The sequence below is a fragment of the Metabacillus flavus genome (genome assembly GCF_018283675.1).
Classification (GTDB): domain Bacteria; phylum Bacillota; class Bacilli; order Bacillales; family Bacillaceae; genus Metabacillus_B; species Metabacillus_B flavus.
The window spans coordinates 3,965,179-4,022,849 of record NZ_JAGVRK010000001.1; the positions used below are offsets into that span (position 1 = coordinate 3,965,179).

General features: G+C 45.6%; 49 protein-coding genes, 4 tRNA genes and 1 pseudogene (3 of these 54 cut by a window edge). 17 read left to right on the forward strand and 37 right to left on the reverse strand.

Translation table 11 applies throughout. The annotated features are described in order from the left end of the window. Nucleotides 1–3, forward strand: partial view of an ABC transporter ATP-binding protein gene (locus J9317_RS20125; RefSeq protein ID WP_211561928.1) — the final stretch only. The gene continues 843 nt to the left of window position 1, outside the view; the window shows 3 of its 846 coding nt (coding positions 844–846); the start codon falls outside the window, past its left edge; its stop codon occupies nt 1–3. Further along, nucleotides 1–871 carry the 3' portion of an iron-hydroxamate ABC transporter substrate-binding protein gene (locus tag J9317_RS20130; protein WP_211561930.1) on the forward strand. The gene continues 47 nt to the left of window position 1, outside the view, so only the last 871 of its 918 coding nucleotides appear in the window; its start codon lies beyond the left edge, outside the window; its stop codon occupies nt 869–871. Before J9317_RS20125 ends, J9317_RS20130 begins: the two co-directional genes overlap by 50 nt. 66 nt (nt 872–937) lie before the next feature. Beyond that, on the forward strand, nt 938–1,948 hold the full coding sequence (locus J9317_RS20135; protein WP_211561932.1) for a FecCD family ABC transporter permease: 1,011 nt from the start codon (nt 938–940) through the stop codon (nt 1,946–1,948). Beyond that, nucleotides 1,945–2,952: a FecCD family ABC transporter permease gene (locus J9317_RS20140; RefSeq protein WP_211561934.1), complete on the forward strand. Its 1,008-nt coding sequence runs from the start codon at nt 1,945–1,947 to the stop codon at nt 2,950–2,952. Before J9317_RS20135 ends, J9317_RS20140 begins: the two co-directional genes overlap by 4 nt. Nucleotides 2,953–3,248: 296 nt before the next feature. After that, a complete protein-coding gene (gene katG / locus J9317_RS20145) occupies nt 3,249–5,462 on the forward strand; it encodes a catalase/peroxidase HPI (protein WP_211561935.1) in 2,214 nt (737 codons plus the stop codon). Between the two features lie 152 nt (nt 5,463–5,614). After that, complete coding sequence (locus J9317_RS20150; protein ID WP_211561936.1) at nt 5,615–6,244, forward strand: spore coat protein; 630 nt, start codon at nt 5,615–5,617, stop codon at nt 6,242–6,244. A 156-nt stretch (nt 6,245–6,400) separates the two neighbouring features. Beyond that, a complete protein-coding gene (locus J9317_RS20155) occupies nt 6,401–7,441 on the forward strand; it encodes a zinc-binding dehydrogenase (protein ID WP_211561938.1) in 1,041 nt (346 codons plus the stop codon). A gap of 256 nt (nt 7,442–7,697) precedes the next feature. On the opposite strand, the gene J9317_RS20160 is transcribed toward J9317_RS20155, so the two are convergent. The 5 genes from J9317_RS20160 to yiaA all read right to left on the reverse strand — a co-directional run bounded on the left by J9317_RS20160 (nt 7,698) and on the right by yiaA (nt 14,445). Continuing rightward, on the reverse strand, nt 7,698–8,570 hold the full coding sequence (locus J9317_RS20160) for a Cof-type HAD-IIB family hydrolase (RefSeq protein ID WP_211561940.1): 873 nt from the start codon (nt 8,568–8,570) through the stop codon (nt 7,698–7,700). A 211-nt stretch (nt 8,571–8,781) separates the two neighbouring features. Next, nucleotides 8,782–9,903: a hypothetical protein gene (locus J9317_RS20165; RefSeq protein ID WP_249292267.1), complete on the reverse strand. Its 1,122-nt coding sequence runs from the start codon at nt 9,901–9,903 to the stop codon at nt 8,782–8,784. Nucleotides 9,904–10,466: 563 nt separating this feature from the next. Further along, a complete protein-coding gene (locus J9317_RS20170) occupies nt 10,467–12,323 on the reverse strand; it encodes an alpha/beta hydrolase family protein (protein ID WP_211561942.1) in 1,857 nt (618 codons plus the stop codon). 378 nt (nt 12,324–12,701) lie between these two features. Continuing rightward, nucleotides 12,702–13,895, reverse strand: a complete 1,194-nt coding sequence (locus J9317_RS20175) for a TerD family protein (RefSeq protein ID WP_211561943.1) — start codon at nt 13,893–13,895, stop codon at nt 12,702–12,704. Between the two features lie 79 nt (nt 13,896–13,974). Beyond that, nucleotides 13,975–14,445 (reverse strand): inner membrane protein YiaA, encoded by a 471-nt coding sequence (gene yiaA / locus J9317_RS20180; protein ID WP_211561944.1) that lies wholly within the window; start codon nt 14,443–14,445, stop codon nt 13,975–13,977. Nucleotides 14,446–14,865: 420 nt separating this feature from the next. Here yiaA and J9317_RS20185 point away from each other — a divergent pair, with 420 nt between their 5' ends. Then, nucleotides 14,866–16,059: an MFS transporter gene (locus tag J9317_RS20185; RefSeq protein ID WP_211561945.1), complete on the forward strand. Its 1,194-nt coding sequence runs from the start codon at nt 14,866–14,868 to the stop codon at nt 16,057–16,059. 136 nt (nt 16,060–16,195) lie between these two features. Next, nucleotides 16,196–16,654, forward strand: coding sequence for a VOC family protein (locus J9317_RS20190; RefSeq protein WP_211561946.1), 459 nt, complete (start codon nt 16,196–16,198; stop codon nt 16,652–16,654). Nucleotides 16,655–16,815: 161 nt separating this feature from the next. On the opposite strand, the gene J9317_RS20195 is transcribed toward J9317_RS20190, so the two are convergent. Continuing rightward, nucleotides 16,816–17,871 (reverse strand): DUF5105 domain-containing protein, encoded by a 1,056-nt coding sequence (locus J9317_RS20195; protein ID WP_211561947.1) that lies wholly within the window; start codon nt 17,869–17,871, stop codon nt 16,816–16,818. Between the two features lie 585 nt (nt 17,872–18,456). Here J9317_RS20195 and J9317_RS20200 point away from each other — a divergent pair. Beyond that, nucleotides 18,457–18,897 (forward strand): annotated as a pseudogene (locus tag J9317_RS20200) (ferritin-like domain-containing protein); the annotation flags it as partial. 146 nt (nt 18,898–19,043) lie between these two features. Here J9317_RS20200 and rlmH read toward each other — a convergent pair. The 14 genes from rlmH to J9317_RS20270 form a co-directional block, all read right to left on the reverse strand. Continuing rightward, nucleotides 19,044–19,523: a 23S rRNA (pseudouridine(1915)-N(3))-methyltransferase RlmH gene (gene rlmH / locus J9317_RS20205; RefSeq protein WP_211561949.1), complete on the reverse strand. Its 480-nt coding sequence runs from the start codon at nt 19,521–19,523 to the stop codon at nt 19,044–19,046. Between the two features lie 83 nt (nt 19,524–19,606). Continuing rightward, nucleotides 19,607–19,762 (reverse strand): CxxH/CxxC protein, encoded by a 156-nt coding sequence (locus J9317_RS20210; protein ID WP_211561951.1) that lies wholly within the window; start codon nt 19,760–19,762, stop codon nt 19,607–19,609. A 342-nt stretch (nt 19,763–20,104) separates the two neighbouring features. Then, entirely contained in the window at nt 20,105–21,319 is a 1,215-nt protein-coding gene (locus tag J9317_RS20215; RefSeq protein WP_211561953.1) for a S1C family serine protease, read from the reverse strand. 69 nt (nt 21,320–21,388) lie between these two features. Further along, entirely contained in the window at nt 21,389–22,183 is a 795-nt protein-coding gene (locus tag J9317_RS20220) for an MBL fold metallo-hydrolase (protein ID WP_211561955.1), read from the reverse strand. 21 nt (nt 22,184–22,204) lie between these two features. Next, a complete protein-coding gene (locus tag J9317_RS20225; protein ID WP_211561957.1) occupies nt 22,205–23,020 on the reverse strand; it encodes a two-component system regulatory protein YycI in 816 nt (271 codons plus the stop codon). Beyond that, nucleotides 23,007–24,359 carry a YycH family regulatory protein gene (locus J9317_RS20230; protein WP_211561958.1) on the reverse strand — a complete coding sequence of 451 codons (1,353 nt, stop codon included), beginning with the start codon at nt 24,357–24,359 and terminating at the stop codon, nt 23,007–23,009. The genes J9317_RS20225 and J9317_RS20230 overlap by 14 nt, the downstream gene beginning before the upstream one ends. Then, nucleotides 24,356–26,185, reverse strand: a complete 1,830-nt coding sequence (gene walK, locus J9317_RS20235) for a cell wall metabolism sensor histidine kinase WalK (RefSeq protein ID WP_211561959.1) — start codon at nt 26,183–26,185, stop codon at nt 24,356–24,358. Before walK ends, J9317_RS20230 begins: the two co-directional genes overlap by 4 nt. Nucleotides 26,186–26,190: 5 nt before the next feature. Next, on the reverse strand, nt 26,191–26,904 hold the full coding sequence (gene yycF / locus J9317_RS20240; RefSeq protein ID WP_211561960.1) for a response regulator YycF: 714 nt from the start codon (nt 26,902–26,904) through the stop codon (nt 26,191–26,193). Nucleotides 26,905–27,077: 173 nt separating this feature from the next. Beyond that, nucleotides 27,078–28,499 (reverse strand): M23 family metallopeptidase, encoded by a 1,422-nt coding sequence (locus J9317_RS20245; protein WP_211561961.1) that lies wholly within the window; start codon nt 28,497–28,499, stop codon nt 27,078–27,080. A gap of 296 nt (nt 28,500–28,795) precedes the next feature. Then, nucleotides 28,796–28,868: transfer RNA gene (locus J9317_RS20250), tRNA-Phe, on the reverse strand. A gap of 318 nt (nt 28,869–29,186) precedes the next feature. Continuing rightward, nucleotides 29,187–29,263: transfer RNA gene (locus J9317_RS20255), tRNA-Asp, on the reverse strand. A 19-nt stretch (nt 29,264–29,282) separates the two neighbouring features. Further along, a tRNA-Glu gene (locus tag J9317_RS20260) sits at nt 29,283–29,357 on the reverse strand. Nucleotides 29,358–29,369: 12 nt separating this feature from the next. Further along, nucleotides 29,370–29,442, reverse strand: a tRNA-Lys gene (locus J9317_RS20265). Nucleotides 29,443–29,864: 422 nt separating this feature from the next. Beyond that, nucleotides 29,865–31,157 carry an adenylosuccinate synthase gene (locus J9317_RS20270; RefSeq protein ID WP_211561962.1) on the reverse strand — a complete coding sequence of 431 codons (1,293 nt, stop codon included), beginning with the start codon at nt 31,155–31,157 and terminating at the stop codon, nt 29,865–29,867. A gap of 550 nt (nt 31,158–31,707) precedes the next feature. Between J9317_RS20270 and J9317_RS20275 the strand changes: the two genes are divergently transcribed. From J9317_RS20275 to J9317_RS20300, 6 genes are all read left to right on the forward strand, one after another. Next, complete coding sequence (locus J9317_RS20275; RefSeq protein WP_211561963.1) at nt 31,708–32,718, forward strand: LacI family DNA-binding transcriptional regulator; 1,011 nt, start codon at nt 31,708–31,710, stop codon at nt 32,716–32,718. A 160-nt stretch (nt 32,719–32,878) separates the two neighbouring features. Continuing rightward, nucleotides 32,879–34,192 (forward strand): ABC transporter substrate-binding protein, encoded by a 1,314-nt coding sequence (locus J9317_RS20280; RefSeq protein WP_211561965.1) that lies wholly within the window; start codon nt 32,879–32,881, stop codon nt 34,190–34,192. A 62-nt stretch (nt 34,193–34,254) separates the two neighbouring features. After that, nucleotides 34,255–35,154, forward strand: coding sequence for a carbohydrate ABC transporter permease (locus J9317_RS20285; RefSeq protein ID WP_211561966.1), 900 nt, complete (start codon nt 34,255–34,257; stop codon nt 35,152–35,154). Between the two features lie 117 nt (nt 35,155–35,271). Beyond that, nucleotides 35,272–36,057 (forward strand): carbohydrate ABC transporter permease, encoded by a 786-nt coding sequence (locus J9317_RS20290; RefSeq protein WP_051860704.1) that lies wholly within the window; start codon nt 35,272–35,274, stop codon nt 36,055–36,057. Between the two features lie 13 nt (nt 36,058–36,070). Beyond that, complete coding sequence (locus J9317_RS20295) at nt 36,071–37,417, forward strand: GH1 family beta-glucosidase (RefSeq protein WP_211561967.1); 1,347 nt, start codon at nt 36,071–36,073, stop codon at nt 37,415–37,417. A gap of 34 nt (nt 37,418–37,451) precedes the next feature. Continuing rightward, nucleotides 37,452–40,019, forward strand: a complete 2,568-nt coding sequence (locus tag J9317_RS20300; protein ID WP_211561968.1) for a carbohydrate binding domain-containing protein — start codon at nt 37,452–37,454, stop codon at nt 40,017–40,019. Nucleotides 40,020–40,394: 375 nt separating this feature from the next. Here the strand turns inward: J9317_RS20300 and dnaB are convergent, their stop codons facing one another. The 10 genes from dnaB to J9317_RS20350 form a co-directional block, all read right to left on the reverse strand. Next, on the reverse strand, nt 40,395–41,750 hold the full coding sequence (gene dnaB, locus J9317_RS20305; protein WP_211561969.1) for a replicative DNA helicase: 1,356 nt from the start codon (nt 41,748–41,750) through the stop codon (nt 40,395–40,397). Nucleotides 41,751–41,934: 184 nt separating this feature from the next. After that, the gene (gene rplI, locus J9317_RS20310; RefSeq protein WP_211561970.1) at nt 41,935–42,381 is read right to left on the reverse strand and encodes a 50S ribosomal protein L9; all 447 of its coding nucleotides are present in this window, start codon (nt 42,379–42,381) and stop codon (nt 41,935–41,937) included. Next, the gene (locus J9317_RS20315) at nt 42,378–44,357 is read right to left on the reverse strand and encodes a DHH family phosphoesterase (protein WP_211561972.1); all 1,980 of its coding nucleotides are present in this window, start codon (nt 44,355–44,357) and stop codon (nt 42,378–42,380) included. Before J9317_RS20315 ends, rplI begins: the two co-directional genes overlap by 4 nt. A 43-nt stretch (nt 44,358–44,400) precedes the next feature. Then, the gene (locus J9317_RS20320) at nt 44,401–45,336 is read right to left on the reverse strand and encodes a YybS family protein (RefSeq protein ID WP_211561974.1); all 936 of its coding nucleotides are present in this window, start codon (nt 45,334–45,336) and stop codon (nt 44,401–44,403) included. Between the two features lie 236 nt (nt 45,337–45,572). Next, a complete protein-coding gene (gene rpsR / locus J9317_RS20325; protein WP_035408497.1) occupies nt 45,573–45,812 on the reverse strand; it encodes a 30S ribosomal protein S18 in 240 nt (79 codons plus the stop codon). A 35-nt stretch (nt 45,813–45,847) separates the two neighbouring features. Continuing rightward, nucleotides 45,848–46,363 (reverse strand): single-stranded DNA-binding protein, encoded by a 516-nt coding sequence (ssb, locus tag J9317_RS20330; protein ID WP_211561976.1) that lies wholly within the window; start codon nt 46,361–46,363, stop codon nt 45,848–45,850. A gap of 41 nt (nt 46,364–46,404) precedes the next feature. Further along, entirely contained in the window at nt 46,405–46,692 is a 288-nt protein-coding gene (gene rpsF, locus J9317_RS20335) for a 30S ribosomal protein S6 (protein WP_211561978.1), read from the reverse strand. 538 nt (nt 46,693–47,230) lie between these two features. Continuing rightward, nucleotides 47,231–48,331, reverse strand: coding sequence for a redox-regulated ATPase YchF (gene ychF / locus J9317_RS20340; protein ID WP_211561980.1), 1,101 nt, complete (start codon nt 48,329–48,331; stop codon nt 47,231–47,233). Nucleotides 48,332–48,463: 132 nt separating this feature from the next. Beyond that, nucleotides 48,464–48,670 carry a DUF951 domain-containing protein gene (locus J9317_RS20345; protein WP_211561982.1) on the reverse strand — a complete coding sequence of 69 codons (207 nt, stop codon included), beginning with the start codon at nt 48,668–48,670 and terminating at the stop codon, nt 48,464–48,466. Then, nucleotides 48,660–49,562: a mechanosensitive ion channel family protein gene (locus J9317_RS20350; RefSeq protein ID WP_211561984.1), complete on the reverse strand. Its 903-nt coding sequence runs from the start codon at nt 49,560–49,562 to the stop codon at nt 48,660–48,662. The genes J9317_RS20345 and J9317_RS20350 overlap by 11 nt, the downstream gene beginning before the upstream one ends. Before the next feature lie 195 nt (nt 49,563–49,757). Here J9317_RS20350 and yyaC point away from each other — a divergent pair, with 195 nt between their 5' ends. Beyond that, complete coding sequence (yyaC, locus tag J9317_RS20355; protein ID WP_211561986.1) at nt 49,758–50,405, forward strand: spore protease YyaC; 648 nt, start codon at nt 49,758–49,760, stop codon at nt 50,403–50,405. Here the strand turns inward: yyaC and J9317_RS20360 are convergent. The 7 genes from J9317_RS20360 to mnmE form a co-directional block, all read right to left on the reverse strand. Further along, nucleotides 50,368–51,072, reverse strand: a complete 705-nt coding sequence (locus J9317_RS20360) for a DUF554 domain-containing protein (protein ID WP_211561988.1) — start codon at nt 51,070–51,072, stop codon at nt 50,368–50,370. The two genes, yyaC and J9317_RS20360, sit on opposite strands and share 38 nt — an antisense overlap. A gap of 59 nt (nt 51,073–51,131) precedes the next feature. Beyond that, nucleotides 51,132–51,980: a ParB/RepB/Spo0J family partition protein gene (locus tag J9317_RS20365; protein WP_211561990.1), complete on the reverse strand. Its 849-nt coding sequence runs from the start codon at nt 51,978–51,980 to the stop codon at nt 51,132–51,134. Next, on the reverse strand, nt 51,973–52,734 hold the full coding sequence (locus tag J9317_RS20370) for a ParA family protein (protein WP_211561992.1): 762 nt from the start codon (nt 52,732–52,734) through the stop codon (nt 51,973–51,975). The genes J9317_RS20365 and J9317_RS20370 overlap by 8 nt, the downstream gene beginning before the upstream one ends. 203 nt (nt 52,735–52,937) lie before the next feature. Continuing rightward, nucleotides 52,938–53,810, reverse strand: a complete 873-nt coding sequence (noc, locus tag J9317_RS20375; protein ID WP_211561994.1) for a nucleoid occlusion protein — start codon at nt 53,808–53,810, stop codon at nt 52,938–52,940. A gap of 100 nt (nt 53,811–53,910) precedes the next feature. After that, the gene (gene rsmG, locus J9317_RS20380) at nt 53,911–54,627 is read right to left on the reverse strand and encodes a 16S rRNA (guanine(527)-N(7))-methyltransferase RsmG (protein ID WP_211561996.1); all 717 of its coding nucleotides are present in this window, start codon (nt 54,625–54,627) and stop codon (nt 53,911–53,913) included. A gap of 21 nt (nt 54,628–54,648) precedes the next feature. Next, nucleotides 54,649–56,538: a tRNA uridine-5-carboxymethylaminomethyl(34) synthesis enzyme MnmG gene (mnmG, locus tag J9317_RS20385; RefSeq protein ID WP_211561998.1), complete on the reverse strand. Its 1,890-nt coding sequence runs from the start codon at nt 56,536–56,538 to the stop codon at nt 54,649–54,651. Nucleotides 56,539–56,619: 81 nt separating this feature from the next. Continuing rightward, nucleotides 56,620–57,671, reverse strand: the 3' portion of a protein-coding gene (gene mnmE / locus J9317_RS20390; RefSeq protein WP_211561999.1) for a tRNA uridine-5-carboxymethylaminomethyl(34) synthesis GTPase MnmE. Its footprint extends 334 nt past the window's final position; only the last 1,052 of its 1,386 coding nucleotides appear in the window; its start codon lies off the right edge, out of view; its stop codon occupies nt 56,620–56,622.

Genomic DNA, 57,671 nt, shown 5'->3' on the forward strand with positions numbered 1-57,671 from the left:
TAGTGCCTGCGGAAATAAAGAAGGTACTGAAAAAGAAAAGACTGCCTCAAAGGAACCGGAAACCTTTACATACCAATCAGAAACAGGACCGGTTGAAGTTCCATCAAATCCGAAGCGCGTTGTCATGCTCTCAGGCTTTACAGGAAACGTCTTGCATTTGGGAGTGAATGTAGTCGGAGCAGATGTCTGGTCAAAAAACAATCCGACTTTCTCTAAAGAAATGAAAAACGTTGAGGAAGTCTCAGATGAAAATCTTGAAAAAATCATTGAACTGGAGCCTGACTTGATTATCGGCTTATCCAATATAAAAAATATTGATAAATTAAAAGAAATTGCCCCAACTGTTACTTACACGTGGGGGAAACTGGATTACTTAAGCCAGCATGTTGAAATCGGGAAGCTTTTAAACAAGGAAAAAGAAGCCCAGGCGTGGGTGGATGACTTTAAGAAACGGACTTCAGACGCGGGAGATGAAATACGCGGAAAAATCGGAGAAGATGCGACCGTATCTGTAATCGAGGCCTTTGGAAAAGACCTTTATGTATACGGGGAAAACTGGGCGCGCGGAACAGAGATTCTCTATCAGGGGATGAAGCTCAAAATGCCGGAAAAAGTGAAGGAAGTCGCTTTAAAATCAGGGTACTACACGCTGTCAGCTGAGGTACTGCCTGACTATGCCGGCGATTATGTGATCCTGAGCAAATATTCCGATGCCAACACCTCTTTTGAGGAAACCGAAACCTTCAAAAACATTCCTGCTGTCAAAAACGGCCGTTTGTTTGAAATGAAGGGAGAAGGCGCATCATTCAGCGATCCTGTAACACTGGAAAAACAGCTGGAGTTTATTAAGAAATCGTTTTTGGAAAATTAACCTTTTGAGGAATTCTTTAAAGAATTCCTCTTTCCCTTATTTCAGGAAAGGAAATACGGCGAACAAATGGCTAAAAAATCGTTTTATTCCATTACATATTCATATAAAATTGCAGCCGCGCTCCTTTTGCTCGCGGCCATGTTTGCCGTCGCCATGGTCTTTGGGGCAGCGGATGTGACGCTCAAGGATCTTTGGCTTGCCCTTACCGCAGATTCAGCAGAGAAAGAGATAACGGTTATCCGGGAAATCCGTCTTCCGCGGGAAATTGGGGCGGCATTCGTCGGGGCGGCACTCGCTGTATCCGGGGGGATCATGCAGGGAATGACAAGAAATCCGCTCGCTGATCCCGGACTGCTGGGGTTGTCTGCAGGGGCGTATGCGGCATTAGCTGTCACGCTGGCCTTTTTTAAATCGGCCAATTATTTTGTGACAATGGCCGTTTGCTTTATAGGAGCCGGAATCGGCGCATTGATGGTATTTGGGATCAGCTCCATGAAGAGAGGCGGATTCTCTCCCCTTCGCATCGTATTGGCTGGATCAGCCATTTCTGCATTTTTATATGCTATTGCCGAGGGAGTGAGCCTTTATTTCAAAGTTTCCAAAAATGTCACCATGTGGACATCAGGAGGACTGATCGGGACGAATTGGACACAGCTCCAAATCATTATCCCGCTTATATCTGTCGGACTTCTTGTATCCTTCCTCCTTTCTAAGCAGCTCACCATCCTAAGCTTGCATGAAGAGATTTCCATCGGACTGGGCCAAAAAACCAAGCACATCAAAGCGATTCTGTTTGCGGCCGTCATCATTTTGACAGGGTCATCTGTCGCGCTGGCAGGAAACCTTGTATTCATCGGTTTGATGATTCCGCACATTGTCCGGCCTTTAGCAGGAAACGACTACCGATTCATCTTGCCGCTGTCAGCCATTTCCGGTGCTGCGTTTATGCTGTTTGCTGATACAGTGGGGCGCACACTGCATGCCCCTTTTGAAACACCAGTGGCCGCCATTATCGCTATGCTCGGCCTGCCCTTCTTCTTACTCATTGTTCGAAAAGGGGGAAAGGCATTCAGATGATCCATCCATTGCTGATAAAAAAACAAAGAATCACAGTCGGTGTATCCCTTCTTCTTATAGCCGCAACCATCATGGTCAGCCTGGGACTTGGGTATTCTGCTGTCTCTTATGACAGGATCATTCCCGCTCTATTCGGGCAGGGAACGTTTAAAGAAGAGTTCGTCTTATTTACAATAAGATTGCCGAGGATTTTCATTACGCTATTGGCAGGAATGGCTCTTTCGTTATCTGGAGCCCTCCTCCAGGGAATCACAAGAAATGATTTAGTAGATCCGGGCTTTATCGGAATCAATTCCGGCGCCGGTGTAGCCATCACCGTTTTCTTCTTATTTTTCCCGATTGAGGCAGGCTCGTTTATCTATCTTCTTCCGCTCATCGCCTTTATTGGAGCAATCCTCACCGCTATAACGATTTATTTATTTGCTTATCATAAAAAGAGCGGCTTGCAGCCAGTAAGTTTAGTACTGATCGGAGTCGGGGTTTCCATGGCTCTTTCAGGTACAATGGTGGTCCTGATTTCATCTGCCGATCAGATGAAAGTGGATTTTATCGCTAAATGGCTGGCAGGGAACATCTGGGGCACAGATTGGCCCTTTATTTGGGCCCTCCTTCCATGGCTGATTCTTCTCATTCCCTTTGCCCTGTATAAAGCGAATACGCTTAATCTACTCGGTTTAAGTGAGCCTGCCGCCCTAGGTGCTGGAGTCCCCATCGAAAGGGAAAGGATTGTCTTGCTGTTAACAGCCGTAGCCCTCGCTTCTTCAGCCGTTTCCGTTACCGGAGGCATCTCGTTTATCGGGCTGATGGCTCCGCATATTGCCAAAGCCTTAGTCGGCCCCAGAAATCAGCTGTATCTCCCCGTCGCCATTCTACTCGGCGGCTGGCTGCTGCTGTTTGCAGACACCATCGGGCGCAATATCCTTGAACCGAGCGGAGTACCTGCCGGAATCATGGTTTCTTTAATTGGGGCACCTTATTTTGTTTATTTGCTGTTGAAGAAATGACTTCGGTTGAAATGATGCAAATAAGAAAAAGTATTGGAGTTACTTTTCCAATACTTTTCACATCCTAATTAGATAATGAACGATTAAAAGAGCTAGCTGTCAACTATGTTGACAGCTGGATTTTTTTTCCTCTTTCCGTTGTTCATATCCCTCAAGACTAGCTGAAACCGTTCTGCTCAGAAGCTTCTAACTTTGAATTACCGTTTTTCTCCACTATAATATACAGTAAGAATTATCTTAATTATCTAACTATTAATCTCGTAATTTATGGTCCAAAACTGAGAGGAGAATTGTAAATGGAAAATAACAATAAGCCCGATCAAAAAGAACATACGTCAGCCGGACAGTGTCCTGTCACCCACCACAAGGATAGTGCGATTACGACGTCGAAGGCTCCCCGGGGAACGACGAATAAGGAATGGTGGCCAAATCAGCTGAATTTAAACGTTCTTCGCCAGCATGACAAGAAATCCAATCCAATGGGAGAGGACTTTGATTACCGGGAAGAGTTCTTAAAGCTTGATTACGATGCGCTGAAAAAAGATCTTCATGTGCTGATGACAGACAGCCAGGATTGGTGGCCGGCTGATTATGGCCATTACGGTCCATTCTTTATCCGTATGTCCTGGCACGCAGCAGGTACATATCGTACGGCGGACGGACGCGGAGGCGGCGGTTCAGGATCCCAGCGCTTTGCCCCTCTGAACAGCTGGCCGGATAACGTGAATCTTGATAAGGCCCGCCGTTTGCTGTGGCCGATTAAGCAAAAGTACGGAAACAAAATTTCCTGGGCAGACCTGCTTGTCTTGACCGGAAACGTTGCTCTTGAATCGATGGGGTTAAAGACGTTCGGCTTTGCCGGCGGACGTGAAGATATCTGGCATGCAGAGGAAGACGTGTATTGGGGGGCGGAAAAAGAATGGCTGGCGGACAACCGTTATTCCGGCGACCGCGAGCTTGAGGACCCGCTTGCTGCTGTGCAAATGGGGCTCATCTATGTGAATCCGGAAGGACCGAACGGAAAGCCTGATCCGGTAGCAAGCGCCCGTGATATTCGCGATACGTTCGGACGGATGGCGATGAACGATGAGGAAACCGTTGCCCTGATTGCCGGCGGCCACACCTTCGGGAAGGCGCACGGAGCAGGCGATCCTTCTCATGTCGGGGACGACCCGGAAGCTGCAGACCTTGAAACACAGGGCTTAGGCTGGCTGAGCTCCTACGGAAGCGGAAAAGGACGCGATACGATTTCAAGTGGTGTCGATGGTGCCTGGACGACGAACCCGACGGAGTGGGATAACGGCTACTTTGACCTGCTTTTCGGCTATGAGTGGGAGCTGACGAAGAGTGTAGCAGGTGCCTATCAATGGACACCGGTCGATATGGCGGAGGAGCATATGGCACCGGATGCAGAGGATCCATCCATTCGTGTAAAAACGATGATGTCCACGGCAGATATGGCTCTTCGTATGGACCCGGAATACGAAAAAATCTCCCGCCGCTATTATGAAAATCCGGAAGAGTTTGCCGATGCATTCGCACGGGCATGGTTCAAATTGCTGCACCGCGACATGGGACCTAAAGTAAGATACTTAGGCCCGGAGGTTCCAGCAGAAGAGCTGATCTGGCAGGATCCCGTTCCAGCAGTGGATTATGAATTGTCTCACGATGAGGTTGCTGAACTTAAAAATAGAATTCTCAGCTCCGGATTAACCGTGAGCGAGCTTGTGAAAACAGCCTGGGCTTCAGCAAGCACCTACCGCCATACCGATATGCGCGGTGGAGCAAACGGCGCCCGGATCCGACTGGCTCCCCAAAAGGACTGGGAAGCAAATGAACCGGAGCAGCTGGCAAAAGTTCTTGGAGTGTACGAAGACATCCAAAGCAAGCTGACTGTCAGAGTCAGTCTGGCGGATCTCATTGTACTCGGCGGCAGCGCAGCCATCGAAAAGGCCTCAAAAGACGCAGGCTTCGATATCACCGTGCCATTTACGCCGGGACGCGGCGATGCCACAGAGGAACAAACGGATGCCGACACCTTTGATGTGTTAGAGCCGGTATCAGATGGCTTCCGCAACTATCAGAAGAAGGAATACTCAACCAGCCCGGAAGAAATGCTCGTCGATAAAGCCCAGCTGCTAGGCTTGACCGCTCCCGAAATGACGGTCCTGCTAGGCGGAATGCGTGTTCTCGGAACGAACTACGGCGGCACTAAACACGGCTTGTTCACGGATCGTCCAGGTATCCTAACGAACGATTTCTTCGTCAACCTGCTCGATATGGGCACAGAGTGGAAAGCTGCCGGCTTCAACCAATATGAAGGCCGCGACCGCAAAACAGGCGAGGTCATCCGGACAGCGTCCCGCTTCGACCTGCTTTTCGGCTCCAACTCCGAGCTTCGCGCTCTTGCTGAAGTGTATGCACAGAATGACAACAAAGAAAAATTTGTCCGTGATTTTGCAGCAGCGTGGGTGAAAGTGATGGATGGGGATCGGTTTGATGTTAGGTAAGTAACGGCTAATTTGTTTGAAAAGGAGACTCCCGTAAAACATTGCGGGAGTTTTTTTGAATAAAATTGCCCGTACCTCTGCGGACATTCGGGATATATCACTTCATCAAGGACATGATAGTAACCGAATGTTTAAAAACAGGAGGGAAACTCATGCAAAACCAAAACATCAATCAAAACGGCCAGCAGCAAATGTCCGGCGTGCAGCCCAATCCCGCATATTCCAAGGACCATGGAGGCCATGAACTGTTTGATGCCCATGAAGTCATCGCCGGAATCATTAGCATGCTTGATCAATATCAAATGTACGAGCAGCATATGAAGGATCCAGAGCTGAAAGACATTGCCCAACGCCAGTCTGTTTTTGTTACCCAAATGTACAATACCATTGTAGATGCCTTCTCCACGGGACAAAAACCAGCTGTTTCAACCCAAGTCTATAAAATGACGCAAAACAACGATGCCGTTTACGGAATAAAGCCGGGTCAGCCGAAGAAGCCTAATCAATCTGTATCCGAGCTTTCCGATCAGGGGCTATCCGCTTATATGCTCGGCAACACCAAATCATTGGCCACCCTGCTGGCTATGACTGCACTGGAGATGACCAATCCCGTGCTGCGCCGAGTCATCGCCGACAGTGTTCCGAACTTTATCGAGCTAAGCTACGAAATTTTCCTTTATCAAAACAAGCATGGCTATTACCAGGTTCCGCAGCTGATGCAGCAGGACATGAATGCGATGCTGAACAGCTATGCGAAAGCTCCGGGGAAGATGATGCATTAACGGGTAAGGGCTGGGACATCTTATGGTCCAGCCTTTTTATTATTAACCCCTCTTGAAGCAGTTTCGTATAAGAAAAACGGTCTCCCCATATATAATGGACTTGATCACTACTACTTCCCTTACATACGAACTCAATAGATGAAAGGAGAGCGTTCAATGAAAGCAATCCAAGTAACTGGCTACGGCGGTATAGAGAAGCTCGAGCTAGCAGAACTGCCTATTCCAGAGCCGAAAGAACATGAAGTACTGGTTCAGGTGAAAGCCTGCGCCATTAACAATACGGAAATCTGGATGAGAGAAGGGGCTTACGGAACCGGAGCTAAATCAGGCTGGAAGCCGGAAGGTGTGGACTTTCCCAGGATACCGGGTTCCGATATAGCAGGCAGAATCGTGAAGGCGGGGCATGCGGTGGATGAGGCGATGATCGGAAAAGACGTTGTCCTCTTTCCTTTTACCTCCAGTGGAGAACCAGGTCTCGAGCATATTTCAGAAGATATGTCCTTCGTCGGTTCTGAATACGATGGCGGCTATGCAGAATACGTGTTATGGCCTGCGGACCTTTGCTATGAAATGCCCCTTCCTGATTATACGGAAAGTGCGGTTTTTTCCGTCAGCGGCTTGACGGCCTGGCATATGAATGAGCAAATCCAGGTACAGCCAGGGGAAACCGTCATGGTCACGGGGGCAAACGGCGGTGTAGGCTCCTTAAACGTCCAAATCGCCTCCAACGTATTCGGAGCCAAGGTCATCGCCATTGTCGGAGATTTGGCACTGGAAGAAAGAATGAAAGAATTGGGTGCCTCGCATGTGCTGTCCTATAAATCCGAAAAGCTTGCTGAAGAAATCCGAGAAGTGAATGGCGGTCCGATTGATGCTGTCCTGGACGTTGTCGGAGATGCCCTGTTTTCCACCTCCCTGGAAGTTCTGAAGAATGGCGGGAAGTTCTGTACCTCAGGGTCTGCCGGCGGCCAAAAGACAGAGCTTGATCTCAGAACGCTCTACTTAAAACACATCACCCTCTACGGCTCCGTCTTGGGGACCAGAGAGGAGTTCAGACGGATGCTCCGCGCGATCTCCGAAGGAAAAATCAAGCCGGTCATTGACCGTACTTTTCCTCTTGAGAAAGCAAAGGAAGCGCAGGTTTATTTTAAGAATTCCGGAAAAGCAGGAAAGATTGTGCTGCTTCCAGGGTATTGATTTTTCTTTAAAAAAAACTCGTCACTGTTGACGAGTTTTTCTGTTTCTTTTCTATTAAGCTCTGTTAAACTTGGCTGTTGATTTCCGTTGCAGGCGCTCGCTTTCCGCGGGGCGGGCGGTGAGCCTCCTCGCCGCTTTGCGCCTGCGGGGTCTCACCTGTCCCGCTGCTCTCAGCTCGGAGTCTCGCGCATTCCACTCCAATCAACAGGTGTTAAAAATCAACATCAGGCTTTAACAGAGCCTTCTATTAAGATCCTTATACCAAACCTTCCGGAACCTTAAGTGCGTTTAAAACATGCTCAATAGCATGCGCCACTCCATGTTCATCATTCGTTAACGTAACAAAGTCACTCTTACTTTTGATTTCATCAACCGCGTTGCCCATCGCAACAGAGAATCCAGCAGCTTCGAACATTGGCACGTCATTGAACTGATCGCCAATTGCAATGGTATCTTCAAGAGGAATATTGAAGTACCGAGCCATAATCTTCAGGCCGTTTCCCTTATTTCCATTGATGTTCATCACTTCAATATTAAAAGAAGAAGATGACGTGACATAGCCCCCCTCAATGGCTTTCGTGGCCGTCAATAACCGGCTCTTTTGAACGGGGTCCAAAACGAGCATAAAAAACTTCTGAATCTTTAATTCCTGATCCATCAGCAGGCTCTGAATGCTATCAAATGTTTTCGATTCATCCGGCATATGAGTCATCTTGCCAAAGTTCTCATCCACATAATATTCCTCCGGTACAGCTCCTGAAGAAAGAACGTGTTTTAAGCGCTCTGGCCACTCCCGGTGAAAATAAATGCCTTTATTCGTATAAATTTTAAAAGGAATGGCTTCCTTCTCCGCTTCTTCCGCAATATCCTGATTTTGCCTATCACTTAAAGAAGTCAGCTCCAAAAGCTTTCCATCCGCAAATACAGCCGTTCCATTGCTTCCGCCGATCGGAAGCGTCAGGCCATACCGCCCCATAACCTCTTGAATGGACTCCGGTGCCCTGCCGGACAACACCATCACCTTATGCCCGAGGCTCTGGGCCTTCTTAATCGCTTCTATATTTTCAGGACTGATCTCATTCCTGGATGATAATGTCGTTCCATCCATATCAAGTGCAAATAATTTCATCACTATTTCTCCTTTCAGAGCAAATACATCTACTAAATTATAACTCTTTTGAACGGTTAACAAAATGGAATTGCTTAGCATTATATTTTATTAGAAAAATAAAATTTGGGAAGAGTGGGATATAGCGATTTCAGGGAACAAGCTTTTTGACTGTTAGAAACCAAAATAAACACAGCGGCAAAATGCCGCTGCATTTTTTATGTACATGAACTTATTGATAATTAATAAATGACGGGGCCGGGTCCAGCGCCAGTACCTCTTTCGGCGTCATGACCGGTTTGTCATTTTTAAAGAACAGCTTGAATCCGCCGTATTGAATGGGCTGGCTTTGCACAAGCAAATGATAGCCTGATGTTTTCAGCGATGGCGCTCCAAATCCGTCACTATTTAACACAACCTCCACATTTTCGTCCGGTTGAATGGCGCTCTTGTTGCTGATAATTTTATCCGCAAATTGATGGACCACGACAACTTTGTCTGGAAGTCCGTTCTCAGCAGCAAGTTTTGATACATATTTGATTGCTTCCTGAACATTTTTCCCATCTACATGACCCAGATTTTCTCCAGGAACCTGCCCTTGTTTCACGTGAAACTCCGTATCGATGGCTAAATGAATGTTTGGTTTCTTTAAATATTTTTCAAGGGCTTTCACCTGATTCATAATAGAATCACGGCCAAGCTGCACATCTAAAAAAAGAAGCGCATTATTTTCTTCTGCGAGCTTCGCATACTTCTCAATATCGGACTCCGGCGTAGAGTGGACATAAAGCCCCTTATCCCCAGGGGTGCGCTGAGCGATGGTCGTAATCAGTTCAATCGCAGGAATCGCAGGTCGTTCAGGATCCAGCTCTGAATAAGCGCGAGTTTGCTTCATTAGCTTATCCATTAAATCCTCCGGACTATGTTCTCCCAGTATTCCCATATGAACGGAATTTGGATTTCCATAAAAGGCAACGATCCTCGAGTCCTTAAGCGATCCCTCTGTCTGATCCGCTACATCCTTATGCAGGGTCTGACCTAAAGGCACGCTTCTCTCCCTGCTGCCTCCATGGGCTTCTGCTACTGTAATCTTAGCCAGCTGTTCCTTTGTATAATTCGTTTCGAGCGGCTTCGCCTTTTTGGAAGGCTCGATCTCCTTATAATTCGCGCTCAAGGCAAACCTCGGAGAACTTGCTATGCTTTCTGTGTCATAGTACGGATCCTTTGAGGTTAATTTCGACTCCTCGTTCATTTCCGGCATCGTTTCTTGTGAAGTAGCTGCCTCAGAACAGCCCGCTACCATTAAAAACGGGATCGCACCTAACCAAAATCTTGCCCTTGTTCTTTTTTTCAAGTTATCCCACCTACTGTTTCATATTTCACCTGATGAAAGCGACTTTTAGACAACATTCTACAAGTCTATGATAACTGAAAATAAGATAAGATTCAGGAGTCCTTCTTCTTACTTGGCAGCTTGATCTCCGGAAACCGGATTTTTCAGTGCTCCATAAACCAGCATCCTTTAAGCACCCTTCAAACGACAAAGGGCATTACTGCAAGCAGTAACGCCCCGATGATTAATCTGTTCTATCAATCAAGTATGATTTGGACTTGTTTGTTGGATTGTTCCTCGGAGCTTGAGAATTGCTAAGAGGTGAAAAAATGTCGATAAAGGATATGATCGCGAAAAAGAATCAAAAGAACCCGCCCATTGAGGAGGGTTCCCATAATACTGTTTACCACAAGGTATTTGGTTCTTTCTAGCCACTTTTATATCAATCGGGTGTAAAAAATATCTGCTGATGATAAAATATGCGCTGTCTCAAACCTGTGCACATTATATAAAAATCCTACCACATTCTAAATGTTGTCGATTTATGACGTTAAAGCTTCTGGGGATGACAGGCACTATTTTCATTAAAGCTGTGTAAGCGTATTCGTTACAGTCATCACTGTAATAATGAAAGCATTTATAAAACCAGCCAGATAAGGATTTCTAGTAACCTTATAAATTTTGCGTGAAATGACGGCAGCCACAATCAGAATAATAATGATTGGGAAAAGCCAAATTCCGATAATATGGGATAAATCATTATAGAACACTTCACCGGTAATCCAGAAGTTCATATATTGAATGACTACTAGAATGAGGATGCCGATGGAGTTGGCTAGAGCCATTATTGCGGTGTTGATCCACTCTTTATTGCCGATCTTCACAAAATTAAAGCAGTTAATGGCGATTGAATTGGCCACATAGAACAATAGGAAGAACGGCAGATATTTCAACGCAATGAGCAGTTTATCAGGCGTGAAGGCTTTAATGGTCAATACCCAAATACGAAAATCTGCTTTGAAGAAGTAATCGGCTGCAAATACAACACTATAGGATAAAACAGCCACAGTAAGTGCCAGGCCAATCGTTTTCACGAACGTTCTGAAGCTGATTAGCACTCCAGTTTCCTTAAGGTCCAAGCCATTCTTTTTAGAATAGAAGAAGTGGGAAGCAGCCATTATGATCAAAGTAAATAACCCTGTGACTACACACCAGATTCCGATATAGAAAGGCGGGAACTGTGGAAAGAATGGCGGGATATTTTCAACGGACCAGTTATAAAGAGCCAGATAACTAAAATAGGAAACCAGTGCACTGGCCGCAATGCCTCCCCAAAACCATAGCTTCCCGATACCCGCAGGCGCCGCCTGAGGCTTTACTTCCTGATCTGCGCGGAGTGAAGCGAATGCAGAAGTGAAAAGAAGCACTTTCGTCACAGCTACGATAAACAGGACAAAACCAATGAGACCAACAAAATTAAAGAACACTTTCCATTGCCAGATTTGATTGGAGCTATTGATTTGGTCAGGAGTTCCTAACGTATCGTCAAAGTATTCAATTGTACTTTCCACTACATCCTTTGAAAAGTGATTCCACGGATGAATCTGTGCAGGATTGTAGATGACACGTGTGGCTTCTTCGCCATCAATCGTCTGTTTATACAATTTGGAGCTCTCCCGCTTTTCCCCCTCTGCAGGATTCGCACCAAAATTCAAAAAGGACTGTGCCGGATCCGTATTAATGTAGTCTCTCGGAACCGTAGGCTTTCCGTCCTTTCCAAACGATCTAAAGAAAAATTCATCATATTGTGCAGCGATCACCCCAACATCCCGCGAACCATACACATTTGCATACTTAGCATCCTTTGGCTTTAACGCCCAGTATAAAGGCTCGCCAGGATCATCCGTATACATCGCATCATTAGCAATCAGCAGAACGGAAGACACAAGAGGGTTCTCCTGCTTATTATCTTCATTGATAGACCAGTTAGCAGCTCTTGCCCCATTGGAGTGGCCGGTAATGCCGATCTTTTCTTTATCCACGTAAGGAAGGTCAGCGAGCAATTTAACCGCGTCATACATTCCGGTACCATTCACAGGCCATTCCTCAGGTTTCACCGCATCCGAGTTCCCGTGGCCATACATATCTATGGAAATTACTACATAGCCCCGCCGGGACAGCTCCACGTAATTCAAATCCTGCATCTCCCGGGTGTTGTACCAGCCATGACTCGTTACAATGGCTGGAGCAGGTTTATCTTTGGACGCATTCTCAGGCACAAATAATAATCCGCTCATTAAGTGGCCCGAAGAAGTTTCCCACCGCAAATCCTTAATTTTAACCTGACCGCCAGATGTTTGAACCAAAGATGCACCAATCGCACTAATCAAACAAAGAATCAGTGAAATGGCCAGTAACCGAAGTGATTTCTTTTTATTCATAAACTCTCCCCCTTATTCTTATTATAGAAACTTTTACCCCCATCATGTCCCCTTTCCCAAGCCAATAACAGACAAAAAGACCCACACTTTAACAGACCCTGTAAAAAGGGTCCAAAAAGCATGGGTCTCCAATCTCTCGCCATAGTTAACTTGTTAAATTCAGGATACCCGCACTTGAAAGCGGTGTCAATCATTTTATTTCGTGTCGCGAAATATTTTTAAGCATTAGGTTCTACATGCAATGGGTACTATTATCACGATGGTGATGCGGGGGAGTTACTCACATTTTTGATGCAGAAATTTCCCGGCATTGAAAACGAGTAAAAGAGGACTTGGACCAGTCCTCTTCCATTTCAACTTATCTTGTTACATTACGGCCTATTTATAATTATTCTTTGGACCTTCATCCATTACAACCTCTACCATATTCGAAGCCCCCATCCTAAGCTTAGGCCTGAATTCTGAGTTTGGTAAACTATACAGCTCCAAAGGACTGATCATCACGCCATCAGGAGTATTATGGAGAATCCCGGGTACACAGGTGTAAATCCGGTCATTGTTATTCGCATTCTTGGCAGATATGGTAACGGACGTACCGTTGTGATTGTCGATGCTCATAGACACCTTGTATCTATAGAATGAGCCTGTCCCATTTGACTGGGCAGAATAAACGACAGGGACAACTGCAAGAATATCGTTATTTAGCCGTAATTTAATCACTTCTGTCTTGGTTGAACGATTATCTCTCCCGACATCGCCCATATGCTCCACGGCTCCGCCTGCGAACCTTCTGAGCGGAGGCGTTCCTTCTGCCCCAAACATCGCTACATCAATCTGACTGCCATCCTTTGTATAAACCAAAGCATAAATATCATAATCAGTCCCAGTCTTCCAGGATACCGTCGCCGTAATCTCTGGTGTTTTTTCAATGATGACCGGCTTTTGACCTTTGTCGAGATTGATTTTACCCTTTACCTTTTCAAGTTGAATTTTGTTTTCAGGAACAGGCGGTTTTTTCACAGGTTCTGGTTGAACCATCGTTTGCTCCTCCGCTTCCACTTCCACCCCGTAATTTCTGCACAGACCCTCAAGACCGGAATCGAAGCCGCGCCAAATGGATTTAGCCTTTGTCTGGCCGTTTCTTACATACAATTCTGCTGCGACAATCCCATTTTCCTTTGAGAAGCTGGAGGGGGTTAACTCGATCGTCGCATCATCCGTCCGTATCTCAGCCTTTAAATTCTTTACATTCGAAAACCCTGTGTGGTTATCTTCCGTCAGAGTAATCGCTATTTTACTAATGCCTGCTGGGGCTTTACTCAGATCAAAATGGAGGGTATGTACTTTCGTGTGACCTGCATTCTCCGATGGCAGAAGAGTGGCCACGCCAGAAGGACCCTCCGGCTGATTATAAAAGATAATCCCGCTATCCCCTTGCACCTTATCTGAATCTGTAAGCAGAAAGGCCGTTAAGGAAAGGTCAATCATACTAGACATCTCGTAGCTTACCCTCACATACCCCTTTGGAGAACTTAAAACCGTATTGGCTCCCATTTGCAGCATTGCGTTCATAAAATTCCACTCCCTCTTTTTCTATTCAACTACCTAAACAAATAAGGGCATTACTGCATGCAGCAACGCCCCCGTATTATTAATCTCTTCCTCTAGCAACCTGCGTATCCCGAATGTTTTTCTGAATGGTAATGGCCGCAAACAAACTAAGTACAAACGCCATCCCATAAAATCCTTTTTCGCTCAAAACAATACTCCCGGCATTATAAAGTCCGATTGCCATCAAGGCGATCGCTACAATCACCGCAAACCAGCTAAGCCCATAATAGATCCCCGAAACCGGAATATCCTCGTCCTTATCCCTTACCGCTTTCTGCAGGGACACAGCTGCATACAATCCGAATACCAGCACAGCAAAGTAATACCCCTTCTCATTCAGCTGCATGCCGGCATTAAACAAGCCAATCAGATAAGCAGCAACTCCCACAACCAAAGCCGCCCAGCTCGCCCCTTTAAATGCAGCCGTCGGTTCCCCTTCTTTTCTTTCCACCTTGATCTTTGGACTCTTTTCATCACCCATCATTAACGGGTTTTCATTGTGATCAGCCATTATTTCGCTCCCCTTTACAGTCATTGAATATGTATACGTTAATAGTGCTCATACAAAAACCATTATAGCAATTATTTACATATGTTGTTACTAATGGGGGATTTTTATTTCTTTTCTCTAAAGAGGAATTGACTTAGGAAAGTCAGGGAACATATAAGATTGGAAATTAGTACTTATTCCTTTTTATTAAAAAAATGAAAGAAGACTAGTATATGACAAGGGCTGGCTGCTTTAATGGCAACAGCCTTTTTTTTATTGGGTGCCGGTTTTCTAGAGACTGCAAATTTATTACTTTTTTCCATGGATGGAAATAATCCAGCATCACTGACGTATTAATCGCAAAAAAAATTTATGGTATGATAGGGAGATTGTTTATACGTCATGGAACATGATTAGGTTCATCCAAGAAAAGAGGTCCTTATGCACACCACAGAATTGATGAAGCAGCATTGGCTGCTCATCCTAACACTCGCTTTGTTAACATTCGTACTCGGCACGAGCGAATTTGTAATCGTCGGGATCCTGACGGATATTTCCTCGAGCCTTCATATAACCAATTCAGCAGCAGGCACACTTGTATCTGCCTTTGCGATGACATTTGCCATTGCAACACCACTCGTCATGTCCGCAACAAGCCATTTTCCAAAACGCAAATGGATGCTATTTTTGATCGGAGCTTTCATCATTCTGAATGCCTTGTGTGTCATTTCATCAAGCTACATCCTGCTCCTTGGACTTCGAATGCTGACGGCGATCGTAACAGGGGTCTTAATCTCACTTGCCATGATGGTGGCCAGTGAAACCATGCCCGCTGCCAAACGCGGACTTGCCATCTCATTTGTTTTCGGCGGTTTTACGCTTGCAAACGTAGTGGGCGTTCCAATCGGCACGGTCATTGCGGATTGGTATAACTGGAATGCAACCTTCCTGTTAACCACTTTCCTTGGGGGAATTGCCTTTATAGCATCCTTTTTCATCCTTCCCGAGCTGCAAAATCAAGCCCGCAGCTCAATAAGGGATCAATTCTCTTTGTTAACACACCCGAGAATCCTAATGGCCTTTTTCATCCCATCTCTTGGATTCGGAGCAACGTATGTTGTATTCACATACCTCGTGCCGCTCCTAAATGAAATGGCAGCACCGAGCAGCTCGATCAGTCTCATCCTATTCGGCTACGGATTCATCTCGATCTTCAGCAACATCCTGGCCGGCAAAATCGCCAGCCGCAACGCGATCGGCAGACTTCGGTTCGTTTTTCTCGTCCAAGCCATTGTCCTCATCGCTTTATACTGGACGACAAACGATCTCCTGGCCGGATTGATTAACATCGGCCTCATGTCGCTAATGGCCATCCTGTTAACCACATCCACCCAGCTTTATCTAATCGACCTTGCCGGAATCTACCAGCCGAAAGCAAAAGGACTTGCCGCCTCATTAATGCCTGTTGCTAGCAATGTCGGGATTGCTTTTGGTTCCGCATTAGGCGGACTCGTCTACCATCAGGGAAGCTTGATGAATGTGACCTGGGTTGGGGGACTGGTCGCAATTGCCGCGAGTTTGTTGACTTTTGTGAGTTATCGGTTGGATCAGAATAACTTGGTACAGGAAACCTAATCCGTTTAAATCCGCAAGCAAAAATGCAGCTTTTAAAAAGGCCTTCCATCAATCAAAAGTCTCAGTCCTCTTTCAGACTTATACCTGAGCCATTTTTCTGTAAAACCATTTACAATATAGAAAAGGGGGTCAGGTTATGATTAAAGGCTTATATGAAGCACATTTACCTGTAAGCAATATGGAGAGTTCAATCAATTTTTATCAGAAGCTTGGCTTAGAAGCAGCTTATGTAAGCGAGAAAGTATCTTTTGTCTGGATCGAAAAGGGGAAGAGCTGGCTTGGTTTATGGGACACAGAAAAAGTATATCTCCCATATCATCCCTCCATCAGGCATATTGCCTTTCATGTAGAAGCGGAAGATATCATAGAGGCGAAAGATTGGTTAAAAGAAAGAGGAATTGAAGTTAAGGAAGCATTCGGCTTTACACCGGAACGCCAGCCTCTTGTACTGCCTAATCACCCACAAGCCCATGCCTGTCTTTATTTTAATGATCCAGACGGAAATTCTCTGGAATTCATTGCTCCCCTCAGGCTAGATTTTGAGGAAAAATTCGAGATGATGTCGCTAGAGGATTGGTATAATCGAAAGAAATGATTTTGGAGGAAGCAACGGTACAGTTCCATCGCTTCCAAAACGTAAATCGAATTAGAATTATATGTGTGTAAAAAGGCAAAAAAATAAGCCGCACATGCGACTTATTCATGAATGGTTACTTGTTGTAAAGGAGATTTGCAGAAGATACCCTGCTCCTTTTATCAGCGGGACCCTGATGCAAATACTTCCACAATCCTTTCACTATTGTAATCTTCTGTATCAACCGACCACTTGTCATCCTTCTTAATCATTTTAATTTCCAGTGGGTCTCTTCCTTGCTGGACCTCCAATGAATTCAGCACAGCATCGAACTTCTCCAAGGCATAGCTCTGAGCTTTCTTGGAGTCATAGTCATTGGTTTTTTCCTTATATTCGCTTTGTAAATCAGACATGGTTTCATATGAATCATCTAAAGGCACTGTGGAATATTCAAGCATAACGACCGCCCTGTCATTGGCATATGCCTTTGGCTCAGCTTTAAGTTTTGCCTTTTCAGCAAGTACGGATTTGTAGCTGGTGTAGTGCTTATCCACTTCTTGAGCAGGAATGGAATTATATACGATACTTTTCAGGCCGTCGTTGAAGCTTGATTTTGCTTCTTCCTGAAGTGCCCGCTTATCAGCGGAGACATGCTTTTCAAAATCCGGATTTTCCTTATCCAGATAGATGGTCTCGATATAGGCTGTCAAAGCTTTCGCAGGATCCTCCATCAGATCCAGACTGTCTTCATATTTTTCTGTATCCAATTTCAGTGTAACTTCCTTCAGCTTATCTTCAAAATTCTCGGAACGCGGTTTGATCCCAATTTCATATGTCTCTCCCTTTTCTACTTCAAAAAAAGCAGGGATGGTCTTTTCTTTGTCGGCTCCGATGCTCCCTGGCATATCTGGCTCCAGTCCCAAATCAGAAGAATAGACATCTCTTTTCGGGCTCAGCTCCTTTTCCCCTTGGTATAGCTTGATTCCATCCATTGAAGAAATGGTAAAAGCTGAGTCTGAGTTATTCTTTACCTTTAAGTTGACCATCAGGACACCCGTATCCTTCTCCGATACGCCGTCATCCTCACCTGTCAATATGTATGAAGCATCCGCCACTGAAACATCCAGCTCCTTGCTTTTACCGCTGCCGGCATTTGCCTTCTCCCCAGAGCCGCCGCAGCCTGCTGCCGCTGCCATCAGCATACCCGTTAAAACTAGTAAACTCCCTTTTCTAATCATTCTAAAATCCTCCCAGTTAGTTCAATTGTATTAGTTCTGTTTCGACATTCCATTTCCCTCAAATATGGAAACATAAACCATAAATGTATGACTATTGAACTTTTTTACAGATACTAGTTAATGTATATATTAAATAATGATTACTGGGACGGTTTCATTGATTCCAAAACTGTTTGCTGACACACCCGAGAATTTTGATAGGCATGTATGTTGTGTTCACGTACCTTGTTCCCATTCTTAATGAAATGGCCGCGGCCGGCAAAATCGCATGCCACAACAAACAGACATCAGCAGGAGGGAGAAACTGCGGATGTCTTAATGGAGTTCTTAAATAAAATACTTCTTTTATAATTTTGATGTTTGATAACATCCTGGCTTACATTAATTTATAAACATGATTTAAACGCACACCCACCCATTTACAAAGCATATGCTATCTCAAGGATCATTTTGAGGTAGGGGAGGTTCATTATGTACTCAAATAATCATACTTATAACTATAATCCATTTTATTATGGAAATTATCGTGTCACCACTGGCACAAATAGAGGATATCGTGTTATAGCATGCAATGAAAAATTTAACAGGCAAATTGAATATTATGGTGCTAAAGGTGCACTAAATGCGTCTACATTGTCTTTACCTCAAATGCTGACTTTTGCTCTTCAAGACGAATATCTGGCTCAGTCAAGATACGATAATATTCTAGGAACATTTGGATATGTTCCTACATTTGCACGAATAAAAGAAGCGGAAATGAGACATATAAGTGCATTATTGCCCCTTTTTAATCGCTATCAGGTCCCATTACCTGAAAATATATCGCAGTCGTTCGTTACAACTCCAAATAGCATTAAGGCAGCATATGCTGCTGGTGTACTAGGGGAAATTGACAATATTGGCATGTACAATAAATTCTTAGGGTTCAATATCCCCACTGATGCAAGACTAGTTTTCACCCAATTACGAAATGCCTCACTTAATCACCTTGCCGCTTTTGAAAGAGGTCTCGAAAGAAGTTATTGAGAAATTATATATGCGGTATTAATAATCAAAGTTACGATACCAATTGAAAACACAGAGGAGTGTACTTTCTTAATGTAAAAGTACACTCCTCTTGTGATGTTTGTTCTTTATATTTTATCAATTATTACTTTTAATCTCCTTTAGTATTATTTATGATACGGTTCCCCCCGATTAATCCGAAAAGCCCGATAAACCTGCTCCACTAAAACCAGCCTCATGAGCTGATGCGGAAACGTCATTTTCGAAAACGACAGCGTATCATTCGCCCTCTTCATCACCGCATCACTCAATCCAAGCGATCCGCCAATTACAAAAGCAACTTTACTTTTCCCGTAAGTCGCCAGCCTGTCCAAATCGGCAGCAAGCTGCTCCGACGATTTCATTTTTCCTTGAATCGCCAGAGCAATGACATGAGTATCCTCTGAAATCTTCGCCAGAATCCGTTCGCCTTCTTTATCTTTGACGATTATCATGTCCTGCTCGCTCAAGTTTTCTGGGGCTTTTTCGTCGGCAAGCTCGATGATTTCCATTTTTGCATAGGGGCCGAGTCTTTTCAGATATTCGTCGATTCCTTGCTTTAAGTATTTTTCTTTTAGTTTTCCTACGGTTACAATTGTTATATTCACAGGTTATCCCCACTTTAAGAACACGATATTCACAAAAGTTATCCACAATTGTGTATTTCCCATCCACATTCGGTAGCGAAGGTTTATTCCCCTACTATATATACTGCAGGGTTTTCGCACAATTCACAGGTTGTGGATAACCTGTTGGTTTCTTCAATTTTCATTATTTCCGGAGCCAATTCGTGCTCGTCAACATACATATCAATCGCTGTTTCGACATGATCTGCACATGCTTTCATGCTGTTCCCTCCTTATCCACAGGTGGATTCTTTACTTATTTTACACCAAACACTCTATTTATCCACACCCAAAATAGAAAAGGACTGAAGCTGGACAAATTAGTTTGAACAATTAAAGGCTATGTTCGAGCATGTTAATGAATTTTGAACACCTGTTGATTGCAGCGGAAGGCGAGAGACTCCTGCGGGAGCAGCGGGACAGGTGAGACCCCGCAAGCGCCTAGCGCTGAGGAGGCTCACCGCCCGCCCCGCGGAAAGCGATCGCCTGCAGCGGAAATTAACAGCCCTGGTTCAACCGAGCATAAAAAAACAGGAGGGCTGCTTTAAGCGCCCTCCAATTTTTTAGCTTCCCTGTGCCTGAGATTCCCCTAACCGAACATCCACCGACTGTTTCTTCCCTGAACGATAGTACGTTATGGAAATCGTATCACCCGGCTTTAATTCGTAAAGCACCTTGCGCAGTTCAATAATATCCTTAATATCCTTGCCATCCATTTGCGTAATGACATCCATTTGCTTAATGCCAGCCTTTCCAGCAGGAGAGATCGGGTCGGATTCGAACACAACGACGCCTTTTGTCACACTCTTCGGAAGCTTGAGTGTTTCCTGCTGGTGGTAGCTTGACACTTCATCAAGAGAACGCATGCTCAGACCAAGGAACGGTCTTCTGACTTCGCCGTACTTTTCCAGATCCTCAATGACCGGCTTCGCGATATTGACAGGAATGGCGAGGCCAATCCCTTCAACCGATGATTCGGCAATTTTCATGGAGTTGATGCCGATGACTTTTCCGTCGATGTTAATGAGGGCGCCGCCGCTGTTACCCGGATTGATTGCGGCGTCGGTTTGAATGACCTCGGAGTTCCAGTCTGGCTGCCCGTCGCCGTTCTCATCAATTGGAATGGCACGTTCCGTTCCAGAGATGATTCCCTGCGTGACAGACCCGGCAAATTGAAGGCCGAGGGGATTTCCGATCGCGATGGACGGTTCACCAGGTTTGACTTTGTCGGAGTCTCCGAAAGGAGCGACGTTTTTGATTTTGTCACTGCTTACCTGAAGGACGGCAAGATCCGTCAGCTTATCGCTTCCGAGAATCCTGGCCTTGATTCTTGTGCCGTCAGATAGACTGATTTCGACCTGGGTGGCGCCTTCAATCACATGGTGATTGGTTACGACGAAGGCATTGCCGCCGGCTTTTTTATAGATGACACCGGAGCCGGTTCCCGCTTCTCCGCTGCCTTCTTCCTCTTCCCAGAATCCGGACTGCTGGATATTGATAACGCCGACAACCGAGCTTGATACCCTGCTCACAATGTTCGTAATGTCGGAGCTGACGTTAACCGAAACCTGCTTTTCGGGACCAGCGGGCTCATTCGTACCGGTCTTGTTTTCATCATGCTGAAAGTTTCCGTTCACAAAATCGTTAACGGTCGGGCCGGCAAAGAGGACGATGAGCCCTCCGAGTATGGCTCCTGTAATACCAGCCAAAAGTGAGCCGCCGCGGTTGCCTTTTTGCCTGCGAGGCGGCTCTTGATAATCCTGATCATAATACCCCATGTTTCCAGCTCCTTTTTTTCGCATGCTGCTATTGTTTATTATACTCAAGCTTGTGCAAAAAAATAATGATTAAACGGCTGTTAGAGGAGTTGGTTTAATCGGATCGGTATCATAAAGGCTGATTCCGTCGCCTAAAACGAAGCCTTTGCTTTCCAATGTCTGCTGAACCGACATTCTCGCGAGATCCTTCATATTGTTATCCTTGCTGAGATGGGCGAGGTAGATTCGGGAAGTATGGTCGCCAATGACGTCCGACATCGCAAGGGCTGCGTCCTCGTTTGAGACGTGCCCGACGTCTGACAGAATGCGGCGCTTGATGCTCCACGGGTAATGCCCCATCCGGAGCATGCTGACGTCATGGTTGCTTTCAAACACAAAGGAGTTGGCGTCCTTGATCATGCCTTTCATCCGGTCGCTGACGTAGCCTGTGTCCGTAATGAGGGCAAGCTTGCGCCCATTATGATGAAAGACGTAAAACATCGGTTCGGCCGCGTCATGCGAGACGCCGAACGACTGGATGTCCAAGCCTCCGAATGATTTAACTGTATCGGTTTCAAAATGGAATTTCTGCTCAGACGGCACTTCGCCAATCAGCTTTTCCATCGCATTCCACGTTTTGCCGTTCGCATAGACCGGCACCTTGTGCTTTCTTGCAGCGACTCCAAGGCCTTTAATGTGGTCGCTGTGTTCATGGGTAATAAAAATTCCGCTCAAATCGTCCATGCTTTTGCCAATCTGGCTCATGAGCAGGCCTAGCTGTTTATTGCTTAAGCCGGCATCCACCAAAAAAGATTGTCCGTCCGCTTCTACGTAAATGGCGTTCCCCGTACTCCCGCTCGCAAGTACGCTAAATTGCAAGCTCATGTCTGTCACTCCAATTTTTATCTATTTAGTCGCTTTTTCAGGTCTGACAATCTGCCCTTCAAACGCGCTCACAAAATAATGTTCTTTCCCGTTCACTTCTACATACCAGTAAGGCTGCAGGGTTTGTTTATTTGATTCCGCCTGCTCCGTATAATAGCCTAACTCCATTTTGGTGATCTCGCTTTTATACTTCAGGTCGTTTTCATTATACATCTGTTCAATTGCCTCAATGGCTGTAATGGTATCTTCCTGCTGTTCCTGGACTTGATCGGACTCCATCACATACGTTTGTTCATAGCTGATAATTTCTCTTTTTTCATTCAAATGGAGGATGACAGCCCCAATAGGCTGATCGGATCCTTGATAAATCGTCATCCCATTGATCCGCTGAAAATAGGTAATGGCCGCTTTTTCCTGATTGTAGGACCAGAAGACGTATTCACTCCCAAATTTTAAAGAGGAGGAGACGAAGCTATCTGCTTTGGACAAATCATCTTTTTCAATCTTGATTGGCTTTTTCAGCTTCATCTGCAGCAATACAGGTTCTGTTTCTCCAATCTGATCCTGAATATCAATGGCCGGCTCCTGATCCTTGAGAGTCGAGAGGTCTTCATCGGTAAATTCATGGCGTTTAACAGCTAATAGCTGCAGCTCGGGATTGTCCGGAGGCAGAGGAGGATATTTAATTTCTTCCGCCGCCAGCTGGTCTTGAATCGTTTCCTTCTGAATCGGATCATACTTGCTTGTCGTGATCTTTTGGGAATATTGCCAGGCAAGGAACAGGTCCAGAACAAGAAAAGCGAAAATAAATATGGTTTTCGTTTTACTCCAATCCATCCTGTCTGCCTCCTCCCAATGTTTTTGGATCTTCAATCGCTCGATAGTTCCCTGATCGGGTTTCTGCGTACCAGACAGGGTTCACAATCACATTCATCTCTTCAGAGGATTGAAGCTCGTAAGCAGGGAAGACCCTGACGACATTGTTGATGTTCATTTCTCCTTTGCTTTTGGTCAGCATTGCAAGGATTTCCTTGCCGTCCGGAAGCAAAATAGGCTCCTGATTGGAGTGCCTTTTCGTTCGGTATCCGGGACGCTCATAGCGGATGATTTCGGTACTGCCCCATTCCTGAAAAATATCGGTCCTGATGGATGGGGTTTCTTTACTAGGAAACACAGGCAAATTATTGATCAGCATCCTTAGAGTAATTTCCAAGTCCGGTGAATGTCCGAAAAACACATAATCATCGGTCCAGCCGCCATGTGAGTTCAAATAATCCAGGCTCTGTTCCATGACCTTCGATAAAGCCGGTTCAATTGTTTGATCCTTTTTTCCGCCCGCCGTGTAGGTGATTTGAGAGAAGCCGCTGTCCTTTTCAATGACAAGCCTTCTCGAACCATCGGTATAGACACTGTCCGATTTATTATAGCCGCGTGAAACGTAGGAAGGGTTATTGTACAGGGCATGTTTAAAGTCTTCTTCATCAATATTATTGAAGGTATAGGAGAACCGGTTAAACGCGCGTTTTTTTTCTGGAAGCATTAAAATGGCGTCCTTGTTGAACGAATTTGCGAAATAACGCTGATATCCCTCTTCTTCAGCATTGCTGAAATATTGGCCTTGAAGCTGGGTTACCACGTCATGCTTCATTTTGACTTCATAAACGAGCCTGCCTTGAGTTGATACAAAATATACCGTCGGGGTCTCCACGCCGTCAAAAGGAACGATGATTCGATCAAAGGCTTTATTGACCGCTTCTTTTGTATCCCAGTCTAAAATGCTTTGAAATGTTTTAGCCGGGATCGTTTGACTGAAAATGAGCTCCAGTTTTTTGCGGCCGTCAAGGCCATGGATAAACTGCAGAAACTCGGCTTCGCTGTAGCTGCTTGTAAGATCACTCGCTTCCTCAAGCTTCCAGTCAGACATGGCATCCCAAATTTTATCAAGCTGTTTGTCCGCCCCGTAATGGACATTTTTGTTCTCATGGTAAAAGACTTGCTGAGGCTTTACCACTTCGCTGAATTGGCGTTTGTCGTCCGATAATTTCAGGTTTTCGAGATAGGTCATGCTTTCGATTGGGTTATAGGTCGGCTTAAACGTCCATATGCTCCATGTAAAATACAGACTGACTATGATTAAAAAACTTAAGACCAGGGTTTTAACTGTTTCCCGTTTCATTCCCAATCATCCTCTTGATTCGGATCGTACGGGAGTGTAAAAAATACAGTTGTCCCCCGTCCTTCCTTACTTTCTGCCCAAATTTCACCAGAGTGTGCCTGGACCATTTCTTTTGCAATCGCAAGTCCAAGCCCCGTCCCGCCGAGTTTTCGGGTTCTCGCTTTATCCACACGGTAAAAACGCTCGAAGATTTTTTTCACACTGTCTTTTGGAATCCCCACACCCTCATCCTTTACGCTGATCAGAAGCTCTTCCTCAAGGACCTTAATTCTAAAGGTGATTTTTCCTCCCTCAGGAGAATACTTCATGGCATTGGAGATGATGTTATCAAGGACTTGGGTAATCTTATCTGTGTCAATGTCCACATAAAGCTCTTCATTCGGTATATCGCGTTTAAATGTCACTTTTTGCGATTTCGTCATTTCAAACCGGTCTATGATTTTATTAAAAAACACCGTAAAGTTGATCCAGTCCGGTTTAATCCGGTAATCACGGCTATCCATCTTCGACAAATTCAGCAAATCGTTAACTAGCCGGATCATCCGCTCTGTTTCAGTCTGGGTCACATTCAGAAACTGGGGAGCAATCTCTTTATCCTGCCAGGCTCCTTCTGCCAATGCATCCAGATAGCTGCGCATGGTCGTAAGCGGCGTGCGGAGTTCGTGTGAGACATTGGCTACAAATTCTCTCCGCTCCTCATCGATTTTCTCCTGCTCGGTTACATCGTAAATAATGGCGATTAACCCTTCGATAAATCCGCCATGCTCTTTCACAATGACAGAAAAATTGACTCGGAGAATAAGAGGTTTATCATCAGAGCTGAAATCAAGAAGGAGAGGCTCCTGCGATTCAATCAGCTGATCAAACTGAACTTCTTCCTCTATATCCAGCAGAGATGTGATTTTCATCGAAAGGGCTGTTTCATGTGAAACATTCAGCAGCTGTGCAGCAGGTTCATTTACTAAAATGACTTCCCCTTTTCGATTGGTTGCCACGACTCCGTCCGTCATATTGGCGATCACAGAAGCAAGCTTTTTCCGTTCACCTTCTGTCTGGGAATGGGCTTCTTCCAGCTCTTCAGTAAGATGGTTAAAGCTTAAGGCAAGCTGGCCGATCTCATCATTTCCATAAATCCGGACCTTGCGCCCAAAGTTCCCTTTTGCAAGCTCGAGCGCCTGCTTTCTCATGTCAGAAAGAGGCCTTGTGATCGTCCTTGCGAGGAAAATCCCAACAAGAGCGGTAATGAGGAGCGAAAGTCCGGTACCAACGGCCAATATGCTGTTAATATTCCGCATTTGCGTGAAAATCTCTTCCATAGAGGCTTCTATGTAAACAACCCCCATGATTTCTCCATCACTCTTCTTTATCGGAGTAGCATAGATTCGGATTCGTTTTTGGGTTTTAGGGTCAAATACATCTTTAGGAGTTTGCAGCTCAGTTGAAAGGGCACGGCTAATCATGATGTCGGTAATTTTTTTCCCGACCAAATCAGTGTCGGAGGTAGAGGTGGCTAGCACTCTTAAGTTACGATCAATGACGCGGACCTCTTCAATATCACCCGTCGTATAATCGCTTAATACATCTGCTAAATCTTCCTCAAGTGAATCCGTCTCTTCTTTCGTACGGTCTTTATCGAATTCAACTCCAAGACTGTAGTTCAGCAAATTGATTTGTTTATTAATGGAAATATTGAAGTTGGACTTCAGTGATTCTTCCATTTGCTTAACAAAGTACACCCCGATAATTTGCATCGCCAAAATAATCAGCAGTACAAATATCAGGGCAAATTTAAAATGGATGGAGCGAAAAAAGCCTATTTTATTCATTCAGACTACTCCTGTTCAGGATTTCGCAAATAATACCCCACGCCTCTTCTGGTCACGATCCAGTTCGGGTGGCTTGGGTTGTCTTCAATCTTTTCGCGCAAACGGCGAACGGTAACATCAACAGTACGGACATCTCCAAAATAATCATAGCCCCATACGGTTTGAAGCAAATGCTCGCGCGTCATGACTTGGCCAATGTGTTTAGCCAGGTAATGGAGCAGCTCAAACTCACGGTGAGTCAGTTCAATCGTTTCGCCGCGCTTCGTTACAACATAAGCATCGGGATGAATGACAAGTGAACCGATGCCGATTTCATTCGTGTCACCCGCCGTGTCTTCAGCCGTTCCAATGGTCTGCTGTCTGCGAAGATTGGCTTTTACCCTCGCCAAAAGCTCACGCGTGCTGAAAGGCTTCGTGACATAGTCATCTGCCCCTAGTTCAAGACCAAGAACCTTATCAATTTCCGAGTCTTTCGCTGTCAGCATAATAATCGGCATATCGTATTTCTTCCGCACTTCACGGCACACTTCCATTCCGTCCTTGCTCGGAAGCATGATATCAAGAAGAATGAGATCTGGCTGAAATTCCTCAACCTGCTGCAGGGCATCGTTTCCATCATAGGAGCAATGGACATCGTATCCTTCTTTTTTTAAGTTAAATTCAAGTATATCAGCAATCGGTTTTTCATCGTCCACGACTAATATTCTTCGGTTATCCATTATTGATCGCCCCTTTTGGCCAAGGTTTCGCATTTTATATAAAGTCAATTTTTTATAGTTCTAAACAGACTAATTATACCGATAGTATGTCCTTTTTTCCACCTTCTGCACTAATTCTGTCAGAAAACAAAAGAAGCTGACCTTATTTATGCATCTTAAGGTCAGCTTTCCTATTATTGTTTTACATAATCCAGCGGATTTTCTAAATTTCCATTTTTATAAACTTCAAAATGAAGATGCATGCCGGTGGAGCGTCCTGTTGAACCCATTACCCCGATTTGCGATCCCTTTTGTACCGTATCGCCTTCGGAAACCTTAATGGAATCAAGGTGGGCATAAACCGTCTTCATGCCGTTCTGATGATCAATTTCAATTTTGTTTCCGTATGCCCCGCTATTTCCGGCAAAAACAACTTTTCCATTATCGGCGGCTTTAATCGTCTTATCCTGCACGCCGGAAATGTCGATCCCTTTATGGGCACGGCCCCAGCGCTGCCCCTGCTTGCTCGTAATCTGGCCTCCGACAGCAGGCCAGCTCAGCGAACCGTCGCCTTTCGACGTTTCCTTCGTCCCTACTTGAACGATCTGCTTAACCGGATCCTTGCGCTTTTCCTCTTTAGCCGTAGTTCTTGTTATCGTATCGCCATTTACCTTCGTATAGACGTACTCACGAAGGGCCTGTCCCGTTTCCCCTTTTTGGGAAATGCTCTCTTCACCCTTTGGAAGATCGCCGTTTTCCTGTTTCTCCTCTTCAAAAGGAATGTCCTCCGTCTTTGAAGATTCCTCTATCACTTTTACTTCCATAAAAGGCTTAGGAACGACAACAGTCAATGTATCCTCAGGCTTGATCGAAGTCCGGGGATCCATATTCCCGTTCAGCTTCAGCAGCTCGTCAACGGAAAGATAAAAATCCTCCGCAATCGTCTCAAGCGTATCGCCATTTTGCACGCGGTACAGAGACTCCCCCTTTGTTCCTTCCTGCAAAGCTTCAAGCCCTTGTCCGGTGTTGCGGATATCTTCAGGCTTAACCTTTTGCTCCTTAATTTCCGGGGCAGCCGAATACGTAAGATCCGTAATTCGCGATTCTCCCTCTTTTATCGGCTCAAAAGGCTTTCCGCTTCTTTTATGCTCCTCAAACGCAGCAAGCTGCTCCTCTGGCATAAACTGGTGAAGATAATCTCTCAGCGTTTTCTCAGCTTCTTCCTTAGAATTAAAGGAAACTGCCGTTTTACCGCCAATCACAATGGAATAGGCTTTAGCCGCCACACCAAGCTCATTCACAAGGTTCTGCTTGGCGCCTTCGTTATCCGCTAATGGCCGAAACATCTGCTCAGGGACAATTTCCATATCCTCCACCGTCAGATTCAGACCCTTCTGATCATACTGGTCGCCGGCACGCTTCACGATCTCCGCTTCCGCATCCTTCAGTACATCCTGGTTATCAATGGTGCCAAGCTTCTTTCCATCTATGTATATATGATAGACCGTTGAAACCTGATCCTCCGCAGACGCCGTTTGGCTTCCAAGCATCAAGGCCGAAGTGATTATTCCGCATGCAAGCGTATACTTAAATTTCGATTTATGTGGCTGGTTCATAGTAAAAGTCCTCCTGAAAGCTATTCATAAAATGAAGCAGGGATAAAAAATGCGCCTCAAAAAGGCACCCGTTTAAGATAGCACAGACTTCCTAAAATTCGCCCAATTCACTTCCAATTGTTATGGGATTGTGGTCAATTTGTTATAAATGGGTGGATTTTTGTAATAATCAGGGTATTATTTAACAGGTTTACCAGTAGGGAAAAAGCACTTGGGGTAGAAAGGAGGGAGGAAGAGATTTTTAAGCAGGGATACATAATAAAAAAGACACATTCCACCGGGAACATGTCTTTGGATGGCTTGGGACGGAATCGAACCGCCGACACATGGATTTTCAGTCCATTGCTCTACCGACTGAGCTACCAAGCCATTATATTATTTTCGTCAGAGCCATTTGTTGTCACTTGCACAATCGCACAAATCTCAGAAAGCTTATTCAAGCAGCAGCTCCATTTGTGCGCTGAAGCATTGCTTTGCAGCTTATTCGGGCGTGCTCTACCGACTGAGCTACCAAGCCATATAGTTTCGGCTTCCACTAAGCTTCGAATCTCTTCGTCAGCTCCCTCGATCGCTTCCTCACGTATTCTTATACGCTCCGGTGCTCACTCAGTCGCTTCCTCGACCTTCTCGCTTATTGAAACCCTCTTACTTTTAATTAAGCTATCATATGTATCATAAAAAAATAAATGGCGGTCCGGACGGGACTCGAACCCGCGACCTCCTGCGTGACAGGCAGGCATTCTAACCAACTGAACTACCGGACCAATAAGGGATATATGTAAATGGTGACCCGTACGGGATTCGAACCCGTGTTACCGCCGTGAAAGGGCGGTGTCTTAACCGCTTGACCAACGGGCCAATATTTAGAGATGAGCCATGAAGGACTCGAACCTTCGACCCTCTGATTAAAAGTCAGATGCTCTACCGACTGAGCTAATGGCTCCCTATTTTATCTACACTCAAGGGTTTGCAGGACGCTCAAATCTCAGAAGGATTATTCAAGCAGCAGCTCGATTTGAGCGCTGATGTTTTGCTTCGCAGATTATTCGATCGTGCTCTACCGACTGAGCTAATGGCTCCCTTTTTAAAACCTTGCTGCCACTTTAAACTCAGTATCAGAGCGCCTCAGCGACGTTTTTAATAATAGCATAGTTTAATAGAAAGAAACAATGGTTTTTTTACAAAAATGACAAAATACTTTTTGAATCCCATAATTCGTTCTTGCGTGCATGGTTTATTATGCTGTTTGATGGTCTGGATGTCTACTTCTTTTTATAAAAAATACTATTGATTATTCTTGTTAAATGATCGCCAAATCATACTAAAAAAGAGAAGCCAGCTAACTGGCTCCCCTTCTTAAATCTATTAGTTTGCGCGGTATACGCTTCTAAGTACATTCGTTTGTGAACGATCTGGTCCGACAGAGAAGATGGAAAGCGGAATTCCAGTCAGCTGGGACACACGCTCAAGATAGTGGCGTGCATTTTCCGGAAGATCCTCAAGCGTTTTCGCTCCTGTAATGTCTTCTGTCCAGCCTGGCAGCTCTTCATATACAGGCTCACAGTCCGCTAGTTCTTTAAGGCTTGCCGGGAAGTGCTCCATGACTTCGCCTTTGTAGCGGTACGCGACACAGATTTTCAGTGTTTCGATGCCTGTCAGCACGTCGATGGAGTTCAGAGACAAGTCTGTAATTCCGCTGACACGGCGGGCATGGCGGACAACGACGCTGTCAAACCAGCCGACACGGCGCGGACGGCCTGTAGTTGTACCGTACTCGCGGCCGACCTCACGGATTTGGTGGCCGATCTCATTATCCAGCTCAGTAGGGAAAGGACCGTCTCCCACGCGGGTTGTGTACGCTTTGGAAACTCCGACTACATGGTTGATTTTCGTCGGGCCTACGCCTGAACCAATCGTTACGCCTCCCGCTACTGGGTTGGATGAGGTAACAAATGGATACGTACCTTGGTCGATATCAAGCATGACGCCTTGTGCGCCTTCAAACAGCACACGGCGGCCTTCATCCAGTGCGTCGTTGAGGACAACGGATGTGTCGCAAACGTACTTTTTGATTTGCTGGCCGTATTCGTAGTATTCATCAAGAATATCCTCGATTTTAAAGCCTTCGACCTCGTACATTTTTTCAAATAGACGATTCTTTTCTTCTAAATTGCGTGCAAGCTTTTCTTCAAAGGATTCACGGTCAAGAAGATCGGCGATGCGGATTCCGATTCTCGCTGCTTTATCCATGTAAGCAGGACCGATTCCTTTTTTTGTCGTACCAATTTTGTTAGCGCCTTTACGGTCTTCTTCAACGGCGTCTAATTTTAAATGATAAGGAAGAATGACGTGGGCACGGTTGCTGATTCTCAGGTTGTCTGTGTTTACCGCTTTGTCATGAAGGTAAGCAAGCTCCTCAACAAGCGCTTTCGGGTCAACGACCATTCCGTTGCCGATTACACAGATTTTATCACTGTAAAAAATTCCGGATGGAATCAAGTGAAGCTTATACGTGACTCCTCCGAATTTAATGGTGTGTCCTGCGTTGTTTCCGCCTTGATAGCGGGCAATCACTTCTGCGTTTTCTGAGAGGAAATCGGTGATTTTCCCTTTTCCTTCATCTCCCCACTGGGTTCCAACTACTACTGCTGAAGACATATACCTGCACCTCCGAATGCGATTTAACTTGCGATTTCAATCCGTTTATATACACTAAATCCATCCAATATTGTACCAATGAGGTGGAGGAAAGTCAATTTATTTTCCGAACATTAAATAGGTTTGTAGTTATTTTCGTTCGTGAATGGGAGAATGGTTGCAGATGGCGGAAGGTTTACATAACACCGGGTCTGTCCCGCTCTGCTTCACCGCATAAGGGGACAGAGGCAGTCTCTTGTAAGCCGGTGCGACTGCAGGGTTTATGAAGGACGGTGCCAGAGCTTTAGTCTGCTAGCGAATGACGGGACTGGCACGGTGCCAGTCCCGTTTTGCTTCACCGCAGCAGGGGACAGAGACTGAACTGGCTGGGACCTTGATATATAAGGCTTGAACAGGAGCGGTGCCGGAGCTTTCGTTCTTTAGCTGAGTACGGGTCAGACCCCAAGCTATTTCATCAATCCAAAATATTCAAAAAATTCTCTTGCCTATTCCAACCACACACCCTTATAATACGAATTAACGAAAGCGCTTTCGATAAGAGGAGATTAGGATGACCACGATCTATGATGTAGCAAAAAAAGCTGGGGTTTCCAGTACAACCGTATCAAAAGCATTAAATAATTATCCGGATGTGAGCGAGAAAACAAAGAATGTTATTTTGACTGTAGCAGCGGAGATGGGGTATTTGCCTAATTCACACGCCCAGTCCCTTTCTACCAAAAAAACGTGGTCCATTGGGGTTATGTTTACAGAGGACAATGAAGTAGGGATGAAGCATCCATTCTTTAATGCTGTCATTGAAAGTTTTCGCAAGCATGCGGAAAATGAGGGGTATGACCTTATTTTTCCTTCCAGGAATCTCCGCAACCGGAATACGACCTATCTGGAGCATTTTACATACAGAGGTGTGGATGGCATTATCATCATCTGCTCTGACCAAAATGATCCTCAGGTGCTGGAAATTCTGGACAGCAACATTCCGATTGTCGTGATTGACATGAATGAGGTGAACAGCAGCGTCGTATATTCGGATAATGTGACTGGAGCTGAGACCGCAGTAGATTACCTCATATCACTCGGCCACCGCAAGATTGCCCATATTTCCGGTGATTCCGAAACATTTACTGGTGAGGCAAGAATCAATGGATATGAGAAGGCAATGAAGAAAAACAGTCTTGCCATACCTGAAGGATACCTTGTAAATGGAGGGATGTTCTCCATTCAGGAAGGCAGAGAAGCGATGCGGCGGATTTTAACGTTGAAGGACCGTCCTACAGCCGTTTTTATAGCCGGAGATCAGATGGCGATTGGTGCGATGGAAACGATTAAAGAGCATGGCCTTGCTGTTCCGGATGATGTATCGATTATCGGTTTTGATGATATCGAGATGGCAAGCTATGTAACTCCTAAGCTAACTACGATCAAGCAGGATACTGATGCACTTGGCAAACAGGCAGCCGCTTTGCTGGTGAGTCAGATTGTCCAGAAAAAGAAATCGATAAAAAATGAAATGGTTCCTATTCAATTAATAAAACGTGATTCCTGCCGTCCTTTAACCTAATTTTTTTTAACCTTTACAGTAACCGCTTTCAGTTTATTTTTTTGCTTGTACACGAAACCGCTTTCGGTCTTAGGCTTATTTTTTTATCGAAAATCGAAACCGCTTTCGAATACCGAATACAGGACTTATATTCCAATACCATTTGAAAAGGGGCTACATGATGAAGAAAACACTGAGTATGTTTTTATCGCTTGTTTTACTAGTCGGCGTTTTGTCAGGCTGTTCAGGTTCACAAAGTGCAAACGGATCAAAAGGCGGTAAAGATATTGATTTGAGAATCTGGTCATTCACAGATGAATTGAAGAAGCCAATTAAAAAGTTCGAAGAAAAGAATGGCGTCAAGGTAGAACTGACAATTGTTCCAATCGCAGACTATCCAACCAAGCTTAAGCCGGTTCTAGAAAGCGGTGTGGGAGCTCCTGATGTATTTACGGGTGAGCTTGCCTTTATTAAGCAGTGGGTGGATGCAGGGTATTGGGAAGATCTATCGAAAGCTCCATATGATGCTGAAAAACTGTCAGATCAGTATGTTCCTTACGTTTTTGATATGGGGAAGGACAAGGATGGCAAGGTGAGAGCTCTTTCCTGGCAGACAACTCCAGGCGGTGTTTATTACAAGCGAAGCATTGCGAAAGAGGTTCTTGGAACGGATGATCCAGCTGAGGTCGGTAAAATGATGTCTTCTATGGACAGTGTGTTTGCAACAGCAGAAAAATTGAAGGCGAAAGGCTACCGCATGTTCCCAGATGAGGGCGCGATCCGCTGGTTTGCTCAAGGCGATGCTCCTGAACCATGGGTGAATGATAAAAATGAGCTGCAGCTGACTGATAGAAAAGTTGAATTTATGGACTATGCAAAAGAAATGAAGGCGAACGGGTACACAGCCAATGCTGCAGAATGGTCCCCATCTTGGTTCGAGTCCATGGATAAAGCCGTTAAGGTAAAAGAGAACGGAAAGACTGTCGAGACGAATGTGTTCTCCTATGTCCTTCCTACTTGGGGTCTGCATAGTGTTTTGAAAACCAATGTAAAAAAATCCACGGGTGACTGGGCTGTAACAAGCGGACCGAGCCCATATTTCTGGGGCGGTTCATGGCTTGGTGTTTACAGCAAGTCCAAAAATAAAGAGCTTGCTTATGATTTCGTGAAAATGATGACGCAGGATAAAGACTTCCTTAAAGATTGGGCGAAAGAGACTGGAGATGTTCTATCCTACCTGCCTGTAACAGATGAAATTAAAGGCGATTTCAAAGATGAATTCCTTGGCGGGCAAAACAACTATCAATTCTTCCTTGATCAGGCTCAAAATATTAAGCCGGGAATCGTAACGAAGTATGATCAGCAGCTTGATACCCTTTACGGCAATGCGGTTAAACAATATACGGATGGAAAAAAATCCAAGGATGACGCGATTAAAGAGTTTTATATGAAAGCAAAAAATGCGTATCCGGATATAACGGTTCCAAATAAATGATAAGCAGCAAGCGGCTTAACAAGCTTTAGGCCGCTTGTACTTCTTGAAAGAGAGGGAAAAAGGTGAAAAATTTAAACCGGTATGGGTACTTTTTTATCGCACCGTTTTGGCTGGTCTTCTTAGTATTCAGTATCTATCCAGTTGCGCTCACGTTTTATTACAGCTTTACGAATTATACCGGCAGCGGGACAGCTGAGGTTGTCGGATTAGCAAATTATACACGTCTTTTAACGGATTCCTTTTTCGTGCAGGCCTTTGTAAACACGCTGAAAATTTGGGGCATCAACTTTGCTTTGCAGATGGGACTTGCGTTGATTCTTGCCGCAATTTTTTCCGATATGCGGCTGAAAATGAAGGGCCAATCGTTTTTCCGGGCGATTTTTTATCTGCCAAATTTGATAACGGTCAGCTCCGTTGCTCTATTATTCGGGATTCTGCTGGATTGGCAGCATGGCTCGCTGAACGTTGTTCTCATGAACCTCGGATTGATATCTGATCCAATCAACTGGCTGAATGAACCGGCCACCGCTCAAATTTCCGTTTCCCTGATCTTAACGTGGATGTGGTTCGGACATTCCTTTATTGTCATCATGGCTGGGATTTCCGGAATCTCCACTGACTATTTCGAAGCCGCTCTGATCGACGGGGCAAACCGCTGGCAAACGCTTGTCAGCATTACCCTGCCTTTATTAAAGCCGATTCTTTTGTATATCATGATTACCTCTCTCATTGGAGGCCTGCAATTATTCGACCTTCCTATGCTGATTACCGATGGCATCGGATCGCCGGACGGATCGCTGAACACGATGGTTCTGTATTTATACAATCAGGCATTCAAGTACAACAACTATGGCTATGCTTCCGCAGTAGCTTACGGATTGTTTATCATCACGGTCATTTTCTCTGCCATCGTCTTTAGATCGATGTACAGCAGCGAACGAAAACAAGCAAGGCAGGTGTAAAAAATGATTGAAACCAACAAAACTCTCTCTACTGAATTCAAATCAAAGCCTGTCTCTCTTCAGCCAAAGCCTAAAGGCGGAAAAGACCGGATCATCAAAGGGATTCTTTACATCGGCATGACCGTTTTAGCCATTGTTTGCTTTGTTCCTTTCCTGATGATGCTCGTTAATGCCACGCGCTCCAATGAAGCGATATTAACAGGCTTTACGCTCGTACCCGGCAATGCACTTCTCGAAAACTATCAAACGATGATGGATTATGTGAATGTGTGGACAGGCTTTAAAAATAGTCTATTCATTTCTGTTCTTGTAACGATCCTGACGGGGTATTTTTCAGCCCTGACGGCGTACGGGTTCGCTTTTTACACATTTAAAGGGAAGAATTTTCTCTTCGTTTTTATGCTCGTCATGATGATGGTGCCGGGACAGCTTGGATTAATTGGATTTTATGAATTGTCCAAGACATTAGGAATTCTTGATACGTATATTCCGCTGATTGTACCGGCGGTCGCAAGCCCATTTGTTGTTTTCTTCTTGAGGCAGTACATTTTGACGACCCTTCATCCGAGTTTAATAGAAGCAGCAAGAATCGATGGGGCTAGTGAGTTTAAGATTTTTCACATTGTTGCCATCCCCATCATGATGCCTGCTATTGCAACAATGTCGATTTTCACCTTTATCGGATCCTGGAACAACTACATTATGCCTTTAGTGCTGATCTTCTCTCCGGAAAAGTACACCTTGCCGGTTTTAATGGGATTTTTAAAAGGTTCTCAAGTCGCTCAAAATCTCGGATCCATGTATCTTGGCATTGCCATTTCAGTCGTGCCGATCATGATTGCGTTTCTATTCTTATCTAAATACATCATTAACAGCATCTCAGCTGGAGCCATCAAAGAATAAGGAGTGAAGTGAAGTGAATTTTTCTAAAGAGTTTATTTTCGGTACAGCAACGTCTTCCTATCAGATTGAAGGAGCACATAAAGAAGGCGGAAGGACCCCTTCGATTTGGGATACATTCTGCGACACTCCCGGAAAGGTTTATGAGCAGCACAACGGAAATACGGCATGTGACCACTACCACCGTTTCGAGGAAGATATTCAGATCATTAAAAACCTGGGCGTCGATGCTTATCGCTTCTCCATTGCCTGGCCTCGAATATTCCCTAAGAAAGGCGAATACAACGCAGAAGGAATGGCCTTTTATAAAAACCTGGCGAAGCGTCTTCAGGAAGAAGGAATCAAGCCCGCGGTTACGCTTTATCACTGGGATTTGCCAATGTGGGCGCATGAAGAAGGCGGCTGGACAAACCGTGAATCTGTGAAATGGTTCCTCGATTACACAAGAGCATGCTTTACAGAGCTTGATCATCTCGTTGATTCCTGGATTACTCACAATGAGCCTTGGTGCGCAGGCTTTCTTGGATACCATCAGGGCGTTCATGCACCAGGACATACGAACATGGAAGAAGCCGTTAAAGCCGTTCATCACATGCTGCTTTCACACGGAGAAGCGGTCAACATGCTGAAACAGGAGTTTTCATCCCTTACTCCAATCGGCATTACGCTGAACCTGTCCCCTATTTATGCAGCGTCCGATTCAGCTAACGATTTGCTTGCTGCGAATAATGCGGATGGCTATTCAAACCGCTGGTTCCTGGATCCAATTTTCAAAGGAAGCTATCCGGCAGATATGATGAATCTATTTTCTAAATACGTTCACTCCTATGATTTTATTAAACAAGGAGACTTGGAAACAATTTCGGTTCCATGTGACTTTTTCGGGATTAACTACTACAGCCGTGCCATCGTTGAATTCAGCGCAGCCAATGATTTTATGAGTAAAGGCGCTTATTCGGACTATGAGAAAACCGGAATGGGCTGGGACATCGCTCCAAATGAATTTAAAGACCTGATTATCAGACTCCGAAAAGAATACACGGACCTCCCGATCTACATAACGGAGAATGGAGCCGCCTACGATGACGAGGTGGAGAATGGCAGAGTGCATGATTCTCTTCGCACCGATTATATTGAAAAGCATCTTCAAGCAGTCTCTGATTTAAATGAGATGGGCATGAATATTCAAGGTTATTACTTGTGGTCCCTTCTTGATAACTTTGAATGGAGCTTCGGCTATGACAAACGTTTTGGCATGATTTATGTGGATTTTGATTCTCAGGAACGGATCTGGAAGGACAGTGCCTATCGATATGCGGAAATCATTAAGCAGCGGACACCTTCCTTGCAAATCGGTTCTTAATTCGCCTTTTGGACAAATTCAAGGAGGTTAAGAGATGCGCAAATTAACAGGTATGATGATTTCCTGTATGCTGATCGCAGGGTTTACAGGCCCTGCACAGGCAGCAGGCAGCAAAGAGGCCATCCCGTTCCATCCCGTTGCCATTAAGGGGAAGGATCACGGGACAGCTAAACTGATTATCCCCGTTCCTAAATCCCATCATGTTGCGGTAAAAGTATCAAATGAACCGTTTGGCAAAGTAAAGACAAGCGATTTGGCTCCAAAGGGGCGAACGGTGACGAATCCATACCGATCGGGTTCTGACCTGACGGGTGTTGATCCGAGAATCAACAAATATGCCGGGGTTTATCTTTTGGATTCAGCGAATCGGGTACTTGATTTTGAGCAGATTACCTTGAAAGAAAACCAGATCCAAAAGGAAACCTGGAATCTTGTGTGGCAGGATGAATTTGACGGATCCGCGATCAATGAAAGCAAGTGGAATTTTATCCAGGGAGGCGGCGGCTACGGGAATAATGAGCTTCAAAATTATACGAACCGCTCAAAAAACGCCCGTTTGGAAAATGGCTCTCTTGTTATCGAAGCGCATAAAGAGGAACTAGGCGGCAATGAATATACGTCTGCCAAATTAACCACTCAAAACAAAGGCGATTGGACATACGGCCGCTACGAAATTCGTGCGAAGCTTCCAAAAGGCCAAGGCATGTGGCCGGCAATCTGGATGATGCCGACCGACTATGATTTGTACTCCGGGTGGCCTGCCTCAGGAGAAATTGACATTATGGAATTGCTCGGACATGCTCCGAACGAAGTGCATGGCACGCTGCATTATGGACTGCCCTGGAAAAACACAGGTGAAATGTATCGCCTTCCGCAAGGTGCGAAGGATTTCTCTGAAGACTATCACACCTTCTCAATTGACTGGGAGCCTGGCGAAATCAGGTGGTACGTGGATGGCGTTCTTTATGCAAAGCAAAATGACTGGTACAGCAAGAACGAAAATGCTGCTGCGCCCTATACGTATCCCGCTCCCTTTGACCGTGATTTTTACCTTCAGCTGAACGTGGCTGTCGGCGGAAACTGGCCTGGCTATCCGGATAGCACCACTGTCTTTCCAAGCCGGATGCTCGTCGATTATGTAAGAGTGTATGAATTGGACGGAGAGTATCGGGAGGCCGGGGAAAGACCAGCTGCTGAAGAGGTAACCGCGGATCTTCGTCCTCCGCTTGCTGATGGAAACTATGTTTACAACGGGGAGTTCGAGGCCGGCCTCACGGACTGGAAGTTCCAGCCGTTTGAGCCTTCCAGCCTGTTTGGAGGAGAAGGAACGGCAGAATCCGTGAACGGTGAAGCAAAAATCAGCATCACGAAACCGGGGAATGCCGTACATGCCATCCAATTTGTGCAGCCTACCCTGCCGATTGAAAAGGGAGAGCGCTATAAACTGACATTTGATGCCCGATCTGATGGTCCGCGTGCGGCTGGTATAAATATTTCAGGTCCAGAACGCAGCTATACTAGATATTTATCCGATCAAACTCTTTCCCTCACAGACAAGATGCAGTCCTTTAGCTATGAGTTTACGATGGAAAGCGAAACCGATCCGCATGCACGTCTGGAATTTAACCTGGGCCAGGGCTCAGCTCTTCCAGTTTGGATTGACCATGTGAAGCTAGTAAAGCTTCCAAAGGATCCAAACGCACCGAAAAAAGTCCTGCCAACCGGGAACTATATTTATAACGGAACTTTTGACCAGGGAACGGCGCGTATGGAATTCTGGGACCTTGCCGCGGATAAAGGCTCTAAGGCCGAGGCTTCAGTCGGCGAAGCCATTCCGGAACGCAAGCTTAATGTGGACATTAAACGCACAGGAAGCTATTCCGATGCAATTCGTTTAAGTCAAAACAAGCTAAACCTTGAAAAAGAAGCGGCTTATATCCTGACGTTTGACGCAAAGGCGGATGCAAAGCGGAATATCGGATTTCAGGTAACAAATGAGAACCGCTCAGCATTTTATACAAGAACCGAACAAATCGCGCTTACAGCGGATATGAAATCCTACCGATTGCTGATTCAGCCTTGGGAAAGCAATCCGAACAGTGTGATTGAATTTCTTTTAGGCGGAAATCGTGCGGGCGTAACGATCGATAACATTGCGATGAAGCGCCTTGCCAAACCGGTTATACTTGATCCATTGAGTACCCGGATTGAAGCGGAAAACTATCAGGACATGTTTGGAGTTCAAAACGGCCCAACCAGCGTGGGCTGGATTGACGAAGGCGACTGGATGCAGTATGCCGTTGACGTCAAGGAAGCAGGAGAATACACCGTTGCATTTCTTGCTGCATCCGGACGCGACGGCGGGAAATTTACGCTCCTCAGCAAAGCAGGAAACCAGTTCACAGGCGATCTGCCTCAAGGCGAAATTAAACCGGAAAATGCAGACCATTTATCCGTAGCTGATATACCGCAAACCGGCGGCTGGGATACGTGGAAAACTTTCGAAAGTAAAATCCGTCTTGAAAAAGGCATACAGACTCTTCAGGTCTATGCACCGAATGCTAATCTGGATTCGATGGAATTTAGTAAGGTTGGAGAATAAGACTGCCCCGCTTCTTTTGGAGAAGCGGGGTTTTTTGTGGGTGAGAGGACGGGCGCGGGGTCTGTCCCGCTCTGCTTCACCGCATAAGGGGACAGAGACAGCCTCTGTTAAACCGTTGCGCCTGTTGGTTTTGTGAAGGATGGTGCCAGAGCTTTAGTCTGCTAGCGAATGACGGGCCTGGCACGGTGCCAGTCCCCTTTTGCTTCACCGCAGCCGGGGACAGAGGCTGTAATGGATTGTACCTTAAGAAATAAGGCTTGAACAGAGGCGGTGCCGGAGCTTTAGTTCTTTAGCAGAGTGCGGGTCAGACACCTGGTACCTAGATCACACATATCACAGCACAAAAAAGACCACACCCCAAAAAGGGTGCAGCCTCTAAGCCCCTGGAGCGTCGTCAAACCTCCGCTCCAAGTTTACGAACTTGTTGTATTCTTTTACGAACGCCAGTGAGACGGTTCCTACGGGGCCGTTACGCTGTTTGGCGATGATGATTTCGATGATGTTCTTGTTTTCGGATTCTTTGTCGTAGTAATCGTCACGGTATAGGAAGGCGACGATGTCGGCATCCTGCTCGATACTTCCGGATTCACGGATGTCGGACATCATGGGACGCTTGTCCTGACGCTGCTCCACTCCACGGGAGAGCTGGGACAGGGCGATGACGGGCACCTTGAGCTCACGGGCTAGGGATTTCAGCGTTCTTGAGATTTCGGATACCTCCTGCTGGCGGTTGTCCTTGCTTCGGCCGCTTCCCTGGATGAGCTGAAGATAATCGATCAGTATCATGCCGAGGCCGGCCTCTTGCTTGAGGCGGCGGCATTTCGAACGGATCTCACTGACACGGATACCCGGGGTGTCGTCGATGTATATTCCTGCGTTAGAGAGGCTTCCCATGGCCATGGTGAGCTTTCCCCAGTCCTCGCTTGTCAGGTTACCGGTTCTTAAGTTTTGGGCGTTAATATTGCCTTCTGCACAGAGCATACGCATGACGAGCTGGTCGGCACCCATCTCGAGGCTGAAGATCGCAACGTTCTCGTCTGTCTTGGTCGCGACGTTCTGAGCAATATTCAGTGCGAAGGCGGTTTTACCAACGGAAGGACGGGCGGCAACGATAATTAGGTCGTTTCGCTGAAAGCCTGCCGTCATCCGGTCGAGCTCGGAGAAACCGGTTGGTATTCCGGTAATATCTCCTTTTCGGTTATGAAGAAGTTCAATATTATCATAGGTTTGAACGAGGACATCCTTAATGCTCTGGAAGGAGCCTGCGTTTTTGCGCTGCGCCACTTCCATAATGCTTTTTTCAGCATCTGTCAGGAGATCTGCAACTTCGTCTTCGCGCGTATACCCTTCCTGGGCAATCGTGCTTGCCGTCCGGATCAGTCTTCTTAGTATCGATTTTTCTTCTACAATTCTTGCATAATATTCTACGTTTGCCGCTGTTGGTACTGAGTTGGCAAGGTCCGTTAAATAGGAGACCCCTCCTATTTCTTCAAGCAGATTCACATCTGCGAGATCAGAGGTAACGGTGACCAGATCTACAGGTTCCCCCTTGTCGGTAAGCTGGAGCATTGTATTGTAGATTTTCTGGTGCGCAGCCCGGTAGAAATCTTCAGGTATTAATACTTCTGAAGCCATGGTGAGGGCTTGCGGTTCGAGAAAAATGGCTCCGAGTACAGCTTGTTCAGCATCTATATTCTGCGGCGGAATTCGGTCATTGAATAGTTCATTCAAGTTCGAGCACCGTCCTTTAAGTTAAAATGGCACGTACTTGTTCTATTATATAAGAAAAAGGTGATAGAAGCTGTAACAGATTTTTTCTCTGATCAGCTCTATCACCTCTCTGCTGCTTGGCATCCGCGGAAAACCCTGATCTTCCGCATTTTGTAAAACGCAGGCTTGGGTTAACTTTCCATGCTTATTCTTCGGTTACATGAACCTTTAGAGTTGCTGTCACATCGGTGTGAAGCTTCACAGGTACGTTTGTGTATCCAAGAGCGCGGATTGCATCCGGAAGGTCCAGTTTGCGCTTATCGATTTTAATAGAGTGGACCTTTTTCAGCTCATCGGCAATTTGCTTGCTTGTGATGGAACCGAATAGACGGCCGCCTTCTCCAGATTTCGCTTTTAATTCAACGGTAAGCTCTTCAAGTGTTTTTTTCAGCTCTTCCGCCTGCTGAAGCTCTTGTTCTGCTTCCTTGCTCTCTTTATTCTTTTGGGCATTTAGTGCAGACATTGCCGCATTGTTTGCTTCAACAGCAAGGCCTTGTTTAATCAGGAAATTGTGCGCGTAGCCGTCCGCTACGTTTTTTACCTCGCCTTTTTTTCCTTTACCTTTAACATCTTTAAGAAAAACTACTTTCATGCCTTAATTCCTCCTTCAAAATAGTCGCCAATTGCTTGCTTTAATCTCTCTTCCGCTTCTGCAACCGTGATGTCCTGAAGCTGGGTGGCTGCGTTCGTCAAGTGCCCGCCTCCATCCAGCGCTTCCATAATAAGCTGAACATTCACATCCCCAAGCGACCTTGCACTGATTCCAACCGTGTTTTCATTGCGCCTCGCCAGAACAAATGAAGCTGAAACTCCGCTCATGGAAAGGAGAGTATCCGCTGTTTGAGCAATGATGACTTGATCGAAATAGTCCCCATTTTCATCAGCGTCCATTGACAGCGCTACGCCATTTTCAAGCAGCTCGGTGTTTTGAATCAACTTGGAGCGTTTCACGAAATGATTGATGTCCTCTTTCATAAACTTTTGGACAAGAATCGTGTCCGCTCCCTTTGAGCGGAGATAGGATGCCGCATCGAAGGTTCTTGAACCGGTTCTTAGAGTAAAACTTTTTGTGTCCACTATTATACCAGCTAACAGAGCCGTTGCTTCAATCATTTTGAGCTTTAGGCGCTTCGGCTGGTATTCGAGCAGTTCCGTGACAAGCTCCGCTGTAGAGGACGCGTACGGCTCCATATAGACAAGCAGAGGATCTTTGATAAACTCCTCGCCTCGTCTATGATGATCGATCACCACTTTATCGTGAACGCGTCCCAGGAGCTTCTCATCGAGAACAAGGGATGGCTTATGTGTATCTACTACAATAAGCACCGTTTCTTCTGTCACCATTTCAAGCGCTTCTTCCGGTTTGATAAAATGGGCCCACAATTCAGTATGAAGCTTGAGCTCTTCTACAAGCCTTTGAACACTCGAATCTATTTCATTCTGATCAAGAACGATATACGCTTCCTTGTCGTTTACTTCTGCGACCTTCAATACGCCGATCGCTGCACCGATTGCATCCATATCCGGATATTTATGGCCCATAATCAGAACCTTGTCACTGGCGGTGACAATTTCCGTCATCGCATGGGATATGACACGGGCACGGACCCGGGTTCTTTTTTCCATCGGATTTGTTTTGCCGCCGTAAAACTTCACTTTGCCGTTAGACTGCTTAATGGCAACTTGATCTCCCCCGCGGCCTAAAGCAAGGTCAAGGCTTGACTGGGCCATATCTCCCAGTTCCTGAAGGGAGTGATGTCCGGCACCGATTCCGATACTCAGCGTAAGCGAAATGTTATATACGGCTGTTCGCTCGCGCACTTCATCAAGGACAGAAAACTTGGTTTTCTCCAATTTTTCGAGGATATGCTCATTTAAAACAGCAAGAAACCTCTCAGAGGAGACACGTTTTAAAAACAGCCCCTGTTCATTCCCCCATTTATTCAAAAGGGACGTCACTTCACTGTTAATCGTGCTTTTCGTCTGATCGTCCATCCCTTGCGTTACTTCATCATAGTTATCAAGGAAAATAAGGGCTAAAACAGTTCGCTCATTTTTATATTGTTTTTCAATCTCTTTTTGCTCCGTTACATCAAAGAAATAAAGCAGGCGTTCTTCTCTTTTAATAATCACCTTGAACTTCCGGTCATGAAGAGAGAGCGTTTCTGAATCAACCTCCTGTTTAATAAGAGGAATAAGCCCTTCAGCTACATCATAAAGCGTCCGTCCGACAAGCGTATCTTCATCAAAGCATGAAGCCAGGAACGGATTCGTCCATTCTATATAGTACTGATCATTAAACAGCATGATCCCGATCGGCATCTCCATCAGCGCTTCTTCTCCGACCTTTTTCAGCCTGTAAGAGAGGGTGGATATGTATTCTTCCATATCCGACTTCATTTTGGCGTCAGCCTGAATAAGGAGAATAATCGTTAAGCCCATAAGAAGAAGGCCTGCGAAGGATAGGATCCAGTTATAGTAAAAAAGGATTGCAAGAGCGATCACTGTTACGCTATATAGAGCGTATATAGGGTAACGAAATAAGCGCTTTTCATAAAAACTTGGCATCTGTTTCAGCTCCTCGCAACAGTGATACCGTTTTGTTAAACCATTAAGATTTTGGAGTAATTTTCTCCCTTAATCTGAATCCTATGTCAATTATACCTAAGAATTGAATCGGATAAAGCAAAAACGGAAGGAATAGGGAAATAATAACAACAACGATGGGGACGCTTTTTGATATTCCCTTGGTGTAAGCATAGTAAAACAGGAAAGAAAATCCTTGGATCACTAACAGAACCGTTAAAATAAAGAATACATTGGTCACAGCCATACTTGCGTAGGAACCCTTCTCAAATCCAATATAGCTAAGCAGAATGACCGCCAAGTAATACCAAGCAATACTCTTCGGCAGCTTCCATTCTCTGAATGGCTTTAAAGGCTTTACTTCAAGCTTCAGTCTCTTAAGAATAGAGGAAGCAATCGCATGAGTAATAATAGAGAAAAAGAAACTGCACATTACAGCAACTGTCGGCATTAAAGTGAAAAATTGTTCCATTTGAGTCCGCAGCAGCCTCATTTGTTCTTCCTTCGGAGGCTGACCCATCGTTTTCATTAAGGATGTCGCCATATTCATTGATTCCGTCATAATGGACTTGAATTCAGTTAGAGGATTCACTTGAAAAAAAAGAACCGAAATCACATAGCCTCCAAGGATGGTAGCAAGAAACGCAAGCGTTCCGCCAATGACAGCTGGTGCGCTTCCTCTTTTCTTATAAAGTGTACCCATGATGAGCCCTGTTAAAGCAGTGGGTGCTGCTGCAAGCAAGGCACTGATTGATCCTGTTATAAAAACGACCGGCAAAGACGCGGCAAACAAAAGAAGACTGCTCTTCGTGTCATGCCTTAATGCATATACAATGAAAGGAATAGGCAGGGCAAATGAAGTAATCATCCCCAGAAGCGGGACGGTGATGGTAATTAAGACGGCAACAGTAAAAAGAGCAAGCAAAATCGCTCCCTCTGTCAGGGCTTTCGTGCGTTTCACAGGTTCACCTCATTCAGCTTAAATCACAGAGGGAGAAAAATATCTCTCTGTCCGTAAAAATAAAAAACTGCTCTTGTAAGCAGCCTTCACCTTGTTATGTACGATTCAATTATATCATTTTTTGCGGGTAAAGAGTAATGGGCTGTACTCTTTGAGTTAGGCCGGAATGGAAGTGTCCGGATTCATGCGGATAATAATAAAAGACACTCACAGAATGAGTGTCTTTTGGGAATGTCTTATTCGCCTGTAACGTATGGAAGCAATGCCATTTGGCGTGAGCGTTTGATAGCAACAGTCAATTTACGTTGGTATTTTGCGCTTGTACCAGTTACACGACGAGGAAGAATTTTACCGCGCTCGGAAACGAATTTTTTAAGCAAATCAACATCTTTGTAGTCGATGTGCGTGATTCCGTTAGAGGTAAAGAAACAAACTTTACGGCGCTTCGCGCGACCGCCTCTGCGTCCTCCTGCCATTAGTCATACACTCCTTTCGAATTGGATTTTAGTTTTTAGAATGGCAAATCATCGTCTGATATATCAATCGGTTGTCCATCATTGGCAAATGGATCATCATCAAAGCTTGTACGGCCTTGATTGTTATTATTCCGCTGCTGATCTGAACCACCATATGATTTTTGGCCGCCCTGAGACTGGCCTCCATCATAAAAGTTATTGCTGTTTCCGCCACCGCCGCTGTTTCCAGATCCCTTAGGCTCTAAAAACTGCACGCTGTCGGCCACAACTTCAGTAACATACACACGGCGTCCTGTTTGATCCTCATAGCTGCGAGACTGCAATCTGCCTTCAACGCCTGCCAAGTTGCCTTTTTTCAAGAAGTTTGCCACATTTTCGGCCTGACGTCTCCATACGACACAGTTAAGGAAGTCTGCTTCCTTTTCCCCCTGCTGGTTCGTAAACGTACGGTTTACTGCAAGAGTGAAGGTGGCAACAGCTGCCCCCGCTGGTGTATAACGAAGTTCAGGGTCTTTTGTAAGTCTTCCGACGAGAACGACACGATTGATCATGAAGACCATCCTTTATTTAGAAAATTTATGATCGGCTGCAATTATTCTTCTTCTTTAATCACGATGTGACGAATGATGTCTTCGCTGATCTTTGCAAGACGGTCAAATTCTTGAACCGCATCTGCTTCAGAAGCAACTTTAACGATCTGATAGTAACCATCGCGGAAATCATTGATTTCATAAGCAAGGCGGCGTTTGCCCCACTCTTTCGTTTCCTTTACTTCCGCACCATTGTCAGAAAGAATTCCGCTGAAACGCTCAACAAGAGCTTTCTTCGCATCTTCTTCGATGTTTGGACGTACGATGTACATAATTTCGTAGTTTGTCATTACTCTACACCTCCTCTTGGTCTAAACGGCTCTCAAGCATATGAGAGCAAGGAGCAATATTCAATTACTCACAAGTTAGAATTATACCAAATGGATTGGGATTTGGCAAGGTGCTTCCCTTAATTTGAGGGGAAGCAGAGCGGTTTTGGTGTAAATGGTTGTGGAGGGTTCGAAATTTGATGAGTGGGGTGGTTATTTAGCTCTATTGTCGGAGGTGCCTGACCCGCTGTGCTTCACCGCAGCAGGGGACAGAGGCCTTAGTCTGTGAGCCCTTATACCGCAGGGGTTTCCAGAGGGTGGTGCCGGAGCTTTAGTTCGGTGAAATTTCAGGGGACTGGCACGGTGCCAGTCCCGTCCTGCTTCACCGCAGCAGGGGACAGAGACCGCAGTCTGCGAGCCCATAACCGCGCGGCTTTCCAAAGATGGTGCCGGAGCTTTAGTTCGGTGAAATCTTTGGGGACTGACCCCGTAAAGCACCGTCCGTCCCACCCAATCCCCCACAAAAAAAGAAGACTCCATCAGAGCCTTCTCTTTCAAATTAAACGTTAAAACGGAAGTGAATAACGTCTCCGTCTTTCACCAGATATTCTTTTCCTTCAAGACGGACTTTTCCGGCTTCGCGGGCTGCACCCATTGTTCCGGCAGCAAGAAGGTCTTCGTAATGAACGGTTTCGGCACGGATGAATCCGCGTTCGAAATCGGTATGGATGACTCCGGCACATTGAGGAGCTTTCATGCCAAGACGGAATGTCCATGCACGCACTTCCTGAACGCCTGCAGTAAAGTAAGTCGCAAGACCAAGCAGCTGATAAGTTGCGCGGATCAGCTGATCAAGTCCGGACTCTTCAATGCCAAGCTCTTCAAGGAACATTTCCTTTTCTTCCGCATCAAGTTCTACAATTTCAGATTCGATCTTTGCACAGACGACAATCACTTCTGCGTTTTCGTTCGCTGCAAAATCTCTCACTTTTTGTACGTAAGGATTTTTAGAGGAATCGGCTACTTCATCCTCGGCAACATTTGCTACATAAAGAATCGGTTTGCTTGTCAGAAGGTGAAGCTGCTTTACATGTTTCATCTGCTCTTCCGTGAACTCAACAGAACGGGCAGGTTTGCCGTTTTCAAACGCTTCTTTGAGCTTGGAGAGAATTTCATGCTCTGCTACTGCGTCTTTGTCCTTTTGCTTAGCAAGCTTTTCAACTCGGGATGCACGCTTATCAACAGACTCAAGGTCAGCGAGAACAAGCTCCAGGTTGATGGTTTCAATATCATCGATTGGATCGACCTTACCGGATACGTGCGTGATGTTTCCATCCTCGAAGCAGCGGACTACGTGAGTAATCGCGTCTACCTGGCGGATGTGGGAAAGGAATTTGTTTCCTAGTCCTTCACCCTTGCTCGCACCTTTTACGATTCCGGCAATATCCGTAAACTCAAAAGCCGTTGGAACGGTTTTTTTAGGCTGAACAAGCTCTGTCAATTTTTGAAGACGCTCGTCCGGTACTTCAACGATGCCCACATTCGGGTCAATCGTACAGAAAGGATAGTTGGCAGACTCTGCGCCAGCCTGTGTAATTGCGTTAAAAAGAGTGGATTTCCCTACATTCGGAAGTCCGACAATACCTGCAGTTAAAGCCATGTTTCGTTCAGCTCCTCTATGATAAACAAAGTCCGCTTTCCGGGCTTTGCTGTGTTAGGCCGTACTTTTGTAAACCAACCCCAATTATAGAAAGGAAATCAGGAAAACACAAGAAAAACCAGCCATTTTGGGTTATTCTGCCGGCGGTTCTGCTTTTACCAGCATCTTTTTCATCTTTCTTGTAAATTCCCTTCGTGGGATCATGACGCTGTGTCCGCAGCCTTCACACTTGATCCGGATGTCCATCCCGAGACGGATAATCTTCCAGCGGTTCGTTCCGCATGGATGGGGTTTTTTCATTTCGACGATGTCATTTAAATCAAATTCCTTATCCGCCACTTTGCTCACCCTTTCCAACAGATGGATCTTTTGCATCCCGGTTGTACATCACGATTCGAGGGAACGGGATATCGATTCCATGCTCGTCCATCACAAGCTTGATTTCCTTGCGGATCATTCTTGAGACGTAGAAATGCTGCATCGGTGCGGTTTCGCATACGACCCTGAGCGTAATTTCTGAAGGCCCGAAGTTATGGACGCCAAGCAGCTCCGGTACAGCAGCCATGTCCTCATACTTAGCCGGCAGGACGCGCAGCAGATCCCGGATGACTTCTTCCACATGCTGAATGTCCGATTCGTATGCAACGTTAATGTCTACGACCGCCGTACTATTATGAATTGAGAAATTTGTCACTTCCACGATACTGCCGTTCGGCAAAATGTGCAGCTCACCCGTCCAGCTTTTGATTTTGGTTGTCCTGAGTCCGATTTCCTCGACGGTTCCTTCAAAACCGCCGACGCGAATCACATCTCCGACGGAAAACTGGTCTTCAAAAATAATAAAGAATCCGGTGATGATGTCGCGCACAAGGTTCTGTGCACCAAAACCGACAGCCAGCCCGACAATTCCCGCTCCGGCAAGAAGAGCTTTGACATCCAGACTCATCGTTTCAAGAACCATTAAAAGAGCGGCAAAGTAAACCACATACGCTAAAACGTTGCTAAGCAATTTAGCGAGAGTATTTTCACGCCGTTCCGATATGCGAAGAGGGGATTTCCCTCTAAGCGAGAGTACTTTTTCTATGGTTATATTTCCGACCCGAATAATCAGAGCCGCCACAATAACAATCATAATAATTTTCAGGATCCCGAGTCCGATTCCGATCCAAAGTTCCTCGTTCAGCAGATATTCCTGTATTTTCGCATTGATCTTTTCATTCAAAGGATTCACTCCTGTCTATCTCATCATCTCTTTTTTTAAAAGGGTAAGATTCAACTAGCCTCTATTTTAGCAAGTTTTGCTGAAGTTTGACAGGGTGACGCGGAAAAAGTGGCAGCGTGTCAAAGTTGCATCCCCCTAGTATAGATTCCGCCTGTAATCCGTATACTGATAGTACTTTGAGTACAAGGGAGCTGGGCAGCGGCTATGAATCTAAAAACAGGATTGTTTTCATCTTTCAAGGATCCGGAACGCATTTATTATGAAGATCAGGATGCACAGGAGCTTCTGTCCTCCTGTATTCTGACGCTCCTCCCTAAGATGATGAGCAGGGAAATTGTTATTTTATGCATCGGAACAGACCGCTCGACTGGTGACAGCCTGGGGCCGATTGTGGGCACGAGGCTTGCAGAGAAGGGAATGGAGCGGTTTCATGTATACGGAACCTTGAAGGATCCCGTTCATGCCGTAAACCTGGAGGAATCAATTGCCTTCATTCAAGCATCCTACCGGAACCCTTTTATTATTGCGATTGATGCCTGTCTCGGGAAACTGAAAAGCGTCGGTTCGTTTCAGGTAGGTCAGGGACCTGTAAAGCCCGGAGCTGGAGTGAATAAAGACCTTCCGGCAGTCGGAGACATGCATTTAACCGGGATTGTTAATGTGAGCGGATTTATGGAATTTTTCGTTCTGCAGAATACACGGCTGCACTTGGTCGTGTCGATGGCGAATCTGATTGCCGACAGTCTGATTGATGCCGAGAAACGGCATGTGGTCCGTTCTTCTTGGATCAGGAGATCGCCAATCGCAAATTTAACTAAAAAAAGTAATGCTGAATCGTCACAAGCAGAATGATGACAGGGAGTGCCGGAAGGAGGTTCGCAACCCGGATTGATTTAATTTCGAGCATATTCAGCCCGATGGCGAGAATCATGACTCCGCCTGCTGCTGTCATTTCTGAGATGAGGGAGGAAAGAAGCTTTTCTTCAATAGAAGTCTGAATGACTCCCGCTAACAAAGCTATTGCACTTTCATAAAGGAAAACGGGAATAGCGGATAAAAGAACGCCGATTCCAAGTGTGCTTGCCAGGACCGCACTTGTAAATCCGTCAATCATCGATTTTGTCATAAGGACGCTGTGGTCTCCCCTTAAGCCGCTGTCGAGCGCCCCCACGATCGCCATGGCCCCAATGACAAAAATAAGAGTGGCTGTGACAAATCCTTCGGCAATGTTTCCGGATTTTGATTTCCCCATCCTTCTTTCAATCCATCTGCCGACAGCATGGAGCTTCTCCTCGAGATTGAGCACTTCTCCAATGACCGCACCTGCAATCAGGCTGACAATTACATAAAAGAAGTCCTCGCTTTTAAATGCCATCGTAATTCCCAAAATCGAAACAGACAAACCGATCGCAATCATGACGGTTTCCTTAATCCGGTCCGGAATCCTTGTTAAAAGCAGCCCAATGAGTGTACCTGCTGCGATGCCAAGGGCATTGATTAAACTGCCTAATAGAACCATAGTAAACTCTCCATTCGATGTTTTTGCACAGGAAAAAAAGAAGCCTCCAGCCTTTAAGGTTAGGAGGATTCTTCTGTGGACAGGAGTTCCAGAATTCTTTCCAGATCTCCTGAATCGGTAAATTCAATTTCGATTTTCCCTTTATTGTGCTGCTGCTTGATGGAAACCTTTGTACCAAAATATGCTTGAAGGGAGGTTTCCCGCTCCGCCAGAAAGAGGTCCCGTTTCAGCTGTTTTTTCGGATCCGGAGCTTTGCCTCCGCTTTCATTCAGCTGCTGAACGAGAATTTCGGTTTGTCTAACGTTAAGCTGCTCTTTAATTATTTTTTCAGCCAATAATTGGTATTTTTCTTTTTTCTTCAAACCGAGAATGGTACGTCCATGACCCATGGAAAGCTGGCCTTCATTGATCATCGTCTGAACGGCTGCCGGAAGCGTCAGCAGACGGAGATGATTAGCAATATGCGGACGGCTTTTTCCTAAGCGCTTGGCCAATTCTTCCTGAGTTAAATCCAGTTCGTCCAAAAGGGATTGATAAGCCCGGGCTTCCTCAACCGGAGTTAGATCCTCCCGCTGCAGATTTTCAAGCAATCCAAGCTCCATCATCTTCTTGTCGTCCAATTCTCTTACGACTGCCGGGACCGTCTCAAGTCCCGCGAGCTTAGCCGCACGAAATCGTCTTTCTCCTGCTACAATTTCATATCCCTTAATGGATTTCCTGACAATAATCGGCTGCAGAATCCCATAATGAAGAATCGAATTCTTTAATTCATCAATCGCTTCCTCCTGAAAGGTCTTGCGGGGCTGATAGGGGTTAGGGCGCAGGTCTTTGACTTTCAATTCCTGTACCATTTCTTCTTGGCTTGCCTGTAAAAGCGCTTCCAAACCTTTCCCCAGTCCTTTAGGCATTTGCAGCCACCTCCTTAGCAAGCTCCAGGTACACTTCCGCTCCTCTAGAGCGCGCATCATACAGGATAATCGGCAGTCCATGGCTTGGCGCCTCACTCAATCTTACATTTCTTGGAATAACGGTGCGGTACACTTTTTCACGGAAATATTTTTTTACTTCTTCAATAACCTGAATTCCGAGGTTAGTCCGGGCATCGAGCATCGTCAGCAGGACACCTTCGATCATCAGGTTCGTATTTAAGTGCTTTTGAACGAGCCGGACGGTATTCAGCAGCTGGCTGAGGCCTTCAAGTGCGTAATACTCACATTGCACCGGGATGATGACGGTATCGGCAGCTGTTAAAGCATTGATGGTTAACAGTCCAAGGGACGGGGGACAATCAATCAGGACATAATCATAGTTATGCTTTACCTTATCGAGTGCTCTTTTTAATCTTACTTCCCGGGAAATAGTCGGAACGAGTTCAATTTCTGCTCCTGCCAGCTGAATGGTTGCCGGGATCACGTGGAGGTTTTCAACGGCGGATGGACAAATGGCGGCGGCAGCCTCTCTATCTTCAACGAGAATATCGTATATGCAATACTCTACATCTGCTTTTTCGATTCCAATCCCGCTCGTTGCATTGCCTTGAGGATCTGTATCGACTAAAAGGACTTTTTTCCCTATATAGGCAAGGCATGCCCCAAGGTTTACGGAGGTTGTTGTTTTACCGACTCCGCCTTTTTGATTTGCTATGGCAATAATCTTTCCCACGAGGTTCACCTACTCCTGCATCTCTATAATCTTCTTTCCTTTTCAAAGGCCGGGGGTGCATCTGATTTGATTTGCGGTTTTAAAGCTATTATTCTATTTTAACAAAAAACGAGAGACAGGCGTCCTGGATTTTTCTAAATTCTTGAAAAACATGTGTAAAAAAACATGTGTAAAAAAAACTCTCCAATCATAGGATTAGAGAGTTACTTGGGAATTTTGATGGTGAATTGGATGTATTCTTCAAATTCCTCTTCTTCTGCATTAATCTGAACACCTGTATCCGCCACCATTGTGAGCGATTGTCTAATTGTGTTCATGGCAATTCTTGTGTCACGGCTGAATGCTTTGCGCTTCGGCTTTGGTTTCGGTTTATCTTTTTCAAGCATTTTGACCACGCGGTCTTCGGTCTGCTTCACATTCAGCTGTTTTTCAATGATGTCATGTAAAAGAGCCACTTGCAGTTCAGGTAATTTAAGCGGAATAAGCGCCCGGGCGTGGCGCTCCGTAAGCTGTTTTTGAAGAAGCGCTTCCTGCACTTCATCCGGAAGCTTTAATAGTCTCAGTTTATTGGCAACCGTAGACTGTCCTTTACCAAGTCTTTGGGCAAGCGCCTCTTGAGTAAGCTCATGCAGCTTAAGCAGCTTGGCATAGGCAAGAGCTTCTTCGATTGCGGACAATTCTTCCCGCTGCAGGTTTTCAATAAGGGCGACAGAAGCGGTTTCCTTATCATTAAAATCCTTTACGATGGCGGGAATCGTTTCCCATCCTAGTCTTTGAACGGCTCTCCATCTTCTTTCGCCTGCAATCAGCTCGTATTTGCCATCGGCCGGACGGACTACAATCGGCTGGATAATACCATGCGTACGGATTGTCATGGACAGTTCATCTATTTTTTCATCCGAAAAAATGGAACGGGGCTGAAATCGATTTGGCGTAATGTCGAGAACAGGAATCTGTTTGACTTCTTCTCTTGCTTCCACTTCTGCCTCTCCTGCTTCACTCTCCAAATTTTCTAGCGTCTGATCTGTTTCTTCCTTTTCTCCTATTCCGAAGAAACGGGAAAACGGATGCTTCATGTGAGTACACCACCTTTGGAAACTACCAATTTATAATTCTATTTTTTAGCCGGAATTCCTGCATGCCGCTGCTTGCTGGGGCACTTTTTAAAAATATGTATCATTCGATTGGTGTCTTGTTAGGTGTTCCGGGTTTGCGCGGATATTTACCAGGAGTCGGCTTTACTTTTTTGATGACAACGATGTTTCGTTCGCTTTCTTCAATCGGCAGCTGGAACTGATGAATCGATTCCGTTTTTCCTCCGAGAACGTTAATCGCTTTTTCTCCTGCCTGAAGCTCGTCCTCCGCTGCTGCTGCTTTTAAAGCGACAAAATGCCCGCCTTTTTTTACGAGAGGCATGCACAATTCACTTAATACAGACAAACGGGCAACGGCACGTGCCGTAACTACATCGTACTTTTCACGATGCTGTTTATTTTGGCCGAACGTTTCAGCTCGGTCATGATAGAAGGAGACATTGGTTAGCTTAAGACTTTTCGCCAGCTCTTCCAAAAAGGTGATCCTTTTATTTAATGAATCGACGATGGAAACAGAAAGCTGCGGAAAGCAGATTTTAATCGGCAGGCTTGGAAATCCCGCTCCGGCTCCAACATCGACGATGGAAAGCGGCTTGGAAAAATCAAAATGAAAGGCAGCACTGATTGAATCGTAAAAATGCTTCAGATAAACCTCTTCCTTGTCCGTAATGGAGGTAAGGTTCATTTTTTCGTTCCACTCAACGAGCAGACGGTAGTACGTATCAAATTGGGAGAGCTGTTCAGGAGAAAGGGGAATGCCTTTCTCCTCCAGCTTAGATTGGAATAGGGAAATGTCCATCACGAAATCCTTTCTTGGGCTTTATTCGTTTGCAACTTTCGCGATGCGGCCCTGCTCCATATAAACGAGCAGGATGGAAACGTCCGCAGGGTTCACACCGGAAATTCTGGAAGCCTGGGCCATAGAGAGCGGGCGCACTTCCTTCAGTTTCTGGCGCGCTTCGGATGCAAGTCCATTAATTGCGTCGTAGTCAATGTTTTCAGGGATTTTTTTATTTTCCATCTTTTTAAGTTTATCGACCTGCTGAAGAGATTTATCAATATACCCTTCGTATTTAACCTGAATTTCCACCTGCTCCGATACGTCAGGATCTACAGGGGATTCTGCAGGTGCAAGCTTTGCAATGTGGCTGTAGTTAATTTCCGGCCGTTTAAGAAGATCGCCAGCCCGGATTCCGTCCTTCAGCTCGCTTCCTCCGGTGGAACGGATCAGTTCCTGCACTTCGGCATTAGGTTTAAGGATCAGTTTTGCAAGACGAACTTTTTCTTTTTCGATGGCCGTCTTTTTCTCTGTGAATGATTGATAGCGGCTGTCACTGATCAAACCAATTTTATAGCCTGTTTCAGTCAGGCGCAAATCGGCATTATCATGACGGAGCAGCAAACGGTATTCGGCACGTGATGTCAACAGACGGTACGGTTCACTCGTCCCTTTTGTGACCAGGTCGTCAATCAGGACACCAATATAGGCATCGGAACGGCTGAGGATGACTTCTTCGCGGCCAAGCGCTTTTTGACCGGCGTTGATTCCCGCCATAATGCCTTGTCCCGCTGCTTCCTCATAGCCGGATGTGCCGTTAATTTGTCCTGCCGTGTAAAGTCCAGGAACTTTTTTCGTTTCCAGGGTCGGCCACAGCTGGGTCGGTACGATTGCATCGTACTCAATCGCATAGCCAGGTCTCATCATTTGAACATTTTCAAGTCCCGGAATGGTGCTGAGAATCTGCTTCTGAACATCCTCAGGCAGGCTTGTAGAAAGACCCTGCACATAAACCTCTTCCGTGTTGCGGCCTTCCGGTTCAAGGAAAATCTGATGGCGCGGCTTATCATTAAAGCGGACCACTTTATCCTCAATGGACGGGCAATAACGGGGGCCCGTACCTTTAATCATACCGGAATACATCGGCGAACGGTGCAGGTTGCTGTCGATAATCTGATGTGTTTCTGCACTTGTATAGGTTAGCCAGCATGGAAGCTGGTCTGTAATGAATTTGGTTGTTTCATAGGAAAATGCCCGGGGCTCCTCGTCGCCTGGCTGGATTTCCGTTTTGCTGTAATCAATGGTTTTGCTGTTGACACGGGGAGGCGTACCTGTTTTAAAACGGACCAGGTCGAAGCCAAGCTCCTGCAAATGCTCTGAAAGCTTAATGGATGGCTGCTGATTATTCGGTCCGCTGGAATAGGAAAGATCCCCAAGGATAATGCGTCCGCGCAAGAAGGTACCTGTTGTTAAAACGACAGTTTTTGAATGGTACTCCGCACCTGTTTGGGTGATAACGCCTCGGCATTCTCCTTCTTCAATAATCAGGCTGTCTACCATGCCCTGCATGAGGGTCAGGTTCGGTTCGTTTTCCATTGTTTTTTTCATTTCATGCTGATACGTAAATTTATCGGCCTGTGCGCGGAGCGCCCGTACAGCAGGTCCTTTTGCGGTATTCAGCATTCTCATTTGAATGTGCGTTTTATCAATATTTTTACCCATTTCGCCGCCTAACGCATCAATTTCCCGTACAACGATGCCTTTAGCGGGTCCTCCGACGGACGGATTGCAGGGCATGAAAGCGACCATATCAAGGTTGATCGTAAGAACGAGCGTTTTTGCGCCCAGTCTCGCGGATGCGAGAGCGGACTCAACACCTGCGTGGCCTGCACCAACGACGATTACATCATAATCACCAGCGTGGTATGCCAATGTTGTTTCCTCCTTTAATTGTAAAGCTGTATGTTTTATCTATATCCATTTTATTGAAGACTGAACCTGTGAGGCCGGCTCTTATTTTCCTAGGCAAAATTGAGAGAATAACTGATCAATCAGACTCTCGTGTACAGAGTCGCCGATGATTTCTCCAAGCTGCTCCCAAGCTCTCGTCAAATCGATTTGCACCATATCCACCGGCATGCCGGCTTCAATTCCATTGAGTGCTTCTTCAATGGACCGTTTCGCTTGAGTCATAAGGGCAATATGTCTGGAATTTGAAACGTACGTCATGTCACCCGACTGAATATCTCCCTTAAAGAATAAGGATTGAATCGATTCTTCGAGCCGATCGATTCCTTCTTCCTCTTTCAGGGATGTCGTCACGACAGGGCGGTCCTCCGCGAGAAGGCTGACCTTATCCATATTAATCTGCTGAGGCAGATCCGTTTTGTTGATAATCACAATGACATCCATGCCTTTTACTGCTTCAAACAGCTGCTCATCCTCAAATGTGAGCTCGTCGCTGTAATTGAGTACAAGAAGGATTAAATCGGCTTCCTTCAGGACTTGGCGGGACCTCTCAACCCCAATCCGCTCAACGATGTCCTCAGTCTCACGTATACCGGCTGTGTCTACAAGCTTCAGAGGCACGCCTCTTACATTTACATACTCTTCTATAACGTCGCGTGTTGTTCCGGGTACATCCGTAACAATTGCCTTGTTTTCGTGTACCAGACTGTTAAGCAGCGAGGATTTCCCGACATTCGGACGCCCAATGATGACAGTGGACAATCCTTCTCTCAGTATTTTCCCCTGACTTGAGGTCTGGAGGAGCTTCTCTATTTCAGTCTTGACATAAGTCGCTTTTTCTACAAGCATCTGATGCGTCATTTCTTCCACATCATCGTACTCAGGATAATCAATATTCACTTCGACATGGGCCAATGTTTCAAGGATTTCCTGGCGAAGCTTTCTGACAAGCGTTGAAAGACGGCCTTCCATTTGACCCAATGCTACGTTCATGGCTTTATCCGTTTTAGCCCGGATCAGATCCATAACCGCTTCTGCCTGGGAAAGGTCAATCCGTCCATTCATAAATGCCCGCTTTGTAAATTCCCCGGGCTCTG

Excerpts from the sequence above, each read along its gene's own strand:
- J9317_RS20270 (WP_211561962.1), bottom strand. The coding sequence starts at position 31,157 with ATGTCTTCAGCAGTAGTAGTTGGAACCCAGTGGGGAGATGAAGGAAAA.
- J9317_RS20160 (WP_211561940.1), bottom strand. The coding sequence starts at position 8,570 with ATGAAATTATTTGCACTTGATATGGATGGAACGACATTATCATCCAGG.
- J9317_RS20220 (WP_211561955.1), bottom strand. The coding sequence starts at position 22,183 with ATGAGCTTGCAATTTAGCGTACTTGCGAGCGGGAGTACGGGGAACGCC.
- rpsF (WP_211561978.1), bottom strand. The coding sequence starts at position 46,692 with ATGACAAACTACGAAATTATGTACATCGTACGTCCAAACATCGAAGAA.
- J9317_RS20140 (WP_211561934.1), top strand. The coding sequence starts at position 1,945 with ATGATCCATCCATTGCTGATAAAAAAACAAAGAATCACAGTCGGTGTA.
- J9317_RS20360 (WP_211561988.1), bottom strand. The coding sequence starts at position 51,072 with ATGGTTCTATTAGGCAGTTTAATCAATGCCCTTGGCATCGCAGCAGGT.
- J9317_RS20275 (WP_211561963.1), top strand. The coding sequence starts at position 31,708 with ATGACCACGATCTATGATGTAGCAAAAAAAGCTGGGGTTTCCAGTACA.
- J9317_RS20225 (WP_211561957.1), bottom strand. The coding sequence starts at position 23,020 with ATGGATTGGAGTAAAACGAAAACCATATTTATTTTCGCTTTTCTTGTT.
- J9317_RS20365 (WP_211561990.1), bottom strand. The coding sequence starts at position 51,980 with ATGCCTAAAGGACTGGGGAAAGGTTTGGAAGCGCTTTTACAGGCAAGC.
- yycF (WP_211561960.1), bottom strand. The coding sequence starts at position 26,904 with ATGGATAACCGAAGAATATTAGTCGTGGACGATGAAAAACCGATTGCT.
- J9317_RS20280 (WP_211561965.1), top strand. The coding sequence starts at position 32,879 with ATGAAGAAAACACTGAGTATGTTTTTATCGCTTGTTTTACTAGTCGGC.
- yyaC (WP_211561986.1), top strand. The coding sequence starts at position 49,758 with ATGAATCTAAAAACAGGATTGTTTTCATCTTTCAAGGATCCGGAACGC.
- J9317_RS20245 (WP_211561961.1), bottom strand. The coding sequence starts at position 28,499 with ATGAACCAGCCACATAAATCGAAATTTAAGTATACGCTTGCATGCGGA.
- katG (WP_211561935.1), top strand. The coding sequence starts at position 3,249 with ATGGAAAATAACAATAAGCCCGATCAAAAAGAACATACGTCAGCCGGA.
- J9317_RS20210 (WP_211561951.1), bottom strand. The coding sequence starts at position 19,762 with ATGAAAGCATGTGCAGATCATGTCGAAACAGCGATTGATATGTATGTT.
- J9317_RS20155 (WP_211561938.1), top strand. The coding sequence starts at position 6,401 with ATGAAAGCAATCCAAGTAACTGGCTACGGCGGTATAGAGAAGCTCGAG.
- J9317_RS20300 (WP_211561968.1), top strand. The coding sequence starts at position 37,452 with ATGCGCAAATTAACAGGTATGATGATTTCCTGTATGCTGATCGCAGGG.
- J9317_RS20290 (WP_051860704.1), top strand. The coding sequence starts at position 35,272 with ATGACCGTTTTAGCCATTGTTTGCTTTGTTCCTTTCCTGATGATGCTC.
- J9317_RS20215 (WP_211561953.1), bottom strand. The coding sequence starts at position 21,319 with ATGGGGTATTATGATCAGGATTATCAAGAGCCGCCTCGCAGGCAAAAA.
- J9317_RS20190 (WP_211561946.1), top strand. The coding sequence starts at position 16,196 with ATGATTAAAGGCTTATATGAAGCACATTTACCTGTAAGCAATATGGAG.
- ssb (WP_211561976.1), bottom strand. The coding sequence starts at position 46,363 with ATGATCAATCGTGTCGTTCTCGTCGGAAGACTTACAAAAGACCCTGAA.
- J9317_RS20195 (WP_211561947.1), bottom strand. The coding sequence starts at position 17,871 with ATGATTAGAAAAGGGAGTTTACTAGTTTTAACGGGTATGCTGATGGCA.
- noc (WP_211561994.1), bottom strand. The coding sequence starts at position 53,810 with ATGAAGCATCCGTTTTCCCGTTTCTTCGGAATAGGAGAAAAGGAAGAA.
- J9317_RS20315 (WP_211561972.1), bottom strand. The coding sequence starts at position 44,357 with ATGCCAAGTTTTTATGAAAAGCGCTTATTTCGTTACCCTATATACGCT.
- J9317_RS20230 (WP_211561958.1), bottom strand. The coding sequence starts at position 24,359 with ATGAAACGGGAAACAGTTAAAACCCTGGTCTTAAGTTTTTTAATCATA.
- J9317_RS20175 (WP_211561943.1), bottom strand. The coding sequence starts at position 13,895 with ATGAACGCAATGCTGCAAATGGGAGCCAATACGGTTTTAAGTTCTCCA.
- ychF (WP_211561980.1), bottom strand. The coding sequence starts at position 48,331 with ATGGCTTTAACTGCAGGTATTGTCGGACTTCCGAATGTAGGGAAATCC.
- rsmG (WP_211561996.1), bottom strand. The coding sequence starts at position 54,627 with ATGGACATTTCCCTATTCCAATCTAAGCTGGAGGAGAAAGGCATTCCC.
- J9317_RS20185 (WP_211561945.1), top strand. The coding sequence starts at position 14,866 with ATGCACACCACAGAATTGATGAAGCAGCATTGGCTGCTCATCCTAACA.
- J9317_RS20135 (WP_211561932.1), top strand. The coding sequence starts at position 938 with ATGGCTAAAAAATCGTTTTATTCCATTACATATTCATATAAAATTGCA.
- rplI (WP_211561970.1), bottom strand. The coding sequence starts at position 42,381 with ATGAAAGTAGTTTTTCTTAAAGATGTTAAAGGTAAAGGAAAAAAAGGC.
- yiaA (WP_211561944.1), bottom strand. The coding sequence starts at position 14,445 with ATGGCTGATCACAATGAAAACCCGTTAATGATGGGTGATGAAAAGAGT.
- rpsR (WP_035408497.1), bottom strand. The coding sequence starts at position 45,812 with ATGGCAGGAGGACGCAGAGGCGGTCGCGCGAAGCGCCGTAAAGTTTGT.
- J9317_RS20170 (WP_211561942.1), bottom strand. The coding sequence starts at position 12,323 with ATGAATAAAAAGAAATCACTTCGGTTACTGGCCATTTCACTGATTCTT.
- walK (WP_211561959.1), bottom strand. The coding sequence starts at position 26,185 with ATGAATAAAATAGGCTTTTTTCGCTCCATCCATTTTAAATTTGCCCTG.
- J9317_RS20150 (WP_211561936.1), top strand. The coding sequence starts at position 5,615 with ATGCAAAACCAAAACATCAATCAAAACGGCCAGCAGCAAATGTCCGGC.